Below are 56,011 nucleotides of genomic sequence, written 5' to 3'. Positions count from 1 at the left end.
GCGCGCGGCGGCGATTGCCGGTCTCGTGCTGCTGGTCGCGCAGATCGCGTTGGGCGGCTGGGTCAGCACCAACTACGCGGTGCTCGCCTGCACGGACTTCCCGACCTGCAACGGCCAATGGCTCCCGCCCATGGATTTCGCGCACGGCTTTCACCTGTGGCGCGCGCTCGGCATGACCGGCGACGGCGACATGATCACGCAAGATGCGCTGGTCGCGATTCACTGGACTCACCGCACGTTCGCGATTGTCGTGGTCGCCTATCTGGTGTGGTTCGCGCTGAAACTGCGCCGTTTCGAGTCGTTGCGGCGGCCGGCAAACGGCGTGTTGCTGGTGGTGCTGATCCAGTTCATCACGGGTCTGTCGAACATTGTTCTGCAATGGCCGTTGCCTATTGCGGTAGCGCATAACGGGGGGGCTGCAATCCTGCTGCTTTTGCTCGTTATGTTAAACTTTCGGATCGCTTATAGCCGTCCCGGCCGCGCCGTGTTGCCTGCGCGCGATGCCGCGCCAGCGTGACTCCACATGGACAGCACAACTCTCTCCCAAACGCCCGGTAGCCGGGTCTCCCAGTACATCGCCCTGACGAAGCCGCGCGTCACGCAGCTCGCTGTGTTTTGCGCAGTCATCGGCATGTTTCTGTCGACGCCCGGCATGGTGCCGTGGACCGTCCTGATCGGCGGCACGGTCGGCATCTGGCTGCTGGCCGGTGCGGCCTTCGCCATCAATTGCCTGATGGAACAGAAGATCGACGCGAAGATGCGTCGCACCTCGTGGCGGCCGTCCGCGCGCGGCGAGATCACCACTTCGCAAATCCTGCTGTTTTCCGCCGTGTTGGGCGGACTTGGCATGTGGACGCTCTATACGTTCGCCAATCCGCTGACCATGTGGCTCACGCTCGCCACTTTCGTCGGCTATGCGGTGATCTATACGCTGCTGCTCAAACCGGCCACGCCGCAGAACATCGTGATCGGCGGCGCGTCGGGCGCAATGCCGCCGGCGCTTGGCTGGGCCGCCGTCACCGGTCACGTGCCGGGCGACGCATGGATTCTCGTGCTGATCATTTTCGTGTGGACGCCGCCGCATTTCTGGGCGCTCGCACTCTATCGCCGTAAAGACTACGAAAACGCCGGCCTGCCGATGCTGCCGAATACGCACGGCGAAAAGTACACACGCTTGCATATTCTGCTGTACACCGTGATTCTGTTTGCGGTCACGATGATGCCGTTCATCTCCGGCATGAGCGGCGTGGTGTACCTCGCGGCGGCCGTGTTGCTGGGCGCCGTGTTCCTCGCGTATGCGTGGAAGATCTATCGGGATTATTCCGACGATCTGGCGCGTAAGACCTTCCGTTACTCGATCGTTTATCTGTCGCTGCTTTTCGCTGCGCTGTTGATCGACCACTATGCGCGCGTCGCGATCGGCGCGTAACACCCATGCTCACACAACGTTTTGTGCGCACGGCGCGTGCCGCCGCGCGTGTCACCGTGATGGCTTGCGCACTTGGCGGCGCGTTGCTGGTGGCCGGTTGCGGCAAGCAACCGCCGGCGTTCCAGAACCTCGACATCACCGGCAACACGCAATTCGGAAGCGATTTCTCGCTGCCCGACACGTCCGGCAAGGTCCGCACAATGGCGGATTACAAGGGCAAGGTGGTGGTGCTGTTCTTCGGCTACACGCACTGCCCGGACGTTTGCCCGACCACGATGGCCGAGTTGTCGCAAGCGCTGCAGCAACTCGGCCCGGAAGACGCGAAACGTGTGCAGGTGCTGTTCGTCACCGTCGATCCCGACCGCGACACGCCGGCCTTGCTCGCGCAATACGTGCCGGCGTTTAATCCGACCTTCGTCGGTTTGCGTCCGGCGGACCAGGCGCAACTCACCAGGATCACGAAAGACTTCCGCGTCTACTACGCGAAGGTGCCGGGCAAGACAGCCGATAGCTACACAATGGACCACACGGCGGCGAGCTATGTGTTCGACCCGGACGGCAAGCTGCGTCTGTTCGCGCGTGATGGCCAGGGCGCGACACCGTGGGTGCACGATATCAAGCTGTTGCTCGATTGACTGCTTAATCTACGGCTATAACGATCAGCTCGGCAGAACGAATTGAGCGTTAAGCGTATGCAGCAAATCAAACGTGTTCATGTATGGAACGTTGAACTGCTGGCAAACGTTGGGGATTAAAAATTTCTTTTTGGCATCTGCATTGTAAGACTCGTGGGTGACTACCGTCGCACCGGAGGCCATTGCTTTAGCGATCAGCCATGGGTCAGCGCCAGACAAAAAGTCTTGTAACGCACCCGGTTTCATTTCAGATGAGCGAACTGAAACCCACGCCGCGATACGACCGAATGCTTCTTGGGTCAGGGTGTCGGTAACAGGTAGAAACATGCCCTTGTTCCCGCTGGCCCAGTCTTTTAGCTCATCGTTTCCGCGAGCCAGTTCGTCGGCGATCATTGTGATACTGCTGACATCTTGGGAACGATTCTTCGCCAGGATCCATTGCCAGTAGGCCGGACAAAAGCCCATCCGGTAATAGCGATTCTTTGCCTCAATCAACGTGTTCGAATCCAGCAGATACTTCATTCTGCTAATGTCTCCGCGTAGGTTCTAATTTTCGCAGGCTGAACTCCTAGCAATTTGCCAGCATCACGCAGTAGCAAACGACCGCTCATCGCCTCCGCGATCACAGCGCGGCTGAACCGCACACTATTTTTTGCTCCGGCATTTCGATAAAAGCTGCCGCCGTTTTTTTCCCTCTGTCGGTATGCTTGCAGTTCCTCGATGTAATACCTTGAATATTCCTCTCGCGAGACGTATCCGAGGTCAGACGCGCGGCGTGCGATTACCAGCGCGCTCACGTGAAACTTTGCAGCCAGTTCGGCAAGACCCTCGCGCCAATTGTCGGTCTTTTTCCAGGTCGTCTCGAATTCGCTTTTCGGGACGAGAAACTCTCCTGCGACTGCGTTGCAGAAAACTTCCTCTCGCCTATGGTTATTTTGTGAGACGTTTGAAATGCCGCTACTGCCGATCCAAATATGCGCTAATTCATGAATAAGCGTAAAAAGACGCGCGGTGGGGGCATCAGCGCTATTGATGAATACAATCGGCGCAAGTGAATCGCTTACAGCAAAACCCCGGAACTCTCCAACATCGAGCTTGCGATGTGTGTTGGTTCCGACTATGCCGCTGCGCATAACCAGAATTCCGAGGGTTTCTGCAGCGCGTATAAGTTGACGCAGGTATTCGTCGCCATTCTTGCCATTAGTGTCCACTTCCAATTTCAAGCGCATATCTTCAACAACATTGCGCACCGACGACCGCACATCAAAGTGGCCGACAAAAGAGAGGGAAGATCGCTCTTGGTCTCGAAGGTAGTCGACATACCATGCCTGCTTGTTCAGAACTTCCCGCACAGTGTCCAGAAGATTTGTACTGGGCTTATCGGGTAGTTGCCCATCGACAGTCCGCAGATCAGGTAGGGGAAGATTCTCCGCAGGAGGCGCTGGGAGAAAGAGGAATCCGAATGGGACATGAGTAACTGCTGCCCACCTCTGTGCTTGCTTGAACGTTGGCATACTGTTTCCAGCCTCCCAATCAACTACCTGCTCCGATTTGACTGGGAGACCCTCGGCCAAGGCGTGCTGTGTCAGCCCGGCCCGTTCTCGGGCCCAGCTCAACAAGGCAGGATTTATATGCGCTAACGTCGCCATTTCACGATGATAATCGACTGCACACCAACTGTCATAGGCAGTCGAGCGCCGCTTTTTAGTTTCAATAATTTCCTACGCGCGACGGCTAAATATCGTAACCCTAATGTGGGAACTTGCTGCGCCAGCGTTGGGCATAATGCGATCGCTAAGACCGCATCCTCAAGCCGGCATCGGCAAATTCACTCCCGGCGCTAGCCGCGTCGTCTTGAACTCCGTCACTTCGTAACGCGCGAGCTTCTGTTCGGCGAACGGGTCGCTGGCGAGAATTTCATCCAGCTTATCGCGCTCGATGCGCACCGCCAGAATGATGCCGCCGTCGCGCGGTACCTTCGGTCCGGCGGCCACGAATATCCCGGCTTCGAACTGTCGTGTCAGAAATGCGCGATGCGCTTCGAGTGCGTCGTCGATGCGGTCAAGCGATGCGGTGTAGATGAGATTGATGACGTACATGAGCGTTCTCGTCAGCGTTTGAATGGACCCGCCTGGATTCGCGGTACTGACCTTCGATTATCTGTCAGCGGCCGACTTGTTGCCCACGATCGACATCGGTGCACCTCTCTTCGTCGGCCATCGCTTCCTTACAGATTGCCTCAAGTTGAGCGGCTGCCATGCCGATATACCTGAGGCAATCGTTTGCGCGTCAGGCTGTCGGCACGCTCGCACAACGCGAGCGGGTGGCAACGCCGGCTCGCATACAGAACACGAATCACACGAGAGGGACCACAACAATGAGCAGGATGAGTTTGAATCGCAAACTATGGCTGTCGCTCGCGCTCGTCTGGCTGGGGCTGCTCGGCGTCGGGCTGTGGAGCGCGGTTGAAACGCGCAGCACGATGCTGGCTGAGCGCAAGGCGGGCATGGTGAACCTCGTCGACGCGGCGCAAGGCATCGTGAACGGGTACTACGCGCTCTCGCAGAGCGGCAAGATGAGCGAGGCCGACGCGCAACGCGAAGCGCTCGCACGTCTTGCGACGATGCGCTACGGCGAATCCGGCTATCTGTTCGTGATGGACTCGAAGCCGGTCGTGCTGATGCACCCGACGCTGCCGCAAATGACCGGCAAACCCGTCGGCGATTTCAAGGACCCGGACGGCAAGCTGCTCTATGTGACGATCGTCGATGCCGCCAAATCGAGCGGCCGCGGCTTCGCGCAATATCGCGGACGCTTGCCGCACAGTGAAACCGCGGTGCCGAAAATCAGCTACGTGGTGCGTTTTGCGCCGTGGGACTGGAACATCACGAGCGGCGTGTTCATCAAGGACATCGACACCGTCTACTACGAAACGCTGCTGGGTCACCTGCTCGTCGTGCTGGTGATCGGCGCGATCATTTCGCTGGCGATGCTGCTGATCATCCGTAACGTGCGCGCGAGTCTCGGTGGCGAGCCGGATCAGGCGGCGCGCCTGGCGGCGAGCATCGCCAAGGGCGATCTCACCCAGGCCGTCGACGTTCGTCCGCAAGACAAGACCAGCATGATGGCGGCCATGCACGAGATGCAGAACCGTTTGCAGCGGACCATCGGCGAGATTCGCCACTCGGCGGAATCGATCGCCTCGGCGACCCAGCAGATTGCGGCCGGCAACGGCGATCTGTCGCAACGCACCGAGCAGCAGGCGGCTTCGCTGCAGGAGACGGCAGCGAGCATGGAAGAGCTCACCGCGACGGTCAAGCAGAACGCTGACAACGCGCGTCAGGCGAGTGGTTTGGCGCACAACGCGTCGGAAATCGCGACGCGCGGCAACGACGTGGTGAGCCGCGTGATCGGCACGATGGGCGAGATCAACGATAGCTCGCGGCAGATCGCCGACATCATCGGCGTGATCGAAGGCATCGCGTTCCAGACGAATATTCTCGCGCTGAATGCGGCGGTCGAAGCCGCGCGCGCCGGCGAGCAGGGCCGCGGCTTTGCGGTTGTCGCCGGGGAAGTGCGCAGTCTCGCGCAACGCTCGGGAACGGCGGCCAAGGAGATCAAGCAGTTGATCGGCGCGTCGGTGGAGCGTGTGCACAACGGCTCGACCCTGGTCCAGCAGGCCGGCACGACGATGGGCGAGATTCTGCAAGCGGTGCAGCGCGTCACCGACATCATGGGCGAGATCGCAGCGGCGTCGGAAGAACAGAGCAGCGGCATTTCGCAGGTCGGCCGCGCGGTCACGCAGATGGACGAAGTGACGCAGCAAAACGCGGCGCTGGTCGAGCAGGCTGCCGCCGCGGCGGCTTCGTTGCAGGATCAGGCTGGGCGTTTGCGCGACACAGTGAGCGCGTTTCGCGTGAACGGCGCAGACGCTGCGGTGGTGGGGGCAAGGTAACGCGGTGCGCTGAGATTTCTGCATACAGCCTCGTCCCGCGCCGTTGCAGGGGCATATCCATATGCGATCGTGATATTTCCCATCTCGCCGGGCATATGAGACCATTTGCGGTCCAGTTGGCGGCGCACTGCCATAAGCAGCGCAGCCGCCGGCTTCCACCCGAATCTGACATCGATCAGAGAAAGCGAGAATTACATGCAGCGCAGAAACATCCTTAAAGCCCTCTCGGCCGTGGTCGCCAGCGCGGCGATCGTCACCAGCTTCGGCGCACACGCCGACGACAAGGTCATCAAGGTCGGCACTATCGGCGGCCCGGATGCGCAAATCTGGGAAGTCGTCACGAAAGTGGCGAAGCGCGAAGGCCTGAATGTGAAGGTCGTCGAATTCAACGACTACGTGCAGCCGAACGCCGCGCTCGACGCCGGCGACCTCGACGCCAACAGCTTCCAGCACCAGCCGTACCTCGACAGCCAGGTCAAGCAACGCGGCTACAAGATCGTCAATGCGGGCCTGACGTACATTTCGCCGCTCGGCATCTATTCGAAGAAGCTGAAGTCGCTGAAGGATCTGGCGCAAGGCGCGAAGATCGCGGTGCCGAACGATCCGTCGAACGAGAACCGCGCGCTGCTGCTGTTGCAGGCGCAAGGCGTGATCAAGCTGAAGGCCGGCGCGGGCACGAACGGCAATAACGCCACGGCGCTCGACGTCGCCGAGAATCCGAAGAAGATCAAGCTGGTCGAACTCGACGCAGCCCAGCTGCCGCGCTCGCTGTCGGATGTCGACGCTGCCGCGATCAACACGAATTTCGCGCTGGCCGCCGGTCTGCAGCCGACCAAAGACGCGATCGCGCTCGAAGATATCCGCAGCCCGTACGCGAATCTGATCGCCGTGCGCGCGCAGGACAAGGACAAGCCGTGGGTCAAGAAGCTGGTCGCGGCTTATCAGTCGGAAGACGTGCGCCAATTCATCAAGACGCAGTTCAAGGGTTCGGTGGTGCCGTCGTTCTAAGCGACCAGGCTTCAATCCGCACCGCAAAACAAAAACGCCACGGCGATAAACCGTGGCGTTTTTTTGCTCAGGCGTCGCGCATTCGCGATCGAACCTACAACTCCAACTCCCATCGCTCGATCATCAGATCCTTGCCGAAGCGCTGCTCCGCCGTCGTGCAGGCAAGCTTGAAGCCGGCGCGCTCGCATAACCGCCGTGGTTCCGCGAGCGTACTGGCAGTGGTCAGCGTGAGTTTGGTGTACCCTGCGCGCCGCGCGAACCGCACGCATTCGCTCATCAATTGCGTGCCGATGCCAAGACGCTGCACGTCCGGTTCGACCCATAAGAGCCGCACGCCTGCCACGGTCGTCGAAATACCGACGACGCACACCGAGCCGACCACGACGCCTTCCTGATCGGCGACCCAGCACATCTCGCGCACCGGATCGTTGCGCTGCGTGTAATCGGCGACGATGCGCGCGAGCAAGCCCTCGAACGATCGATCCCAGCCGTATTCCGCGGCGAACCATTGCGCCTGCCGATGCACGAGCCAGCCACAGTCGCCGGCGCGCGGCGGCCGAAGGGTCACGAGTTCATGCCGCGGCTTGCGGTCGAGCAGCCGCTCGATCACCTTCATCGCGGCGATCAACTGTTCCTGGGAGAGCGTCGGGAGGCCATTCAGCAACGCCGACACTTCTTCGATCGCTGCCATATCGAGCGGCGCATAGGCCGCATGGCCGCTGTCGGTGAGGGCGATCAGCGACTGACGCGCGTCGGTGTCGGAGGGGCGCCGCGTAATCAGGTTGCGTCGTTCGAAACTGGTCAGCAGGCGGCTGAGGTAGCCGCTGTCGAGGCCGAGATTGCGCCCGAGCACGGAGGCTGTCTGCGCGCGTCCGCGGGACAGTTCGTTCAGAACGCGCACTTCCGTCAGCGAGAAGGCGCTCTTTGCCAGATGTTCATGCAGGGCGCCGATGAGCTGGGTGTAGAAGCGGTTGAAATGGCGGACGGCCTGAGCACGCCGCAGCGCCTCGGAATCTGTCAAATGCTGCTCCCCGGGGGAATTTTTATGGCTTGCTACACATCACTATATTGGAACGGAACCCATTAAAAAAGCCGCGAGGTCAAGGGATGTCCCTTAAGTGGTATCAAAAAGGTATGAATTTTGGGGTGTCGCGTCGGGCGGGAAGAGAACCAATCTGGACCGACCGGATGCCGTCCGGCATCTCGAATACGGGTAAATCCCAATCCTTGTAAACCACTCTCGGAAGCCCTCAAATCACCCGCTGACGCTTATCCAGCAACGCTTTCAGCCGATCCATACCAACATGAGACCAGTTGATTGACTGGTATTATGTTGGTTATATAATGGGCTCTCCTTCTCGTAGGCCGCATTCTTCTCGACGACCGCCGGAGCCCCATGGAAACTCGCTGGTCCGCACTGATGCCTGACGCTCGCAACGTCACGCCGCTCTATCTGCAGCTCGCGCGCAATCTGGCGACGGCGATCCACTGCGGCGTGTGGTCGGCGGGTGAAGCGCTGCCTTCGGAGCGCACGCTTTCGGATGCAATCGGCGTGTCGCGCATCACCGCGCGCAAGGCGATCGAGCTGCTGGTCGAGCAAGGTTTGATCCGGCGGGCACGGGGCGCGGGCAGTTTCATCACGCCGCGCGTCGAAGACCCGCTGTCGCGGCTTACCGGTTTCACGAAGAAGATGCAGCAACGCGGTTTCCGGCCGGATTCGGTGTGGCTCGAGCGCGATATCCGCGCCGCCAACCGCGACGAGCTGGTGCACCTCGGCCTGTCTCCCGGCGCGGCGGTGGCGAGTCTGCGGCGCTTGCGGCGCGCGGACGGCATCGTCATGGCGGTCGAGCATTCGGCGTTGCCCGCCGCGATCGTGCCCGACCCGCTGGCCATCGGCGTGTCGCTTTACAGCTATCTCGAACAACGTGGCGCTGCCGTCGTGCGCGCCCTGCAGCACTTTCGCGCGGTCAATGCGTCGAGCGAGATCGCCTCGTTGATGGATATCGAACCGCGCTCGGCGCTGCTGGTCATCACCCGTATCGGGTATAGCGCGGACCAGCGTGCGATCGAACTGACCGACACTTATTGCCGCGACGATTACTACGACTTTGTCGCTGAATTGCGCACCTGATTGGCGTGCTTGATCGGCGCGCCTCAGCCGGTCGCCATCACGTGCGGCATCGCCGAACGCCATTCAGTCACACCCCGCATTACGCCTCACCAGAGAGACTCATGCTGACCGGAAACATACTCACCACCGATGGGTGGATTCACGGCACGCTCGAATACGAAAACGGCCGCATCACGGCACTGACCGGCGAACGCGCCGATCCGGCGAAGAATGACGCGCCGTACATCCTGCCTGGCTTCATCGATCTGCACGTGCACGGCGGCGGCGGCTCCGACGTGATGGAAGGCGGCGACGCAATCGAAACCATCACCCGCACGCATGCGCGTCATGGTACGACCAGCCTGCTCGCCACCACGATGACCGCGCCGCGCGACGAGCTGATGAATGTGGTCGCGGGTCTGGGCAACAATGCGCGCATACGTACGCCGGGCGGGTCGCGTGTGCTGGGCGTTCATCTGGAGGGACCGTACATCAATCCCGGCAAGCTCGGCGCTCAGCCAGACGCGGCGGTGTCGGCGGTAATGGACGAAGTGCTGAAATATTTGTCGATCGCGCCGATTCGCGTGGTCACGCTGGCGCCTGAAATCGCCGGCCACATGGAGATCATCTCCGAGATGGCGGCGCGCGGCATGCGCGTGCAGCTCGGCCATTCGCTCGGCACCTATGACGACGCCGTCGCCGCGCTCAAGCACGGCGCGTGTGGCTTCACGCATCTGTTCAACGCGATGTCGCCGTTGCACCACCGCAACCCCGGCCTCGTCGGCGCCGCGCTCGCGCATGCCGAATTCGCCGAAATCATTCCCGACTTGCTGCACGTCCATCCGGGCGCGATCCGCGCCGCGTTGCGCGCGATTCCGCGTCTCTATGTCGTGACGGATAGCACATCGGCCACCGGCATGCCCGACGGCGAATACCGCCTCGGCAGCCAGCACGTGACGAAGTGCCTCGGCGGTGTGCGTCTCGCCGACGGCACGCTCGCCGGCAGCACCCTGACCATGGATCAGGCGCTGCGCAACCTCGTTTCGATCGGCTTGCCGATCGCCGATGTTTCAAACCGTTTGTCGCGCTACGCCGCCGACTACCTCGGCATCGAAGACCGCGGCCGCATCGCCCGCGGCGCGTGGGCCGATGTGGTCGTGTTCGATCGTGAACTGGCGTTGACCGCGACTTACGTCGAAGGAGAATCAATTGTCGAATATGCTTAAAGAGGCGCTGGCGTCCGCTGAAACGGTCGCTGCGCAACTCGCGGAACCCTCGCGCGTCGAGGCGCTGGCGGCGAAGCTCGCCCAGCAACCGCGCCATGTCGCGCTGACGGTCGCGCGCGGCAGCTCGGACCATGCAGCGAGTTACTTCGCAAGCCTGACGATGAGCCGCCTCGGTGTGCCGGTTGCCTCGCTGCCGATGTCGGTTGCGACACTGCAGCAAGCGCCGCTGCAGGTGCGCGATCAACTCGCGCTGGCGTTCTCGCAATCGGGCAAGAGCCCCGATCTGGTTGGCACGATGGAAGCGCTGCGCAAGGCCGGCGCGTTGACAGTGGCCGCGGTGAATGCGCCGAACTCGCCGTTGGCCGATGCCTGCGAATTTCACCTGCCGCTCATGGCCGGTCCGGAGCTGAGCGTCGCGGCGACCAAGAGCTATATCGCGATGCTGTCGATCTCCGCGCAACTGGTCGCTCACTGGCAGAAAGACGACGCACTGCTCGGCGCGTTGAACACGCTGCCCGACGCGCTGCAAGCCGCGGGCAAGCTCGACTGGTCGAAGGCGGTGGAGGAATTGCGCGGCATCGAACGCATGATCGTGATCGGCCGCGGGCTGGGCCTCGCCATCGCGCAGGAAGCCGCGCTGAAATTGAAGGAAACCTCCGGCATTCAGGCCGAAGCGTTTTCGAGCGCGGAAGTGCGGCATGGTCCGATGGAACTGATCGATCGCGACTATCCGTTGCTGGTTTTCGCACCGCGCGGTCCCGAACAAGCCGGCTTGCTGCAACTCGCGCGCGACATGCAGGCACGCGGCGCCCGCGTGCTGCTCGCCGCACCGGATGACGTGCCGGAAGCGACCTTGCCGCTCGCCACCACTGCTCATGCGGCGCTCGATCCGATCGCTGCAATCCTGTCCTTTTACGTGATGGCCGCCGGCCTTGCCGCCGCACGCGGGCGCAATCCTGACGCGCCACGCCATCTCAACAAAGTCACCGAAACTCACTGACGAGAAATCAGATGCGACGTGTCGAGGAGTCCCGCTTGATGAGCCATTCTGAAGGCCATATTGTTTTGCTCGCGCCGATGACCGGTCCGGTCGTGCCCTTGGCGAACGTGCCCGACCCTGTGTTTTCGGGCGGCATGTTCGGCGACGGAATCGGCATCGATCCGCTCGAGGGGCGACTCGTCGCGCCGTGCGACGGCACCATTACCCATCTCGCGCGCACCGGTCACGCGGTCACGCTCGCGACGGCCGAGGGCGTGGAGATTCTGCTTCACATCGGCATCGACACGGTCGAGCTGAACGGCAAGGGCTTTGCACCGATGGTTGCGCAAGGCGCACAGGTGCGCACGGGTGAAGTGCTGATCGAGTTCGATCAGGATCAGGTTGCGCTGAATGCGCCAAGTCTCGTCTCGGTGATCGCGATCGCCAATTCGGACGCGTTCGAGATTGTCGAGCGTGCGCAAGACGGCCTGCTGAAGGCGGGCGAAACGCCGCTGCTGGTGCTGCGCGCTCGCGGCGGCGAGGCGGCGCATGCATCGCGTCAGGCGAGTGCCACTAACGTGACCGAAGAAGCTCGCCAGCAAGTCACGCTGGTTCACGCGGGCGGCCTGCATGCACGGCCGGCGGCGCGTGCTCGTGAAGCGGCGCGTGGTTTCGATGCGCGTGTCGAAGTGCGTTACGAAGGGCGTAAGGCGGCGATTGAAAGCGTGGTCGGCCTGCTCGGTCTCGGCGCGGGCGAAGGCGCGACGGTCGAGTTGCTCGGCGTCGGTCCGCAAGCGAAAGCCGCGATCGAAGCGATTGCCCACGAATTGACGCGTGAAGCGCACGGCGAAGTCGAAGAAAAGCCGGCACGTCAAAGCTCACCGGCACCGCAAGCGATTGCTCAAGTGGCAGGCGAAGCACTCGCGCCGAATACGCTCGCGGGCGTGTGCGCGGCGCCGGGCGTCGCGGTCGGCAAGCTGGTGCGTTGGGACGATGCGGATATCGATCCGCCGGAAAAGGCGACGGGTACGTCGGCGGCTGAAAGCCGTTTGCTCGACAAGGCGATTGCCACCGTCGACGCCGATCTTGGTACGACCGTGCGCGATGCGTCGCAACGTGGCGCGGTGGGTGAGGCAGGCATTTTCGCGGTGCATCGCGTCCTGCTCGAAGATCCCACGCTGGTCGACGCCGCGCGCGATCTGATCAGCCTCGGCAAGAGCGCCGGCTTCGCGTGGCGCGAAGCGATCCGCGCACAGATCGCCATCCTGACGAATATCGAAGACGCCTTGCTCGCGGAACGTGCCGCCGATCTGCGCGACATCGAAAAACGCGTGCTGCGCGCGCTCGGTTATACGAACGCGGCGGCCCGCACGTTGCCGGAAGAGGCTGTGCTGGCGGCTGAAGAGTTCACACCGTCGGATCTGTCCTCGCTGGATCGCACGCGTGTCACTGCACTCGTGATGGCGCGCGGCGGCGCCACTTCGCATGCGGCGATTCTCGCGCGCCAGGCTGGCATTCCGGCACTCGTGGCAGTTGGCGATGCGTTGCACGCGATTCCCGAAGGGACGCAAGTGGTGGTGAACGCCACCACCGGCCGCCTCGAATTTGCTCCGACCGAACTCGACGTCGAGCGCGCGCGTCTCGAGCGCAGCCGCCTGGCCGGCGTGCGCGAGGCGAACCGCCGCACGTCGCAACAGGCGGCCGTGACTGCCGATGGTCGCGCGATCGAAGTCGCCGCGAACATCGCCACGCTCGACGACGCGAAAACCGCCGTCGATAACGGCGCCGATTCCGTCGGCCTGCTGCGCACCGAACTGCTGTTCATTCACCGCGCCGCGGCGCCGACCACCGACGAACATCGCCAGAGCTACCAGGCCATCGTCGATGCGTTGGCCGGCCGCACCGCGATCATTCGCACGCTGGACGTCGGCGCGGACAAGGAAGTCGACTACCTGACGCTGCCGCCGGAACCGAATCCGGCGCTCGGCCTGCGCGGCATCCGCCTCGCCCAAGTGCGTCCGGATCTGCTCGACGACCAGTTGCGCGGCCTGCTGGCGGTGCAGCCGCTCGGCGCCGTCCGCATCCTGCTGCCGATGGTGACCGACGTGGGCGAACTGATCCGCATCCGCAAACGCATCGACGAATTCGCCCGTGAATCGGGTCGTACCGAACCGATCGAAGTCGGCGTGATGATCGAAGTGCCGTCGGCCGCCTTGCTCGCCGATCAACTGTCGCAACACGCGGATTTCCTCTCGATCGGCACCAACGATCTGACGCAATACACGCTCGCCATGGACCGTTGCCAGGCCGACCTCGCGGCTCAGGCCGACGGCTTGCATCCGGCGGTGCTGCGGCTGATCGCAGCGACCGTGCAGGGCGCGAACAAGCATGGCAAATGGGTCGGGGTATGCGGCGCACTGGCGGGCGATCCGCTGGCGATGCCGTTGCTCGTCGGCCTCGGCGTGACCGAGCTTTCGGTGGATCCGGTGTCGGTGCCGGGCATCAAGGCGCGCGTGCGCAACCTCGATTATCAGCTGTGCCGTCAACGCGCCCAGGATGCCCTGGCGCTCGAATCGGCTCAGGCGATAAGAGCAGCAAGCCGCGAAACCTGGCCGCTGGACTGAACCCCACACAGTCCGCAACCAGCTTCGCATAGTCACTACGTATCGCTACAAAACTCAACGACGACAGTCGACAACGAGACAAGGATTGGAGGTGTCAATGGATGGGAATCCGTTTCTGAAGATTCAGCGCCTGGGCCGGGCGCTGATGCTGCCGATTGCGGTGCTGCCGGTTGCCGGTTTGCTGCTGCGATTGGGCCAGCCCGATGTGTTCAACATCAAGATGATCGCCGACGCCGGCGGCGCGATCTTCGACAACCTGCCGCTGCTGTTCGCAATCGGCGTGGCGGTTGGCTTCGCGAAAGACAACAACGGCGTGGCGGGTCTCGCGGGCGCGATCGGTTATCTGATCGAAATCGCGGTGATGAAGGACATCAACGACAAGCTCAACATGGGCGTGTTGTCCGGGATCGTGGCGGGTATCGTCGCGGGCTTGCTGTACAACAAGTACAAGGACATCAAGCTGCCCGATTACCTCGCATTCTTCGGAGGGAAACGCTTCGTGCCGATTGTCACCGGCGTGGTCTGTCTGGTGATAGGCATTGTGTTCGGCTACGTATGGCAGCCGGTGCAAGGCGTCATCGATACGGCCGGCCATTGGCTGACCACCGCGGGTGCGCTCGGCGCGTTCGTGTTCGGCGTGCTGAACCGTTTGCTGCTCGTCACGGGTCTGCATCACATCCTCAATTCGCTGACGTGGTTCGTGTTCGGCACCTTCACGCCGCCGGGCGGTGTGCCGGTGACGGGCGACCTGCATCGCTTCTTCGCGGGCGATCCGACTGCCGGAACGTTCATGACGGGCTTCTTCCCGGTCATGATGTTCGGCCTGCCGGCCGCGTGTCTGGCGATGTTCCATGAAGCACCGAAGGAGCGCCGTGCGGTGGTCGGCGGCCTGCTGTTCTCGATGGCGCTCACCTCGTTCCTGACGGGCGTGACCGAGCCGATCGAATTCAGCTTTATGTTCCTCGCACCGGTGCTGTATGTGATCCATGCGTTGCTGACCGGTTTGTCGCTTGCGATCTGCTCGGCGCTCGGGATCCACCTCGGCTTCACGTTCTCTGCCGGCGCAATCGACTATGTGCTGAACTACGGCCTGTCGACCAAGGGCTGGTGGGCGATTCCGATCGGTCTCGTGTACTCGGTGGTGTACTACGGTCTGTTCCGCTTCTTTATCCGCAAGTTCAACATGGCGACGCCGGGCCGCGAACCCGCTGCTGAAGAAGAGCAAGTCGAGTCGTTTGCCGCAGGCGGTTTTGTGTCGCCGGTTGCGGGGGCCGCCGTGCCGCGCGCGCAGCGTTATATCGCCGCGCTGGGTGGCGCGTCGAACCTGTCGGTGGTGGATGCCTGCACGACGCGTCTGCGTCTGTCGGTGGTCGATGCCAACAAGGTCTCGGAAAGTGAACTGAAGACGATCGGTGCGCGTGGCGTGCTCAAACGCGGCTCGACCAACGTGCAGGTGATTATCGGACCGGAAGCGGACATCATCGCCGATGAAATCCGTACGGTGATCGCGCAAGGCGGTGGCGATGCGGTGAAGCCGGTGGCTGCTGCTGCGCCTGCTGTGGCTGCGGCTCCCGTGGCGGCTGCCAGCGGTGCTCAAGGTGGTGCTCAAGGGGGTCCGCTCGACCCGGATCCGTTGCGCTGGCTCGCCGTGTTCGGCGGCGCGGGCAATGTGGTTTCGCTGGACGCTGTGGCGGCGACGCGCCTGCGGATCGTGGTTCGCGATCCGTCTGCGGTGGATCGTCAACGTCTGGCTACGCTCGATACGGCATGGGTGTCGGCGGATACGTTCCACATCGTCGTGGGCGACGCAGCTCAGCGCTACGCCGCGCAATTGGCGACCCGTCTGTCGCCGGGTACGGGTGCCGGTGCGGCGCCGCAGCCCGCGTAACGCAACCTAACGTAGCGCCGAGGAGCGGCCTGTGCCGCTCCATTACTGCGCTCGTCTTCCGATGACGCAGCAATAAAAAAGCGGCACCTTGAATCAAGGTGCCGCTTTTGCGTTTACCGGTTCAAACCTGACGGCGTATGACCGGCAAATGATCCATCAACGCGCTTTCTGCTTGCCCGCTTCCAGAGGCCGGCGCGATTCCAGCCACATTACGTTGATGACGCCGAACGCCAAGGCCACGCCAACGCCGAGAAGCCAACTGAAATACCACATCGCACACTCCTGTTAGTCGTAATCCTGATCAATACATTGAATGGTGATTTTCTTCGAGCGCCGCAGCGGTCACTTTGCCTCGCATCACGCGATACACCCAGCTCGTGTAGATCAGGATGATCGGCAGGAAAATGATCACGGCGATCAGCATGATCTGCAGCGTCATGCGGCTCGAAGTCGAGTCCCATACGGTCAGGCTGCTGCGGCCATCGAGCGAGGAGGGCATGATGAACGGGAACATCGAGAAGCCCGCCGTCAGGATCACGCCGATGATCATCAGCGAGGTCGACAGAAAGGCGCTCTTTTCAAAACGCGAGCGCGCCAGCAACAAGGCCAGTACGCCGCCGACGAGGCCAGCCACTGGCGCAATCACCATCCACGGATAGTTTGCGTAGTTCGTGAGCCACAGGCCGGGTGCGCCGATTACATTCTTCAGCAGCGGGTTGGCCACCGTATTGAGCGGCGGGGCATCGACGATCTGATAGCCGCCGATCATCGTGGCGATCAACGCGCCGGCCAGCAGGAACAGCACCACGGCAGCGAGCGAAGCGATCCGCAGCGCCAGCGATGCTCGCTCGGCGACGACGTCGTCCGCTTTCATTTTCACGAAAGCGGCGCCGTGCGCGGCCAGCATCGACACGCTAACGAGCCCGCATAACACCGCGAACGGGTTGAGCAGCGCGAAGAAACTGCCGTGATACGTGACGCGCAGATCGGTGTCGAACGAGAACGGCACGCCTTGCAGCAGGTTGCCGAACGCCACGCCGAACACCAGCGCCGGGACGAAGCCGCCGACAAACAACGCCCAGTCCCATGCATTGCGCCAGCGCGGGTCTTCACGCTTGCTGCGGTAATCGAAACCGACTGGCCGGAAGAACAGCGAGAACAGCACCAGCAACATCGCGAAGTAGAAGCCGGAAAATGACGCGGCATACACCAGCGGCCAGGCGGCGAACATCGCGCCGCCCGCGGTGATGAGCCACACCTGATTGCCTTCCCACGTTGCACCCACTGTGTTCACGACGATGCGCCGCTCGGCGTCGGTTTTCGCGATGAACGGCAGCAGAATCGCCGCGCCCATGTCGAAGCCGTCGGTGAGCGCGAAGCCGATCAGCAGTACGCCGATCAACACCCACCAGATCAGTTTGAGGGTTGCGTAATCCATGATGATCTTTCCCTTGGAACAGAGTGGCGGCGAATCATGCGGCCGTGTTGGTCGGCAGCGACTGATTCAGCGGCTGTGGTTGTTCGTGGTGATAGCGGCCGGTGTGCAGCGACGAAGGCCCGAGCCGCGCGTACTTGAACATCAGCATGATTTCGATGATGAACAGCACCGTGTAGAACACGACGAAACCGCCAATGCTCAGGTACAGATCGCCCGGAGTCAGGCTCGAGGCGGACAATGCAGTCGGCAGAATGCCGGCAATGGTCCACGGTTGACGGCCCACTTCAGCAACGATCCAGCCGAATTCAGCAGCGAGCCATGGCAACGGAATCGCCCACACGGCCCAGCGTAGGAACCAGCGGCGTTTCTCCAGCAGCAGGGAGCGCTGCGCGCAAAACCAGAACGCCAGTACGAATGTTGCGAGGAACAGGATGCCGAGGCCGACCATCAGTCGGAACGAGAAGAACACGGGCGCTACCGGCGGAATCGTCTTCCTGGCGGCCTGCGCGATCTGATCCGGCGTGGCGTCGGTGACGTTCGCGGTGAACTGCTTGAGCATCAGGCCGTAGCCGAGATCCTTCTTGTGAGCGTCGAAAGCGGCTTTGGCTTCGTCCGTCGTGTCGCCTAGCTTCAGCTTTTGCAACGCGGCGTAGGCGAGCATGCCGTTCTTGATGCGCACTTCGTTCTGCGCCATCAGGTCTTTCAGGCCGACCACCGGTTCGTCGATCGAGCGCGTAGCGATGAGGCCGAGCGCATACGGAATACGGATCGCATAGTCGGTGCGCTCTTCCTTCTGGTTCGGAATGCCGATGATCGTGAAGGGCGCGGGTGCGGGCGCCGTTTCCCATTCGGATTCGATGGCGGCCAGCTTGACCTGTTGAACTTCGCCGGTGCGGTAGCCCGATTCGTCGCCGAGCACGATCACGCACAATGTCGACGCCAGACCGAAGCCGGCGGCGATGGCGAACGAGCGCAACGCGAATTCGGTGTCGCGGCGCTTCAACAGATACCACGACGACACACCGAGCACGAACATCGAAGCGGTCACATAACCGGCCGATACGGTGTGGACGAACTTCACCTGCGCGACCGGATTGAACAGCACCGAGAAGATGCTGTCGAGTTCCATGCGCATGGTCTGATAGTTGAAGGTGGCGCCGACCGGATTGTTCATCCAGCCGTTGGCGACCAGGATCCACAGCGCCGACAGATTCGAGCCGAGCGCAACGAGGAACGTGACGATCACGTGCTGCACTCTCGAGAGCCGCTTCCATCCGAAGAAGAACAGACCGACGAAGGTCGACTCGAGGAAGAACGCCATCAAACCTTCAACGGCCAGCGGCACGCCGAAAATGTCGCCGACGTAGTGCGAGTAGTACGACCAGTTGGTGCCGAACTGGAATTCCAGCGTGAGACCGGTGGTTACGCCCATCGCAAAGTTGATGCCGAACAACTTGCCCCAGAACTGGGTCATGTCTTTGTAGATCTGCTTGCCGGTCATCACATAGACTGACTCCATGATGACGAGCAACCAGGACAGACCGAGCGTGAGCGGCACGAACAGAAAGTGATAAAGCGCCGTGATGGCGAACTGGAGGCGCGACAGTTCCACGACTTCGTTAACGGGCATGTTGATCACCTTGAGACGGATGCGAGGCAGGCACGGACAACAGCGCCTGCGCGACTTGTTCAGGCGGCAGCGACATATGCTCCGCCTGCGGATGATTGAAGAACGCGTACTTGAGCACCATCAGCAGTGCGAATTTGATGGCAAGGACGATGGCGATATCCCGCGCCAGCGTCGGACCGCGCACCCAGGCGGCGAACCGTTTGCGCAGGCTCGAGCGAGGAGTGTTATGGCGATTCAGGGCTATGGTCATGTTCGGTCGGAGGCGACTTCACACCGGTGAATCCGGCTGGACCCAGGCCGCTGGAACGGTCTGGAGAGTGCATCCCGATTTTAGGAGCAGAACCTTGCGCGTGTGAGTTCGGCACTGCGGCATTGGGTCGCTAACCTTGCCCCGTCTGGACAGTATTGCTACGGGCTTTGTGATACGTCAAGAAACGCGTGCTTGACGGGCACGGTCTTGAGTGAGTACGTGGGTATCTGTGATGAGGCGAACGCACCGCCGCTCAGGCACAAAAAAGCCCTGCCTTCTTGCGATGGCAGGGCTCTGAAACCAGACGGCGTGCGCCGGGCGAACCGGCGTGATGAACGTCTTTAAGCTTTATGCATATTCCGTCAACGCGCCGCGCATTTTCTTCATTGCGCTCGCTTCGATCTGGCGAATGCGCTCGGCCGATACGCCGAATTCGTCGGCCAGTTCGTGCAGCGTCGAGCCGCCCGAACCGTCGTCTTCCACCTTCAGCCAGCGTGCCTCGATAATGCGACGGCTGCGGGCGTCCAGCGCGTCCAGCGCGCTCGCGATACCATCGCTCTGCAGCTTGTCGCGCTGACGTGAAGCCAGCACGGCAGTCGGCTCGCTATGCGAATCGGCAAGGTAGGCGATGGGCGCGTACGACTCTTCGCCGTCTTCGACCTGGCCTTCCAGCGCGATATCGCCGCCGGACAAGCGCGTTTCCATCTCGGCCACTTCTTCGCGCTTCACATTCAGCTCTTTGGCGAGACCTTCGATCTCGTCGGGCGTGAATGCGCCGAGCCCCTGCTTGTGGCTGCGCAGATTGAAGAACAGCTTGCGTTGCGCTTTGGTGGTGGCGACCTTCACCATCCGCCAGTTGCGCAGAATGTATTCGTGGATCTCGGCCTTGATCCAGTGCATGGCGTACGACACGAGGCGCACGTTTTGCTCGGGGTCAAAGCGCTTCACGGCCTTCATCAGGCCGATATTGCCTTCCTGGATCAGGTCGGCATGCGGCAGCCCATAACCCAGGTAATTGCGCGCGATCGAAACGACCAGCCGCAGGTGCGACAGGACGAGGCGGCGCGCAGAGACCAGGTTGTCCTGCTCGCGAAATTCGGTGGCGAACTGGCGTTCTTCCGCCGGCGTCAGCATCGGAATCCGATTTACGGCCTGGATGTAGGCGTCGATATTGCCCAGTTGACCGGGCAGCAGCGAGGAATGCGAGAGCGCCAGTGCACCTGCCGAAGCGGCCTTAGCCGACGACGGGCTCAAAGTACTCGGAAGGGTCATTGCATGGCTCACGTAGGAAACTCCTTTGGAATCAGACAAAAGCGTATTCAGTTAAAACGACTCCAGCGTTGGATGTTAGCACTCTGATTTGCCGAGTGCTAATACTTAGAGGTCGTAGGGACATCCAAGTTCCGCATATTCCTATTGAAATTTTGCTTCTGATAGTCATGGTATACCTTTACGGATGACCATGTGCGGGCTGTATAACTTACCTGTCAAAGCACTTTCACTCTTATAAACGGCCGATTTTTTCTGAATTTGAAGTGACTAATTGCGCAAATTCGGGTTTATTCATACGATTCACCAGACGTAAATTGTCTTTAAAATAATCGGGACAGTGTCCGTTGATCAACGTTCGGCTAGCTCGGGTGTGCGATGAAGAACAAAAAAAACGTATTGCGTGGTCTGGTTCTAAAAGGCGCTTCAGTGGCTGTTCTGCTTGGCGGTTCGGGATTGGCCGCCGCCGACCAGTTTGGCGTGCAGATTGCCGGCGGCGTGGGCGATCACCACATCAAAAAACTCGATCTGGGCCTGGTTTGGGATCCGAACCTGACGTGGTGGCAGATCGGTGACTGGCATTTCTCGTTGATTGGCGAAGCGCACGTGGCGTGGTGGCATACCGACGAAGGAAATGTGCACGAGAATATCGGCGAAATCGGTGTGACGCCGATCATCCGCTTCATCAACGCGGCGGGACCGATTCGCCCTTATATCGAAGCGGGCGCCGGTGTCCGCCTGCTGACAAGTCCCAGAATTTCCTCTGACCTCACGCTCGCCACCGCGTTCCAGTTCGCCCCTATGGCGGGTGTCGGCGTGCAATTTGGCAGCCATCAGCATTACGAGGCGGGCTACCGTTTCCAGCATATTTCCAATGGCGGTATCAAAGAGCCGAATCCTGGTATAAATTTCCACCAGCTATATTTGCAATATAACTTCTGACGACCGTGGCCACGTTCGGCTTACCGGTGCAAGGGGCTGAGCAATGGCGGCAAAGATAATCGAAGCGATTCGCGGACTCGAGCGAGAACGCTTTCGTGCGATGGTCGACGGTGACGGGCAATCGCTCGATACGCTGCTCGCGGACAACGTGAGCTATGTCCATACGAACGGCAAGCGTGAGACGAAGCGACAGTTCATCGACGGGATTACCGCCGGGCGCCGCCGCTATCGGCAGATCGAGGTGCAGTCGCAGGAAGTGTTGCCGGTGGGGCGAGAGACCTGCGTCGTCACCGGGCGCGCGCTGATCGAAATGGAAGCGAACAACGGAGCGCTGCTGTTTCCGATCGCCTACACGGCGATTCACACACAGGAAGGTGGCCAATGGCGCCTGATCGCCTGGCAGGCGACCCGTTGCGCGATCGAGTGAGCCTTGTGAGCTCACCCCGTTTCGCAAGTCGCGCCGGGGAGCGCCTTGTGAGCGCTCGGACGGCATGACCGGATGGATTGCATCGGCCATGCTGAATTTGCCGCTTGGCGGGTCAGCCGGGCAGGTTTGGGTGCCATCGCGCTGCCCCAAGCGTTGCCGCAAGCGCGGTTCAGCCTGCCAGGCGCGGCTTTGCTCCCACTTCAGACCTCTCAGGCAGCTACACGCTGCAGATCCTCGTTTCTCCACCCTGACTGCTCCGCCGCCTCGCCCGCATACGGATGCCGTGGATGCACCGGGATCTGGTTGCAACGCTCGACCACGCGCCGCACTGCGTCGATATCGGAGAAGTCGAGGCCCGGGTCGACACCCTGCGAGTAAAGGTTCATCGCGACCGTAACCAGGTCCACGTTGCCGGTGCGCTCGCCGTTGCCGAACAGACATCCTTCGACGCGATCCGCGCCCGCCAGCAGCGCCAGTTCCACAGCGGCCACGGCGGTGCCGCGATCGTTATGCGGATGCACCGACAGCACGATGCTGTCGCGATAGCCGAGATTGCGATCCATCCATTCGATCTGATCGGCGAACACATTGGGTGTCGCGGCCTCGACGCTCGCGGGCAGGTTGACGATCATCTTGTGGTCGCGCGTGGGCCGCCACGTCTGCGCAACCGCGTCGCATACTTCGCGCGCGTACGGGAGTTCGGTCGTGTTGAAGGTTTCGGGCGAATACTGGAATGTCCAGTAGGTATTGGGCCGCGCGGCTGCGTATTCCTTGATGAGGCGCGTGCCTTCCACCGCCAGCGCCTTGATTTCGTCCTTCGACTGGTTGAAGACGATCTTGCGAAACGACGGGCAGATCGCGTTGTACAGATGCACGATGGCGCGCGGCGCGCCCTCCAGCGATTCGAACGTGCGCGCGATCAGTTCGGCGCGTGAGGGCACGAATACTTCGATCGTCACGTCGTCGGGAATGCGCTGTTCTTCGATCAGTGTGCGGACGAAATCGAAGTCGGTTTGCGAGGCCGACGGAAAACCGACTTCGATCTCCTTGAAGCCGATCGCCACCAGCATCTCGAAGAACTCGAGCTTTTGCGCGGCGTTCATCGGTTCGATGAGCGCCTGGTTGCCGTCACGCAGATCGGTGCTCATCCAGATCGGCGCCTGGTTGATCGTGCGGCTTGGCCATTTGCGGCCGGTGAGGCGCACAGCGGGGAAGGGACGGTATTTTTCAGCGGGATTGCGCAACATGATGAGCCTCGTTCGTTGTGTCGTATGCGAAAGGGAGTGGCCGCGAGCGGCTGGCGGGTTGCCACAGATGCACGGCTTGCCAGCCGGTGGCTAGCGGTACCAGCGAACGGGCGCGAACGAACAACGTCATGGTGACGGCGATAGCGAACGTGGATGATGCCCATGCAACGTGCATTTGACCCTCGCGCTTCGTCCGAACGGTAAACGGACGAATGCAAACGACTACAGGTTGTGAAGAACTACGGTCGGGGGTGAGACGGTCACTGAGAGGAACTGCGGAACTGCTTTGAGGACCGCGCTTTGGGCAACTCACCTGGAAAATCAGGCTGCCGACGCGCGGCGCTACGTCTGACTTACGCTAGACGTAGCGATAGGGGCCGCGCTAGGCGGCCGGAGGTAATTCGGAGGGTGTTCGGAAGGGAACGCATAGGTCTAATGTATGACGGCTCGCAGCGGCGTGTCAACCCGCGGCTGTCATCTTCGCGCGGCTGTGCGATGCCACGGGCGCTGCGTTCCAATCACGCCGCGCACATTACACGGGTATTCTCGCGACATCGACGATCAGTTCCACTTGCCGTTCGATCGCGCTCGGGACGGGCGCTTCGCCGCGCAACACGGCGTCGATCCATGCGGCTGTGGTCGGGGCATCGCGAGCTTCGGGCAGGTCGACTTCAGGCGCGTCGGGCGACGAGCGCTCGTGCGGCACACGTGTCTCGCAGATGCCATCGTGCAGCCAATCTACCTGCACCTGGCGCCGCGTGTCGGCCACCGCTTCGCCTTCGGTGCCGCGCGCGAGCAGGGCGCCACCCGCTGCGGCGTCAGGGTGCGTGTTGAACAACTGCGTGAGACTGTCGCGATACGGCGGATGCGTGTAGTTCACGAGCCTCAGCCCGGCGGGCGCGAACGGCTGCAGGATTTTCACGAGCGTATGGGTCGAATTGCGCACGCCCATCCGCCGACGCAGCGAGAGCAGGCGCGCAAGCTTCGGCGCGAGGACGTCGATCGGCGCGAATGCGAGACGCCGCTCGGCGAGACCGTCTTCGATATCGGCGTGCGATCGCGCGTGCGGGATCTGCAGATGCGTGAAGATTTCGGCGCTCGTCACGCGGCCTGGATCTTCGGTGACGCCATGCACCAGCACGGGCACCCCTTCGCGTGCCAGCAGCAGCGCGAGCAGCGGCACCAGGTTGGGCTGTTTGCGCGCGCCGTTGTACGTGGGTATCGATACGGGCCGGAATGCCGCGTGCGGCAGATGAATCGGTTCGAACGACGCCTGCGCGCTGGCCAGCATGGCGGCGAGCTCGTCGGCGGTTTCGCCTTTCACGCGATACGCGAGCAGCACGGCGCCGAGTTCGAGATCGGACACGCGACCGTCGAGCATCGCGGTGTAAAGCGCGCGCGTGTCTTCAGCAGTCAGGGCGCGGGCGCCGTTCGGGCCTCGGCCGATTTCCTTGATATAGCGGGCGCAGGGGAAAGGGTTGGCGGTGTCGGCGAGGTCGGTCATCGGGCGCAGTGGGGCGGGTGGCGTGCCGCCTTGGAGCGGTCGGCCACGGTATTCAAAGGAGGCTATCCAGTGTGAGTATCGCATCTATAGCGATCCGGGGGCTGGCGGTCCGGCGAGTCGATGCGCCGGGGGCGCTGGTCTGCGCGCGCCAATGCCGATCCGCTGCATCGCGCTTTGCTGCGCGTTACACTCGATGTTTTATCGCCGCGCGGGCGCGGCGCAATCCAGAAAACGGAGAACGGGATGAGTTACGTATTTGCACCCGCACCGGTTGTCGCGGTGCCGGTCGTGGGGTCCAGCGAGCAGTTCGCGGTGCGTCGCATCTACTGTGTGGGCCGCAACTACGAGGCGCACGCACGCGAGATGGGGCATGATCCCGACCGCGAGCCGCCGTTCTTCTTCGCCAAGCCGGCCGATGCCGTGTTGTATGTCGCGCCTGGCGCGACCGGCGAATTCCCCTATCCCTCGCAATCGACGAACGTCCACTTCGAGATGGAACTGGTGGCGGCGATCGGCAAAGGCGGCAAGAACATCCCGGCCGAAAGCGCGCTCGACCACGTGTACGGTTATGCACTCGGTCTCGACATGACACGCCGCGATCTGCAGGCCGAAGCGAAGAAGCTGGGCCGTCCGTGGGATACCGCGAAGGGCTTCGATCATTCGGCGCCGCTCGGCCCGATCCATCCGGTCACGACGGTCGGCCATGTCGGCAAGGGTGCGATCTGGTTATCGGTGAACGGCGAGGAAAAACAGAATTCGGACGTGTCGCAACTGATCTGGTCGGTGGCCGAGACGGTCGCCTATCTGTCGACGCTGTTCGAACTGCAGCCGGGCGATCTGATCTTCACCGGCACGCCGGAAGGCGTCGGCGCCGTGGTGCAGGGCGATCTCATGAAGGGCGGCGTGGACGGGCTCGGCGAACTCAGCGTACGCGTCGTCTGACGAGCGGTGGGGGAGACACATAACATGAAGCTCTACAGCTATTTCCGCAGCTCGGCGTCCTATCGCGTGCGCATCGCGCTGAACGTGAAGAATCTGCCGTACGACTATGTGCCGGTGCACCTCGTGCGCGACGGCGGCGAGCAGTTGAAGCCCGAGTATCGCAAGGTGAATCTGGACGGTATCGTGCCCACCTTCGTCGACGGCAACGAAGTGATGCCGCAGTCGCTCGCGATCATCGAGTATCTGGAGGAAACGCATCCGGAGCCGCCGCTCTTGCCTGGCACGCCGGCCGAGCGTGCCTATGTGCGCTCGGTGGCGTTGCAGGTGGCTTGCGAGATTCATCCGCTGAACAATCTGCGCGTGCTGAAATACCTGAAACACACGCTGTGTGTCGACGACGACGCGAAAGACGCGTGGTACAAGCATTGGGTCGAAGCGGGTTTTGCCACGCTCGAGGCGCATCTGGCGGGCGATTCGCGCACCGGCAAGCTGTGTTTCGGCGACACGCCGACACTGGCCGACGCCTGTCTGATTCCGCAGGTATTCAACGCCCAGCGCTTCAAGGTGGATACGGCGAAGTTTCCGACGATTCAGCGCATCTACGATCACGCGATGCAACTCGACGCGTTCGCTCGTGCCGCGCCCGGTGTTCAGCCCGACGCAGAATGACGCGGTGGTTTGAATGAAAAAAGGGCGCTCGGAATGAGTGCCCTTTTTGCTGGTTCGGCGAAGAAGCGTGCCGGGTTCAACCGCCCAGCAACGCGTCCGAAAACTCTTCCGCGCTGAACGGTTGCAAGTCTTCCACCTTTTCGCCGACACCGATGAAGTACACCGGAATCGGACGCTGCCGCGCAATCGCAGCCAGGATGCCGCCCTTCGCCGTGCCGTCGAGTTTGGTGACGATCAGGCCGGTGAGGCCGAGTGCGTCGTCGAAGGCCTTCACTTGCGCGAGGGCGTTCTGGCCGGTGTTCGCGTCGATCACCAGCAATACTTCATGCGGCGCGCCGTCTTGCGCCTTGCCGATCACGCGCTTCACCTTGCGCAGTTCTTCCATCAGATGCAGCTGGGTCGGCAGACGGCCGGCCGTGTCCGCCATCATGACGTCGATCTTGCGCGCACGCGCGGCGCCCACCGCGTCGAAAATCACAGCAGCCGGGTCGCCGCTTTCCTGCGACACCACGGTCACGTTGTTGCGCTGGCCCCAGATGGCGAGTTGTTCGCGCGCGGCGGCGCGGAAGGTGTCGCCCGCAGCCAGCAGCACCGACTGCTCGAAGCTTTGCAGATGTTTGGCGAGCTTGCCGATGCTGGTGGTCTTGCCCGCACCGTTGACGCCCGCGATCATCATGACCAGCGGTTGTGCGCGGCCGAGCATCAGCGATTTTTCCAGTGGCTTGAGCAGGTCGATTAGCAGCGTGCGCAGTGCCGTTTTCACCTGCTGAGGATCGGTGAGGCGCTCGGCGCGGACTTTCTCGCGCAACGATTCGAGCAGGAATTCGGTGGCTTCGACGCCCGCATCCGACATCAGCAGTGCGGTTTCGAGTTCTTCGTACAGATCCTCGTCGATCTTCGTGCCGACGAAAATGCCGGTCAGACTCGAACTCGTTTTCGAGAGACCGGTCTTCAGGCGCGTGAGCCAGGAGCGCTTGGCGCTCGCGTCCTGCTGCGGGGGCGGGACGATTTCGACGGTTTCGAGCGCGGGGACTTCGGACTCGTTTTTGGAGGCTGCGGCAGGCGGTTGCGTGTCGACGACGTGAGCCGGAGGAGCCGCCGGGCGCGGCGCGGACGGCGCGACGGGCGTTGCCGGCGCCTCTACGGCGGGTTCGGGCGCCTCGGCTTCCGGCGCCGTCTGCGATTCTTCTGGCGCGTTATCGGACTCTTTCGAACCCTTGAATCGTTTGAAAAAGCTGAACATGATCTGGCGTGGTGAGAGCGCGCGCCGATGCGCGCAGCCGGGACAGGCCCGTGGGAGCGGCAGGCAGCGTTGCGATGCGGGATGCAAGGCGCTGGAAGCCGCACATTTTATCAGGCGCGCCGCCGCCCGTCGTATTGGCCGAACGGCCAGGCTGGACGCCATGCGCCCCTGTGGTAACGTTGGCGCTCCAGTCCGCTCGCCTCGGCGTCGCGGGCACCCCTATCACGTAATCGAAACTGCATGCCCCGTTCTGCTCCTTCACGCGCCCATGGCGCTTCGTCTAAAGGCGGCAAGCCGCACGCCATCCGTATCATCGGCGGCGACTGGAAGCGCACGCCGCTGCCCGTGCTCGACCTCGACGGCCTGCGTCCCACGCCCGACCGTGTGCGTGAAACCCTGTTCAACTGGCTTGGCCAGCGGCTGGACGGCCTGCGCTGCCTCGATCTGTTCGCCGGTAGCGGCGCACTCGGCTTCGAGGCCGCCTCGCGCGGCGCGGCGCGGGTGCTGATGGTCGAGCGCAATGCGCGGGCCGCCAGCCAACTGCGCGCGAATCAGGAACGCCTGGCGGCGCGTACGATCGAGATCGCGGAGGCCGACGGCTTGCGCCTCGCGGCGAGCCTCGCCCCCGGATCGTTCGATGTGGTTTTTCTCGATCCGCCGTTCGACGGCGATCTGCTCGGCAAGGCGCTCACGCTGGCCGTGCCGTTGCTGAGCCCGGAAGGTTTTCTGTATGTGGAAGCGGGCGACGCGCTCGAGCTCGAAGGAAACGAGACGCTCGCCGGTTGGGAAATCGTGCGGCAAGGCAAAGCGGGCGCTGTCCACTTTCATTTGCTGCAGCGCCAAAATAAGGAATAATGCGCGTTCCAAAACAAGCAGCGGACGGTTACCGTCACGCATGCGGTCGGTGCCAAATGCGTCGCGTGGACGCTTTGACGTGCCCATTTGTCTGAAGAGAGGAGAAGTCTCATGGTAGTCGCCGTGTACCCGGGCACGTTCGACCCGCTGACGCGCGGTCACGAAGACCTCGTTCGACGCGCATCGAGCATTTTCGATACGCTGGTGGTGGGCGTTGCCGATAGCCGCAACAAGAAGCCGTTCTTCTCGCTGGAAGAGCGACTCGACATCGCGCATGAAGTGCTCGGGCACTACCCGAACGTTCAGGTGATGAGCTTCAAAGGGCTATTGAAGGACTTTGTTCGCAACAATAACGCGCGGGTGATCGTGCGTGGCCTGCGCGCCGTATCGGATTTCGAATATGAGTTCCAGATGGCCGGCATGAATCGCTATCTGCTGCCGGACGTCGAAACCATGTTCATGACGCCGTCTGATCAATACCAGTTCATTTCGGGCACCATCGTGCGTGAAATCGCGCAATTGGGCGGCGACGTCAGCAAGTTCGTATTCCCCTCCGTCGAAAAACGGCTGAAGGAGAAGGTTGCCGCGCTGGATTCGAATAACGGCGCTTCGGCGGGACAACCGTAACCGGCGTAAACTGTCGGATCGACGGATCAAAGTCGGCTTCGGCCGGCGCGAAGTGAGTGAAGTATGGCCTTGATGATTACCGACGAGTGCATCAATTGCGACGTGTGCGAGCCCGAGTGCCCGAACGACGCGATTTCGATGGGCCCGGAAATCTACGTGATCGACCCGAAGAAATGCACCGAGTGTGTCGGCCATTTCGACGAGCCGCAGTGCATTCAGGTGTGCCCAGTCGAGTGTATTCCACGCGACCCCGAGCATCTGGAGACGGCTGAAGGTCTGATGGCGAAGTACCACGCGCTACAGGCTGCGAAGGGCGCGTGAGAGTTTGAATGGTGATGAACGGCGAGGCGGTTGCTTCGCCGTTTTTTTTGCAGCTGCACCGCTGTGTGTCACGCGCGAGGGTATCCCGGGCGCTACCCGATGTAAGTGCTGAAAATGTCGTGCAGCGTAGCCAGCAGAATGTCGCATTCGGCGTCGGTACCGACCGAGATTCGCAGATGCTGGTCGATTCGCGCTGCCTTGAAGTGGCGCACGAAAATTTCCTTTTCCCGTAGCCGTGCCACGAGCGTCGCGGCGTCGTAGCCTTCGTGGCGCGCGAACAGCAGATTCGCTGCCGACGGCACCACCTCGAAGCCCAACGCCGTCAAGCCCGCGGCCAGGCGCTCACGGCTCGCAATGACCTTGGCGCAATTGTCGCGGAACCACGCATCGTCCTCGTACGCCGCGATGGCCGCGACTTGCGCCAGGCGGTCGAGGGGATACGAGTTGAAGCTGTCCTTCACGCGGTTCAGTGCGTCGATCAGTTCCGGATTGCCGAACGCGAAGCCGACACGCATGCCCGCCAGCGAACGCGACTTCGATACCGTTTGAATCACCAGCAGGTTGGGATAGCGGTCGATCAGTGCGATGGCCGATTCGGCGCCGAAATCGACATAGGCCTCATCGATTACCACGACCGATCCGGTGTTTCTTGCCACCAGGCGTTCGATATCGGCGAGCGGAAGTGGCCGGCCAGTCGGCGCGTTCGGGTTCGGGAACAGTACGCCGCCGTTAGGCGCTGTGTAGTCGTCGACATGGATGGCGAAGCTGTCGTCGAGCGCGATGGTCCGATAGTCGACTTCAAAGAGCCGCGCGTAGGTCGGGTAGAAGCTGTACGTGATATCCGGAAACAGCAACGGTTGGTCGTGCTTCAGCAATGCCTGAAAGGTCAGGGCGAGCACTTCGTCCGAACCGTTTCCCGCGAACACCTGCTCCGGGCGAATGCCGTGGTATGCGGCTACCGTTTCGCGTAACTTGCGCGCCGTTGGATCGGGATAGCGCCGCAGCGACTCGCCCGCTTCGCCCAGTTCCCGCCGAATCGCTTCAAGCACGCGCGGCGACGGCGGATAGGGATTCTCGTTGGTGTTCAGCTTGACCGGATGCGCAACCACGGGCTGTTCGCCGGGCACATACGGCGTCAGATGGTGAACGATGTCACTCCAGTAGCGGCTCAAGCGATTCTCCTGTCGATGGCGATACGGGCGATACGGGCGATACGGCGATACGCGCGCTCAGGGATTATTGCGATGCAGTTGCATCGTTGCCCGTTCAAGCTCGCCTTGGATGATCTGCGGCATTACCGCCAGCGCGCGTTCGATCGACGCATCGATTACGTCCTGCTCCTCCCGCCGCGGCGGCTTCAGCACGTAATTGGCGACGTCCGGCTTGGCGCCGGCTCGCGCGCTTTCGGGAATCAGGTCGCGCGGATGACCGATGCCGATCCGCAGCCGCCAGTACTGTTGGGACGACAGATGCGCGGTGATGTCCTTCAGCCCGTTATGGCCGCCGCTACCGCCGCCCAGCTTCAGCTTGACGCTGCCGGGCGGCATATCGAGTTCGTCGTGCGCGACCAGAATTTCGTCTGGAAGAATCTTGAAGAATTGCGCAACCGCCACGACCGACTGCCCCGAACGGTTCATATAAGTCTGCGGTTGCAGCAAATGCACTTCTTCGCCGTGAAGCCGGGCCTTCGCATAGAAACCGTGGAAGCGCCGCTCGTCGCGCAGCGTTGTGCCTGCTTCGCGCGCCAGTTGATCGACCAGCCAGAAGCCGGCATTGTGGCGCGTCGTGGTGTATTCAGCGCCCGGATTGCCGAGCCCGACGATCAGCTTGATCATGATTGCGTAGGTCCATCTGGCCTCGGCGTCGAACGCGGCCGAGCCGAAAAAAACCGAAAAAAAACCCGCCGGGGCGAACCTCGGCGGGTCACATCGACCGTTTCATTGAAACGGATCGAGAGGATTGCTCGCTCAATGCAGCTTAAGCAGCCGGCTTTTCGCCTTCGCCTGCAGCAGCAGCGGCGTCGCCTTCAGCGATTGCGCCAGCCGGGATCGTTGCCAATGCGACGACCGGGTTTTCTGCTTCAACGTGAGCAACCAGTGCCACGCCTGCCGGCAGGACGATGTCCTTAGCGTGCAGCGATTGGCCTGCTTCGATCTTCACCAGGTCGACTTCGAGGAATTCCGGCAGTGCCGACGGCAGGCACTCGATTTCGATTTCGTTGATGACGTGCGAGATCACCGCGCCCGACAGCTTAACCGCCGGGTTGGTTTCCTGGTTCATGAAGTGCAGCGGCACCTTGGTGTGCAGCTTCTTCTTCGCGTCGACACGTTGGAAGTCCACGTGCAGCACGAGCTGACGGAACGGGTGGTATTGCACGTCGCGCAGCAGAACCTGTTGCGACTTGCCGGCCACTTCCAGTTCGAGGATCGACGAATGGAAAACTTCTTTCTTCAGCGCGTGCCAAAGTGCGTTGTGGTCCAGTTCGACCAATTGCGTTTCAGCACCAGCGCCATATACGATGCCCGGGGTCTTACCCGAGATACGCAGGCGGCGGCTCGCACCCGTACCTTGCAAAGAACGCTCGAAAGCGACTACTTTCATGTTGAATCTCCAATGCACTGCCCGCGACCAGGCAGTAAAAACGGGGCCTCCAAGCCATTACGGCTGAGGCCCCAGAGCGATGGCACGAACCTTCGTTCGTTCATGCCAATTGTGCAAAAGTGCAGCGTGCGGTACTGCCATGCACGCTGCGCCTTCGCAAATACTTAACTTTCAGCGAACAGCGACATCACCGAATCGCCGCGGCGAATCCGCGAGAACGTTTCGGCGAGCAGGCCGGCGCTGGTCAGCGAACGGATCTTGGCGCACGAGCGGGCTTCATCGCCGAGCGGGATCGTGTCGGTGACAACGAGTTCGTCGAGTGCCGAAGCTGCGATACGCTCGCCTGCACCGCCCGACAGAACCGGGTGGGTGGCGTAAGCGAACACCTGCTTCGCACCGCGTTCCTTCAAAACCTGAGCTGCCTTGCAGAGCGTGCCTGCGGTGTCGACCATGTCGTCCATGATCACGCAGGTGCGGCCTTCGACTTCACCGATGATGTTCATCACTTCGGCAACGTTCGCCTTCGGGCGGCGTTTGTCGATGATCGCGAGATCGCAATTCAGCTGCTTGGCCAATGCACGGGCGCGCACCACGCCGCCGACGTCCGGCGAAACGACCAGCAGGTTCTCGTAGTTCTGCTTGCGCAGATCGCCGAGCAGCACGGGCGTAGCGTAGATATTGTCGACCGGGATGTCGAAGAAGCCTTGAATCTGGTCGGCGTGCAGATCCATCGTAATGATCCGCTCGACGCCGGCGATTTCCAGCATGTTCGCCACGATCTTCGCCGAGATGGCGACGCGCGCCGAACGCGGGCGTCGATCCTGACGGGCATAGCCGAAGTAGGGGATGGCTGCGGTGATCCGGCCAGCGGATGCGCGCTTGAGCGCATCGACCATGATCATCAGTTCCATCAGATTGTCGTTCGCCGGCGCGCAGGTGGACTGCAGGACGAAGACATCCTTGCCACGCACGTTTTCCTGAATCTCGACCTGGATTTCACCGTCCGAGAAACGGCTAACCATTGCTTTGCCGAGGGGAATACCGAGGATTTTGACGACTTCCTGTGCAAGCGCGGGATTTGCGTTGCCAGTAAAAACCATCAGGCCGTCATGGCTGCTCATCGTGCACCTACTTCAGGCTGGGGGCGAGGGAAATGCGAGAACTTTTGGCAGGGGAGGAAGGAGTCGAACCTTCGAATGCCGGAATCAAAATCCGGTGCCTTAACCAACTTGGCGACTCCCCTACACTAACTTTTAGCAGCACCGAACGAGGGAACGTTCGACGAAGCAAAACTTATGACGCGAAAGCAAAGAGTGGATGCTGATCGAGACTTGCAGTTACTGCGCTGTTCCATTCGCCCGGCAGCTTGGCTTGCGCCGCTTCTGCTTCAGCTTTGCTACGGAACGCTGCAAATACACTTGCACCTGATCCAGACATCCGCGCTGGTGCAATGTTTTCAAACCATCGCAACACTTGCGCTACTTCCGCGTATTTTCCCACTACAACCGGCTGCATGTCATTGCGGCCAAAACTTTCTGGCCAATCAGTGTTGCAGCTAAGTTCTGCAGGAAAGTCCGTAATTATGAGGGGTTTCGAATCTCTTGTCAACGCTTTTTCGGAAAAAATCGCTGCAGTTGGAACGTGAACCCTCGGTGTCACCACCAGGAAATGGCGCGGCGGCAATTGTACAACGTCTAAAGCTTCTCCGACACCCTGTGCAAACGCATTTTTCCCAAAAACAAAAAATGGCACGTCCGCACCGAGTTTCAACGCCAGCGCCTGCAACTCCAGTCGCGGCAAATCGAGTTTCCAGAGACGGTTCAGCGCGAGCAGCGTGGTGGCCGCATCGGAGCTGCCGCCGCCGAGGCCCGCGCCCATCGGCAGGCGCTTGTCGATTTCGATATCCACACCCTCGGGCGAGCCCGTATGCGCTTTCAGAAGCATGGCTGCTCGCACGGTGAGGTCGTGTTCCGGCGGCACGTCGGCGATTTCGGTGCTGCGCGTGACGAGGCCGTCATCGCGCCGCTTGAAGTGCAGGATGTCGCCCCAGTCGAGCAACTGGAAGACGGTTTGCAACGTGTGATAGCCATCCGGCCGGCGGCCGGTGATGTGCAGGAAGAGGTTGAGTTTCGCTGGTGCGAGGCAATCGCGCAGCGAATCGGTCGTTTCAATCATGAGTCAGGGCTACATGCGCCATAGCGGCGCCGAAGAAGCGGCAAGAGATGCTCGAACAGGCACGGCTGCCGAACTATTGATCCAGCACGAGCTTGATGTCGAGCGGCGGTTCCGAGCGGCTCAGATTCAGGCGCTTGACGCCAGTGGCCGGCGCGTCGGCATACGCCAGGTAATCGATCGTCCAGCCGTCCTGCGTAATCTGCTTGAGGTGCGAAGGCTGCTCCGGATCGTTCTCGGTCCTGGCGCGCGAAGTCGGCGCCGGCGAAGGCTGCAGCCAATAGCGCAACCCTTCGACAGGCAGCGCGAAACCGAGCGCGTTCTGCATCAGCGTGGAGACATTGTCGGCGGTGAGCGGTTGGCGGTTCGGCAGTTCGAGCGTGGCCGAGGCCGGCGACGAAGTCACGATGGCGAGCGTCTGGCCGAGCGGATTGCGCAATTGCAGGGTGACCGTGTCACCCGTTTCCTGCCAGGTGAAATTGCCATAGGCATTGCGCTGCTGGCCGTTCTGATCGTTGTACTGGATCGCGAAACGGCCTTGATAAGCACGCGAAGTCTGTGCCGTGACGGACGTTGCCGCATTCGACGTGGACGGCCCTTGCGGCTTGACCGATGCGCAACCGGCCAATGCGACAACCGCTGCCGCTACGAACCCGAGCGCCGCACCGCGAGGCGCCCGGGGAGAAAAAATCAAGCGGGAAAGACGCATCAAAGATCGTTTACCTGAAGACGTTGCAGCGTTTTGACCAGTGTGTCGTTGTCCGGTTCGAGCTTGCGCGCGTCGCGGAAAGCGGCGCGAGCCTGATCCTGCGCGCCGGTTTTCCACAACACTTCACCGAGGTGCGCGCCGATTTCGGCATTCGGCTGGAGGTCATAGGCTTTGCGCAGCAGCTTGATGGCATCTGACGTATCGCCCATCCGGTACTTGACCCAGCCGACGCTGTCCATGATGAATGCGTCGTTCGGCGCCAGCGACGAGGCCTTCTCGACCAGCTTGTCCGCTTCCGGCAGGCGCTGATTACGATCGGCCAGCGAATAGCCAAGCGCGTTGTAAGCCTGCGGATTGTCCGGCTGTGTCTGGATCAGCTTGCGCAGTTGCGCTTCCATGACATCGTAGTGGCCGGTCTTTTCGGCGGACATGGCGTAGTCGTAGGCGAGATCGGGATCGTCGGGGAAGGCTGCCGTTGCCTGCTGCAGGCGTGTTTCCGCTTCCGGGTAGCGCTTCGCATCGAACAGAATGGCCGCGTCGGTGCGTGCGACCAGCGCCTGGTCGCGCGGATCGGGTGCCTGCAGGCCGGCCAGCAGCTTGCGTGCGTCTTCGGTCTTGCCTTGCTTGGCAAGCAATTGCGCCCGCGTGATCTGCGCCGGCATGAATTGCTGGCTCGAGGGCGTGACCTTGTTCAGCCAGTCGCTCGCCGCCGCCTCGTTCTTCTGTTCGAGCGACAGTTGCGCAAGATAGATATACGCTTGGCCCGGATCGGCGCCCGGCGTTTTTTCGGCTTGCTGCGCGTACTGGGTCAGGTAGGTCTGCGCGTCGGTGAAATTCTTCTGCTGAATCTTGATCAGCGCGAGCGCCATCAGTGGCGTGAGGTCAGTCGCGTTGTTCTTGTGCATGATCTCGAACTGCTTCTGCGCGTCGTCCAGACGGTCGCTCGCGAGATACATCTGCGCGAGCGCGAGACGCGCGTCATGCGATTTCGGATTCTGCTGCACGTATTTTTCGAGCGACGCGATACCTTCCTTGCGCTCCTCCGGGCCCATTTGCGACAGCATCAGCGCGGCCGGCAAAAAATCTGGCTTGAGCGTGAGCGCCTGCTCGAGCGACTTGCGCGCGCCTGGCGCGTCGTCCGACACGAGTTGCTGGCGTGCGATAGCCAGTTGCGCTTCCGGCCGGTTCAGGTCGTTCTTCAGCAAGTCCTGCAGCACATGCAAACCGCCGATCCGGTTCGGACCGCGCGAGAGCAGCAACTGCAGCGCCAGAATCGCGCTGCCGCGATTGTCGGCAGGTACTTTCTCGAGTTCGCGGGCGAGGATCGGCGCGGCGTCGTCAGGTTTGCCGGACAGCACGAGCAGCGACGCGTCGAGTTGCGCGGCGCGTTCGGAATTCGGCGCATACTGCTGCCACAATTGCGCGGCGGCCAGCGCGTCCGACGGGCTTTGCGCAGCCAGCGCGATTTCCGTGGCGCGTTGCGCCATGCGCGGATCGTGCGTGTCGCGCGCGAGCGCGAGGTAGGTCTGATAGGCAGGCGCCGGCTGATCGCGCTGCAAGGCGACTTCAGCGGCGAGCACCTGAAATACGATCTGGCTGGACAGCGGCACGCCCGGCAGGGATTTCTGGTCTTCTGCCGTCGCCGGGCCGAGCGGGTCCGGCAGGGTGACCGACGTGTCATCCGAGTCTGGCGACGGGTCCTGCGCGTGCGCGGGCACGGCAGCCAGCGCCCAGACGGCGAGCGCGGCGGCACCGAGCATGCGGCGAGCGGACACGGCGTGCGGCACGCGGGATGCGCTAGCCGGGCGCTTCGAAAACAGCTTCACGAAGGACAAGTTCATGGAAATCCGTTCAATGTTTCGGACGATTGTAACGCGCTCGCTACAATAAGCGCACAACCACTCACGCAAGTTGCAGACCAGTTAGACATGCCAGAGTTGCCAGAAGTTGAGGTTACCCGAAGGGGAATCGAACCGTATGTGTCCGGGCGCAAGGTTGAACGCGTCGATGTGCGTACGCCCGCGCTGCGTTGGCCGATTCCGGCGGACCTTGCGAAAACCTTGCGTGGCAGCGTCGTGCGCAAGGTCGAACGGCGGGGCAAGTATCTGCTGTTCGAAATCGACGCAGGCTGGTTCATTGTGCATCTGGGCATGACGGGGACGCTGCGTGTGCTGCGCCATGTGCCGCGTCCGCCGGCTGCGGCGAAACACGATCACATCGACTGGATTTTCGACGAGTTCATTTTGCGCTATCGCGACCCGCGGCGCTTCGGCGCGGTGCTGTGGCATCCGCGCGAAGCCGGCGACGTGCTCGAGCATCCGCTGCTCGCGGGCCTCGGTGTCGAGCCGTTTTCGCCGGCATTCTCCGGCGCGTTGATGCATCGACTCACGCGTGGACGCAAGGTGTCGGTGAAGCAGGCGCTGCTGGCGGGGGAAATTGTGGTCGGCGTGGGCAATATCTACGCGTCCGAAAGTCTCTTTCGCGCCGGTATCCGGCCCACCACCGCGGCGGGCCGTGTCTCGCTCGTGCGCTACGATCTGCTGGCCGACGCGGTGCGCGTCACGCTCGCAGCAGCAATCGAGAAGGGCGGGAGCACGCTGCGCGATTTCGTCGGCAGCGATGGCGAAAGCGGTTATTTCCAGCTCGACTATTTCGTCTATGATCGCGCGGGGCTGCCGTGCCGCGTGTGTGGAACGCCGATCAAACAGATCGTGCAGGGGCAGCGTTCTACGTACTTCTGTCCCACTTGTCAGCGCTAAATTTTCGATGCCATCTCGTTTAAGTCCTTCCGCCTCGTCCGCAGCGCCTGCTTTCCCGGTCATGTCTGATTTTTCCGCGCGGCTGATTGCGTGGCAGCGCCAGCATGGCCGTCATGACCTGCCCTGGCAGAACACGCGCGATCCGTATCGCATCTGGCTGTCGGAAATCATGCTGCAGCAGACCCAGGTATCCACGGTGATTCCGTACTACGCCAAGTTTCTGGCGCGTTGTCCGGATGTGGCCTCGCTCGCCGCCGCGCCGGCAGACGATGTGATGGCGTTGTGGGCCGGCCTCGGCTATTACTCGCGCGCCCGCAATCTGCATCGCTGCGCGCAGGTGGTTGTCGAGCAGCATGGCGGCGCGTTTCCGGCGTCGGCCGACGAGCTCGCCGAACTGCCGGGCATCGGCCGCTCGACGGCAGCGGCGATTGCCTCTTTCGCGTTCGGCGCGCGCGCCACGATTCTCGACGGCAACGTCAAGCGTGTGTTGGCGCGGGTGTTCGGCGTCGAAGGTTTTCCGGGAGAAAAGAAAGTTGAGAACGCGATGTGGACGCTGGCCGAATCGCTGCTGCCGTCCAACGCATCGGACGACGAGGTCAGCGCATACACGCAAGGCTTGATGGACCTCGGCGCAACGTTGTGCGTGCGCGGCAAGCCGGACTGCCTGCGCTGCCCGTTCGCCACCGACTGCGTGGCCAACGTGACCGGACGTCAGCGTGAACTGCCGACGGCGCGTCCGAAGAAAGCTGTGCCGACGCGCCGCACGTGGATGCTGGTGCTGCGCGACGGTAACGCCGTGATGCTGGAAAAGCGGCCGCCTTCCGGCATCTGGGGCGGCTTGTGGAGCCTGCCCGAAGCCGCCGACGAAACCGCGCTCGCCGAGCGTGCGCGTGCCTTCGGCAGCGACGGCGCGGTCTCGCCGCTCGCGCCGCTGACGCACGTCTTCACGCATTTCAAGCTGGATATCGAACCGCGGCTCGCTGAACTGGATCGCGGTGTGGGCGCATTGGCCATGCTTGGCGACGCAGACACCGCATGGGTCGCGTTAAGCGATCTCGATTCGTTCGGTGTACCCGCGCCGGTGCGCAAACTACTGGATAGTTTGCAGGGCTCGCTGCTCTAGCCGGGTGCAACAAAAAAGCACGTCACATTAAAGCAACTGGTGCTGCTGCATATAGTGATGAACCACATCGATTCGCGCGCCGGCGTCCTGCAATTCCATCAGTTTTTGCCTTGCACGAAGGGCGATCGGCAACACCTCGGCGAGACGGTTCGACACCCATGACGGATCTTCCAGCCTGAACGGCTCCGCGAACGGCAAACTGTCCGGATCACGTTCGCGGATGGTGGCGATAATCCGTTCAAGCACTTCCGCGCACGCGCCGAATTTGGCCAGTTGCTCATTGCCTTCGAGCGGTATGTCTTCTCCGATCGGTTCCGCCATGCCGACCAGCAAGCCGCTGCTTTCCACGCGATGCGACAGCAGGCGGAACCGCCGCGTGCCGCGTGCCCGAATCAGCAGCATGCCGAAGGCCTCGACATCGCACTCTTCGATTTCGGCGAGACAGCCAATTGCTTCGGGCACCGAAGGCTCTTCGGCGCGCGCCACCTCGGCGCCGCTTTTCAGCAGACATACGCCGAACGGCGTTTTGTCACGCAGACAGTCGCGCGCCATATCGAGGTAGCGCGCTTCGAAGATTTTCAGCGGCAGCAGTCCGTCGGGAAACAGCACCGTATGCAGCGGAAACAGCGGCACATCGGCAAGCACAGTAGAAGAAGACATGGCGCAACGCTTCGAGTTGAGGCCGCGCGATGCGGCCGGTTAAGCCACTAACTTCGATGATGCGTCGGCGTGAACCGGTGCATCGCGGTGCCGCACAATGACATTCGCCGACGTTGCGAGACGCGCGGCGAGCGTCTCTGCAATGAATACCGAGCGGTGCTGGCCGCCCGTGCAACCGATCGCGACCGTCAGATAACTGCGGTTGTCGTCACGGAAATGCGGCAGCCATTTGGCAAGAAACTTTTCGATGTCGTCGATCATTTCATGCACGACCGGCAGCGCGTCGAGAAAATCCCGCACCGGTTTGTCGAGACCGGTGAGCGGCCGCAATTCATGATCGTAGTACGGGTTCGGCAGCGTGCGTACATCGAAAACATAATCGGCGTCGAGCGGCACGCCGCGTTTGAAGCCGAAAGACTCGAACATCAGCACGAGCCCGGCATCTTCCTGCTCGATGAAGCGTTTGACCCACGCACGCAGCACGTTCGCGCGCAGATTGCTGGTGTCGATCTGATGGCCGAATTCGGCGAGGCCCGCCACGAGTTCGCGTTCGCGTTCGATCGCTTCGGCGAGCGATGTCAACAAGCCGACGTCCGCGTCGTGCGCGGTGGAACCGGACAGCGGATGGCGGCGGCGCGTTTCGGAGAAGCGTTGAATCAGCGACTGCGTGCTTGCGTTCAGGAAAAGTACGCGCACGTCGTGGGCGCGCGACAGGTCGCGGATCATCGCGGGCATTTCGTCGAGCGAGGCGCTCGAACGCGCGTCGATGGAGACCGCGAGGCGTTCCTGGCCGTCGTCGGCGAGATAGTTGGCGAGTTGCGGCAAAAAACGCGGCGGCAGATTGTCGACACAGTAATAGCCTGCGTCTTCAAGCGCGTTCAGGGCAACTGATTTGCCGGAGCCGGAAATACCGGTGATCAGGATTATGCGCATGGAGTCGTGAAATCCGTACAGTTCATCATAGCATCTGGTCCCCGTGCGCGGGCCGCCGCAGCCTGCCGTTGGCTGCGGGCGTTGCACGGTGCCGCACGGGTGCCGCGGGGTGCGGATTCAGATCAATTTGCCGGGAAACTGGCTGTCCGGGTCCTGCATGGCGAGGCGCTGACGATCCATGAAGTCACGCAGCGTATCGATGCCGCGTAGTTGCAGGATCGTATTGCGCACGGCTGCTTCGACCAGAACCGCGAGGTTGCGGCCGGCCGCCACCTGAATCGTGACTTTGCTGATCGGCAAGCCGAGCACGTCGACGGTTTGGCTTTCCAGCGGCAGGCGCTGAAATTCGCCGTCGGGACGGCGCACCAGTTGCACGATCAGTTTCAGCTTCATTTTGCGGCGCACCGCGGTTTCACCGAAGATCGTCTTGATGTCGAGCAGGCCGAGACCGCGCACTTCGAGCAGGTTTTGCAGCAGCGGCGGGCAGCGCCCTTCGACAAAATCCGGCCCGAGGCGCACGAAATCCACCGCGTCGTCGGCAACGAGGCCGTGGCCGCGGCTGATCAGTTCCAGCCCGAGTTCGCTCTTGCCGAGACCGGAATCGCCGGTGAGCAGCACGCCCATGCCGAGAATGTCGAGAAACACGCCGTGCAGCGTGGCGCGCGGCGCGAGAATGCGCGACATGTAGAGGCGCAGGCTGTCGATCACCGCGGCGGCGGACATCGGCGTGGTGAAGAGCGGCGTGGACGAGCGCGTGCAGCGCAGCACCAGTTCCGGCGGAGCGGCGACGCCGCCGGCCACCACCAGAAACGGCGGCTCCAACGCGATCAGTTCGGCCATGTGGCGCGAGCGGTCCTCGTCGGTTTGGCGCTTGTAGTAGTCAATTTCGGCGTCGCCGAGCACTTGAATCCGGTTCGGGTGGATCAGGTTCAAGTGGCCGACCAGGTCGGCGCTCGAGGTGGCATTGGCGACCGATTCCGAAGAAAAGCCGCGCTCCCAGCCTTCATGCCCCGTCAGCCAGCTCAGCTTCAGCGTGGCGGCGTTGTCGTCGAAAATGCTTTGGGCGTTGATGCTGGACGTATCCATGAGTCAGTGACTCCCGTGTGGACCGCTTGCTTGGGGAAGAGGCGGCCGCGCTAACGCGGGCCGCGTACCTTGCCTGGCTGTACCCGCACGCTGACGGGAAACCGGGTGAATAAGCGACGTGCGGATAACCGCCGCTGCATCAAGGTTGCCACTGAGTGAGCAGGCGATGCAACGATTCGCGGTCTTCTTCCGTGTGCAGGCGCTCGCGGGCTTCGCGATCGGACAGCAACTGAGCGATTTCCGAAAGAATTTCGAGGTGCTGCTGGGTGGCCTGCTCGGGCACGAGCAGGAAGATCAGCAGCGAGACCGGCTGACCGTCGGGCGATTCGAAGGGGATGGGTTCGGCAAGACGGACGAATGCGGCGAGCGGCTGCTTCAAGCCTTTGATCCGGCCGTGCGGAATCGCGACGCCTTCACCAAGCCCTGTCGATCCGAGGCGCTCGCGCGCGAACAGATTGTCAGTGACCGTGCTACGGGCGATGCCGTTCTGGTTCTCGAAGATCAGGCCCGCTTGCTCGAACACGCGCTTCTTGCTGGTGACCGATAGTCCGACGACGACGTTCTCGAGGGGAAGAAATTTGGCTAAACGATTCATGTTGACAGGCGAAAACGTGGCCTGGGTTCTCCTCACTGGGGCGTTTGAGTGATGTTCCATTCGTTTGATGCTCACGGCGACGTGCGTTGGAGTCCGAAAGCGCAGGACGCCGGCCGACCGATTTCCGTTTGAGCTAACTTTGACCCCGATGGTAACCGGAACATTATAGAACAGGGTAGCCATGGATGGTGCGGCGCGCCATCCATGCATCATGGGTTTATTCGCAGGATTGATCCGGTCCGTGCCGTTGCGAGAAAAAGGTGGCCCGAAACGAAAAACCGCCCGGTTTCGGGCGGTTTGGCTGGTACAGGCAAGAGAGGAAAACGAAGGAAAGTAACGAAGCCTTCTAATCTTCCTTATTGCGGCGGCACGTCCAGTATCGGTGCCGGCTGGTACTTGATCGCATCGTGCTGATGGCCCTGCAGCCGATCCTTGTGGCGTATCACCTGCCGGTCGAGCTTGTCGATCATCAGATCGATCGCAGCGTAGAGATCGCTGTCACAGCTCTCGACAAAGATATCTTTGCCCTTCAGATGCAGGTTGATTTCAACCTTTTGACGCTTTTCCTTTTCCTTATGGTTGTCGACCGAGAGGACCACACTGCCGTCGATGACCTGATCAAAATGTCTTAGCACCCTATCCAGTTTGGTGATCACGTATTCGCGCAACGCAGGCGTTACTTCGAGGTGGTGTCCACTGATCTGCAGATTCATAGTGCTTCTCCAAGCTAGAGGCCGCTTGTTCCGCACGATGACGAAGGTCCGGTCGATCTGTCGGCTTGCCTGAGTCGCCCCCCGGTGACTGACTTCTGGCAGGTCGCATCGGCCGGCCTGTCCGCCAACTGCGGAGCGGCCGGTAAATGCCCGTCGCGGGAGGCGGCGGGCTACAGAGACTTGCGCAGGTTAACTGCCGGAATCTTGAGCGCTTCGCGATACTTCGCAACGGTACGCCGTGCGACCACGAAGCCCTGTTCCGCCAGCAGTTCGGCTATGCGGCTGTCTGAAAGAGGAGATTTCGGGTTTTCCGCTCCTATCAGTTGCTTGATGAGCGCGCGAATCGCCGTTGAAGAGGCCGCGCCGCCCGTGTCAGTCGAAACGTGTGATCCGAAGAAGTACTTAAATTCAAGCGTCCCGAATGGGGTCAGCATGTATTTACCGGTTGTCACACGGGAGACAGTTGACTCGTGTAGGCCCAGCGTATCAGCAATTTCTCGCAAAACCAAGGGGCGCATGGCAATTTCGCCATGCACAAAAAAGCTCTTTTGACGCTCGACAATGGCTTGCGCGACCCGGAGGATCGTTTCGAAACGCTGCTGGATATTCTTGATCAGCCAGCGTGCTTCCTGAAGTTGCTGGCGCAACGATCCGCTGCCCGGATCGCCGCGGTTATTGCGCAGAATATTCGCGTACAGATGGTTGATGCGCAGCTTCGGCACCACCTCCGGATTCAGTTCCGCCTGCCAGCCCTGTGCCGTTTTACGCACCATGATGTCCGGCACGACATAGTCTGCTTCCGCCTTGCCGTAAGCAGCGCCCGGAAACGGTTCGAGCGAGCGGATCAACACGTGCGCGTCGCGTAGATCGTCGTCGTTCGCCTTCAGGTGCTTGCGCAGGCGCGTGAAATCGCGCGCCGCGAGCAGTTCCAGATGATGGGCGACGATGTCGAGCGCAAGCGTGCGCGTAGACGAGTGTTCGAGCCGCAGCAATTGCAGCTTGAGACATTCCGACGCGGAGCGCGCACCAACCCCTGCCGGGTCGAAGCTATGCAGCAGCGCAAGCGCGGCGTTCATTTCGTCGAGATCGACCTCGAGTTCTTCGGGCAGGTCGCTCAGCACTTCCTCGAGCGTGGCGGCGAGATAGCCGTCGTCGTCGAGTGATTCGATCAGGAAGGTGATCAGCGCGCGGTCGCGCTGGCTCGCCTGCGTGACGCGAAGTTGCGCCATCAGGTGATCGCGTAGCGAGGTGCTCGATTCGTGGATTTGCAACGGCGGCAGATCGTCGTCGTCTGAGGCATTGCCGGAGCGGCCGTAGTCGCCGAGATCCCATTGCGACGCGTCGCCGTTGCTGTCGCCCGAAAGGCCGTTGTACTCGTCGACACCCTGCGGCTCGCCATTTTCGGCGCGCTCGCTGCTGCTGGTGGACGAAGACGACGTATTGCCGCCCATCTGGTCGGGCGGTGCGGAGGAGTTGGGCGCCTGGGCGATCAGCGAGCCGTCGGCCGCCACGCGCAGGGGGCTCGCGATCCAGTCGTCCTCATTCTCGAGGAGCGGATTCTGCGAGATCGCCATTGCGACTTCCTGCTGCAATTCGAGCGTGGACAGCTGAAGCAGCCGGATGGACTGCTGCAGTTGCGGCGTCAGCGCAAGATGCTGCGATAGGCGGAGTTGGAGGCTGGCTTTCATGGCAAGTTGAGATTCATTGTAGAGAGTTTGCCACGACCGCGATACATTGCGACACCCGCAATTACGCGTGCGCCCGTTTTCCGGCGGCGCTGGGCGCAGAACGGCCCAGCTCAAAAATGTCGATGTGCGGATGCCGCAAAGGGTCCGGCGGATGCGCGCTCGCCCCGCCGGCTATCCTTTGTGCACTTACATGCGGAAGTGCTCGCCCAGATAGACGCGCCGCACGCTTTCGTTTTCGATGATGTCGCTCGGCGCGCCGGCGGCCAGCACGCTGCCGTCGCTGATGATGTAGGCGTGATCACAGATGCCGAGGGTTTCGCGCACGTTGTGGTCGGTGATTAACACGCCGATATTGCGCTGCTTCAAAAATTTGACGATCTTCTGGATTTCCAGCACCGCGATCGGATCGACGCCCGCGAACGGTTCGTCGAGCAGAATAAAGCTCGGATTGGTGGCCAGCGCACGTGCAATTTCAACCCGGCGCCGCTCGCCGCCCGACAGCGACAGCGCCGGATTTTCACGCAGATGAGCGATCTGCAGTTCGTCGAGCAGGGCTTCGGTGCGGCTCGTGATGGTGTCTTTGCTGAGCCGCTTGCCGTTGTCTTCGACCTGCAATTCCAGCACCGCGCGAATGTTTTCCTCGACGCTGAGCTTGCGGAACACGGATGCTTCCTGCGGCAGATACGACAAGCCCAATGACGCGCGCTTGTGAATCGGCAGCAAGCTGATCGACTTGCCGTCCAGGTCGATTTCACCTGCATCGAGCGGCACGAGGCCGACGATCATATAGAACGAGGTGGTCTTGCCGGCGCCGTTGGGGCCGAGCAGGCCGACCACTTCGCCGCTTTTCACGTCGAGCGAGACGTCTTTGACGACCGTGCGCGAGCCGTAGCGCTTCTTCAGGTTGCGGACCACCAGTGAACTGCTGGTGCCGGCCGGTTTGCGATTGGGGAGGGACGCGGAGGAGCTCACTGGTTCGGTGCTCCCTGGATCGTGGTGGACGGCGCGAGCGTGGCCGACGCGCCGTTCAGCGGCGCAGCGCCGCCATTGCGCGGCGCCAGCATTGCGCGCACGCGGCCGGTCGGATTGCCCGGGCCGGCGACGTCCTTGCCTGCCTTCGCGGTGTAGAAGTCGTTCTGGCCGTCATACGTGATGACGCTGCCGTGCACCTGGTCCATCACCGTGGAAAGGCCTTGCAGGCGCTTGACGGTGGCGTTGGTGGTGAGCGTGGTCAGATCCTGCTTGCCGTCGTAGTCGATCCGAATGGCCGTGCCTTCGATGTATTCATCGAGGCCTTCGCGCTTCTGGCGGAAATACGACAGATTGCCGCCGCTCGACGTGCCGGTGGCGTACTGATAACCCTGCGGGTCTTGCGTCACTTCGACCCGATCGGCCTTGATCACGATCGTGCCTTTGGTGGCGACCACATGGCCGGTGAAGATGTTGACCTGTTTGAGGTCGTCGTAAGTCATGTTGTCCGCTTCGACGTTCAGCGGCTTGTCCTTGTCGGCGCGATCGGCGTGCGCCAGCGGCGCGAAGCCGGCGAGCGGCAACGCGACAATCAGCGCAGCGAGTCCGGCGCGGCACGCGGACAGGGTGCGCGAGCGGCCGGTATCAAAACGGGGGAACGATTCGTTCATGCAGTCACGCCTGGAATGGATTACCCGGGTTGCTTGGGCGAGCTGACGGAGCCTTCGGACGCGGCAATCGCGCCCTTCACATTGCCGAACAGCTGCATCACCCGGGTGACGTTGTTGTAGTTCATGCCGCTGGCAGTCATCACAGACATGCCGCGCTGAAGTTTAACCGGCTTTTCGGTCTCGATCACATCGTCGTTGACCAGCACCCTAAAATGCTGCGAATCTGCCTGCATCTGCGGATCGCCATTGCCGGCGGCCCGCAGAATGCGCGCGTTGTCGTACAGATCGACGATCGAGGCGTCGCCGTTCACCTTGCCGGTGTCGCCGGTGGCGGTGACGATCGGCTTGCCGGGCTGGAAGGCGCGCATGGCCGGCTTGACCAGGTCGCTCAGTTCGTCGTCTTCGTAGTGGATTAGCGACTGGGCGGTCAGACGGTATTGCGTCGAGCCCGATTGATCGAGTTCGGAAACCGAGAAGTTGTCCGCGAAGTAGTCGGGCGTGTGCTCCTTGGGGCGCACCACGTCTTCGTTCTGCCGTGGCAACGTGGCTTGCAGCAGCCACCACGTGACACCGGCGAGCGCCGCCATCGCGACCAGCGGAATCAATGAAGTCCAGCGAAACTGATTCATCCGACGAGGCCCCGCTGCTCGCCGCTGCAGGCCGCCGCGAGCAGCGCCTCATACTTGTGCTGCGCGCGCAGCAGGGTATCGCAGACTTCACGCGCCGCGCCGTGGCCGCCGCGCGCCTCGCTGACCCAGTGGGCGCGCGCAATCACTTCAGGATGCGAATTGGCCGGCGCCGCCGCGAAGCCGACCTTCAGCATCACGCCGAGGTCGACCCAGTCGTCGCCCATATAGCCGCATTCTTCCGCGCTCATGCCGGTTTGCTTGAGCAGGTCGGCGAACGCCTGGGGTTTGTCTTGCACGCCCTGATAGACGTGGGTGATGTTCATTTCCTTGACCCGCGCCGCGACGATGCCCGACTTGCGCCCGGTGATGATCGCCGTTTCGATGCCGGCCTGGCGCAGCAGCTTCATGCCGTGGCCGTCCATCGAGTTGAACGCCTTCATCGTGTCGCCTTCCGCCGTAAACAGCAGGCCGCCGTCGGTCAGTACGCCGTCGACGTCGAAAATCATCAGCTTGACGCGGCTTGCGCGTTCAGTGGCGGTAAGGGGAGCGACAGCCATCAGATCACCTTCTTCGAGAACAGGTCGTGCATGTTGAGTGCGCCGATCAGCTTGCCTGCTTCGTCGACGACCAGCATCTGATTGATGCGGTGGCGCTCCATCAGTTCCACGGCTTCGACAGCAAGTTGGTCCGGACCGATGGTGCGCGGGCCTGCGGTCATCACCGAGGCAATCGACAGTTCGCGGAAATCGCCGTCGCGTTCGAGTACGCGGCGCAGGTCGCCGTCCGTGAAAATGCCGGCCACGCGCTCGTCGTGATCGACGATCGCCGTCATGCCCATGCGCTTGGCGGTCAACTGGAACAACGCATCGCGCACGGTTGCGTCAGGCGTCACCTTCGGCACCTGATCGCCAGTGCGCATCACGTCGCGCACATACGTGAGCAGGCGCCGGCCGAGTGCGCCGCCCGGATGCGAGCGGGCAAAGTCGTCGCGGCCGAAGCCGCGCGCGTCCAGCACCGCAACCGCGAGCGCATCGCCGAGCGCGAGCGCGGCGGTGGTGCTGGCGGTCGGCGCAAGATTCATCGGACAGGCTTCTTTTGACACGCCGGAATTCAGATGCACGTCGGCCAGTTGTGCGAGACTCGACGACGGGCGGCCCGTCATCGCAATCAGCTTCGCACCGAGCCGCTTGATGAGCGGCAGGATCGCCACGAGTTCTTCAGTTTCACCGGAATTGGACAGCGCGAGGAACACGTCGTCTGCCGTGACCATGCCGAGGTCGCCATGACTGGCTTCCGCCGGATGAACGAAGAATGCGGGTGTGCCGGTGCTGGCGAGCGTGGCCGCGAGCTTGCGGGCCACGTGGCCGGATTTGCCGATGCCGGAAACGACGACGCGTCCACGGCAACCCAGGATGAAGTCGACCGCCCCGACGAAACCATCGTCGAGTTGATCGCGAAGCGCGCGCACGGCGTCCGCTTCGATGTCGAGCACGTCGCGAGCGAGCGCGAGTGCCCGGTCGCCATTGATTTTCGCTATCATTCGCGGAGTATAGCAAAGGCGCTTGTTCGCCGCGCCGGGCCTGCTGTGCCAAGCCGCTGTTCTTATTGCTGCCTTTACCGGCCCCTCAACCTTGCCGCACGGCGTTTTGCGTGCGCGGTTCCGCTGACGAACGAGGACGCTTTACCAATGCGTTTTAGCCGATGATTTCCCCCCTCGAAATGACGCTGTTCCTGCTGCTGGCATCAGTGGCCGGAGTGGTGACTTTTCGCTTTCTGAATCTTCCACCGATGCTCGGCTATCTGACGGTCGGCATCGTCGTCGGGCCGCACGCGTTCGGTTTGATTCCTGATTCGGTAGGCGCGCAGAACCTGGCCGAGTTCGGCGTCGTGTTCCTGATGTTTTCGATCGGACTGGAGTTTTCGCTTTCCAAATTGCGTTCGATGCGCCGGCTCGTGTTCGGCCTCGGCCTGTTGCAAGTGATTGGCACGATTGCCGTGGCGGTTACGCTCGGTTTCGTGCTGGAGCGCTGGGTGCACATCACATGGCAGGCTAGCGTGGCGCTGGGCGGCGCGTTGGCGATGTCGTCGACGGCGATCGTCAGCAAGATGCTGGCCGAGCGGCTCGAGATCGAAACCGAGCACGGCCGCAACATCTTCGGTGTACTGCTGTTCCAGGATTTGGCTGTGGTGCCGCTATTGATCGTTATCGCGGCGCTGGGCGGCGATTCGAAAGATCTCGTCAGCTCGCTCGGGGTAGCGGCCATCAAGATCGTCGTGGCGTTGGCGCTATTGTTAATAGTGGGGCAGCGCTTCATGACGCGCTGGTTCAACGTGGTGGCGCGGCGCCGCTCGCAGGAACTGTTCATTCTCAACCTGTTGCTGGTGACGCTCGGCGCGGCGTTCATCACAGACAAGTTTGGCTTGTCGCTCGCGCTCGGCGCGTTCATCGCCGGCATGTTGATCGCCGAAACGCCATACCGCCATCAGGTGGAAGAGGACATCAAACCGTTTCGCGACGTGCTGCTGGGCCTCTTCTTCGTCACGACCGGCATGCTGCTGAATCCGCGCGTGATCTGGGAGCATCCGTTCATCGTGCTCGGCTTCCTGATTGGCCCGATCCTGCTGAAGGCGGTGATGGTGACCGGGCTCTCGCGCCTGTTCGGTGCGTCGCCGGGTGTCGCCATGCGCACCGGTATCGGCCTCGCGCAAGCCGGCGAGTTCGGCTTCGTGCTGCTGAATCTGATTCTCGACAAGCATCTCGTCGACGCCACCCTGTTGCAGGCGATTCTCGCGGCGATGCTGCTGTCCATGCTGGCCGCGCCGTTCCTGATCCAGAACGCGGATCGGATCGTGCTGCGGCTGTCGTCGACTGAATGGATGATGCAGTCCTTGCAGATGACGCGCATTGCGACGCAGAGCCTGAAGCAAAGCGGCCACGTGATCATTTGCGGTTATGGCCGGGCCGGGCAGAATCTGGCGCGCATGCTGGAGCATGAAGGTCTGTCTTATGTCGCGTTGGACCTGGACCCCGATCGCGTGCAGGCCGCGGCGGCGGCGGGTGAGTCCGTGGTGTTCGGCGATGCGGGGCGGCGCGAATCGCTGCTTGCCGCCGGTATCCATCGCGCGGCGGCGATTGCGATTACCTATGCGAACACGCCGTCGGCATTACGCGTGCTACACAATATTCATGAGCTTGAGCCGACGCTGCCGGTGATCGTTCGTACCGTCGACGACGCCGATCTGGAAAAGCTGCTGGCCGCCGGTGCGACCGAAGTGATTCCGGAAATCGTCGAGGGCAGTCTGATGCTGGCCTCGCACACGCTGGTGCTGATGGGCGTGCCGATGCGGCGCGTGGTGCGGCGGGTCGAGGAAATGCGCGACGAGCGCTACGCACTGCTGCGCGGCTATTTCCACGGCGCGGACGACGTGGAAGACGACGACGGCCACGAACAGGTGCGGCTACAATCGGTGCCGGTCGACGAAAACTCGGACGCGGTGGGCCGCACGCTGGCGGAATTGGGCCTGTTCGAGCTGGGTGTCGAAGTGACGGCCATTCGACGGCACGGCATTCGCGGCGTCGAGCCGGACCCGTCCACCAAGCTGCGCGCAAGCGATATCGTGGTGTTGCGGGGACTGCCCGAGCAGTTGGCCGAAGCGGAAGAGCGGCTCTCGAAGCATCGCCGCGCGGGCGCCGCTGCGGCCTAGCAGCGGGTACGGCCGGCGTGGCGTTGCCCGATGCGGTTTCGCCAGGCGGGTGTTGCCCGCGGTGCCTGAGCCGTTCGCACCTGACCGGCCGCACCTGATTTAGCCTTTCATCGGACCTGTCGTGGTCCATTCGGAGACATCATGTCCAACGCGCTCGCGAGCGCGCCGCTCGATGCGGCCGACTACATCAAAAGCCACATTCGCACGGTGTCCGACTGGCCGTTGCCGGGCGTGCAGTTTCGCGATATCACGCCGCTTCTGCAGGAGCCGAAGTCGCTGCGCGTGCTGATCGATCTGTTTGTCCAGCGCTATATCGACGCGAAGCTCGACTACATTGCCGGGCTGGACGCGCGCGGCTTCATCATCGGGCCGATTCTGGCTTATGAACTGAACCTCGGCTTCATCCCGATCCGTAAGCAGGGCAAGCTGCCGTACAAGCGGGTTGCGCAATCCTATGAGCTTGAATACGGCACCGCGACCGTCGAGATTCACGAGGACGCCTGCAAGCCGGGCGACCGCGTCGTGATCATCGACGATCTGATCGCCACCGGCGGCACGATGATGGCCGGCAAGATTCTGCTCGAGCGGCTCGGCGCGGTGGTGATCGAAGGGGCGGCGATTATCGATTTGCCTGAACTCGGCGGCTCAGCCTTGCTGCGCAAAGCGGGCCTGCCGCTCTATACGGTGACTGAATTCGACGGCCATTGAGCGCCGGATGCCAACTTCTTCCCGCACCCAACGAAGGTAAGAAAAGATGCCCAACTTCCTGTTGTTCCTGGCGACTTCGATCGCTATCACGATGGCGCCCGGCCCCGACAATCTGCAAGTGCTCGCGCGTGGCATTTCGCAAGGGCGCGCGGCGGGCCTCGTCGCCGCGCTCGGCTTTGCGGCCGGCATCACGTTTCACACCACATTGGCCGCGCTCGGCGTGGCCGCATTGCTGCGCTCGTCGCCGGTTGCGTTTGAAGTGATCAAGCTGGCCGGCGCCGCCTATCTGATCTGGATCGGCATCAAGGCACTGCGCAGCCAGGGCCTTGCCACCGCGCACGAGCGCGCGCCGCAACCGTTGACGGCGGTGTTTCGCCAGAGCGTACTGGGCAATCTGCTGAATCCGAAGGTAACCCTGTTCTTCGTCGTGTTCCTGCCGCAATTCGTGCAGCCGCACGGCACGCAAAGCGTCACGGTGCAGATGCTCGAACTCGGCGTGTTGTTCATGTTGCAGACCGTGGTGGTGTTTTCGCTGTTCGGCGTGTGCGCGGGGATGATCGGCGGCTGGCTGAAGCGCCGGCCGCGTGTGGGCGTGTGGCTCGATCGGCTTGCCGGCGCGACGTTCATCGCAATCGGAATTCGCGTCGCCTTGCGTGATTGAAGCGATAGGCGCGGTTGACGCGATTGACATCAAGCGAGTGCGACTGGAAGACCCGTTTGGAGCTTTAAATGACTTTGCCTTGCATCACCGCCGCGCGCCACTTCGACATACACGCGCATCTGCCTTTCTGGATCGACGCTGAGCAGGTCGGCTGGATTCGCTCGACCGATGTGCCGTTGCTCACGCGCTGGCCCGATGTGTTTGCAATCGACGCTACGCGCATCACGCTTGCGCCTGTGTTCAACACTGTCGATCTGCGCAGCGCGGCGCTCGGTTCCGTGATCGGCGCGCTTGCCGCCGAGGGCCGTATTCCCGGCTGGCGCAACGAGACTTACGCGATCCGCAACGCGTTTGATGCACCGCCGCTCGCCTATATCGAGCGTGCGGCGTCGCGCTTCTTCGGCACGATGACCTACGCGGTGCATTTGAATGGCGTCGTAGAATATATGGATGGCGCTCCGCGGATGGCCGCCCCGCAATTGTGGATCGCGCGCCGCAGCGACACCAAGGCCACGGATCCGGGCATGCTCGACAATGTCGTCGCAGGCGGGATCGGCTGGGGCTTCGGCGTCGAGGCAACAATCATCAAGGAGTGCTGGGAAGAAGCCGGCATTCCCGAGGAGATCGCCGCGCGCGCCACGGCCGGCCGCACCGCGCATGTGCTGCAATCGTTGCCGGAAGGTACACAGGCCGAACAGATTTTTATCTACGACCTCGCGTTGCCGGTCGATTTCGCGCCGCGCAACCAGGACGGCGAAGTGGGCGAACACCGGCTCGCACGCATCGACGAAGTGGCGCGCTGGATCGAAGAAGGCGCGATGACCGTGGATGCGAGTCTCGCCACGCTGGATTGCCTGCTGCGCCGCCGCTGGATCGATGAAGACGCGTGTCCGGGCATCGATACGCTGTGGGCGCCACCGGTGCTTGCATAAGTTTGCATAAGCGCCAGCTAGCTAGCCAGGCGCTGCTGCGGCGAACCAGCCGGGTCACGCCATAGCACGCGGCATCGAATAAGACACACCGAATACACTACGCACTGAAGAAGGGAGTCACCCAGGTCATGTCGACCGATCACAGCTTTATCCTCAAACTGTCGTGCGCCGACCGGCCCGGCATCGTCCACGCGGTTTCGGGCTTTCTGTTCGAGCGTGGCAGCAATATTCTCGACTCCGCGCAGTTCGGCGACAGCCGCACCGGCGAGTTCTTCATGCGCGTGCATTTCCAGCAGGTGGGTGGCGATCCGGGTCTGGACGCGTTGCGTACGTCGTTCACCACGCTCGCCGAGCAGTTCGGCATGCGTTGGGAAATGCACGATGCGTCGGTGAAGCCGCGCGTCGTCATTATGGTGTCGAAGATCGGTCATTGCCTGAACGACCTGCTGTTCCGCTATCGCACCGGTCAACTGGGCATCGAGATTCCGGCGATCATCTCGAATCACAAGGAGTTCTATCAGCTCGCGGCGAGCTATGACATTCCGTTCCATCACTTCCCGCTGATGGGCGGCACGCCCGATGCAAAGGCCGCGCAGGAAGCGCGCGTGCTCGAAGTGATCAACGAGCATCAAGCCGACCTGGTGGTGCTCGCGCGCTACATGCAGATTCTCTCGCCGCAACTGTGCGAATCCCTCGCCGGCCGCGCGATCAATATCCACCATTCGTTCCTGCCGAGCTTCAAGGGCGCGAAGCCGTATTACCAGGCGTTCGACCGTGGCGTGAAACTGATCGGCGCCACGGCCCACTACGTGACGACGGATCTCGACGAAGGCCCGATCATCGAGCAGGGCGTGGAGCGTGTCGACCACAGCATGACGCCGGAGCAACTGACGGCGATTGGCCGCGACGTGGAATGCGTGACGCTCGCGCGTGCGGTGAAGTGGCACGTCGAGCATCGTGTCGTGTTGAACGGCAGCAAGACGGTGGTGTTTAACTAAACGTAGTTAATGCGCTTGCAGTGGGGCGGCCAAATCGTGGTCGCATGATCCCGCTGCAAGCCTGCGCCGCGTCTGTTCGGCGCGTTCTTCGTCAGATCAGGACCGTATCGCGGATGCACCCGCATCCCGTGCGCCCCGCGCGTTTTGTGCCGAACGGCGGCGCGCGTTCAGTTTCTTCAACCAGATCAGCAGTCCCGTTGCGCTCAGCACGGCGACCGCAATTCCCATCGCGCTAATCAGAATCCGCCCGCCGAGACCGAGAATGCGTCCCGAATGCAGCGGGAATTGCACCTGCATGAAAATGTCACCCGCCGTCCCCTTGCCGGGAATTTGCACGCCGAGTGGCTTGCCGGTGACTGCGTCCCAATACATCCATGGATTGCCGAGGCCGAGATCGCCGTGATCGTTGCCGGTTGCGTAGAAGCCGACTCCGTAGGCGTGCAGGAATTCCGCGTAGTAGACGCCGCCCGGCGGCACCTTCAGGTTCTGCGCCTTACCGGCTTGTTCGGCTAGCTGCACGATGCGTTCACGGCTCAATACCTGATCGCCCGGCTGGGGTTTGCGCAGAATTTCCGGGTTGTTGATCGGATCAGGCGTGAGCGTCGAGACTAGCGATACAACCGGCCGAACGACTGGACCGGAGAGATTCATCGATATCGACGTTAGCGCGACGATCACCAGCAGGCCCCAGATCCACACGCCGCCCGAGCGATGCAAATCGAAGGTGAGCGCATAGCCGCCGCGCCCGACGCGAAACGCGAACGACTTGCGCCATGCCTTGAGACTCGGAAACGACAGCCACAGGGCGACCACGCTGTCAAACAGCCACACGATCCCAACGACGCCCATCAACCAGGTGCCGATATCGACGCCGCCGGTGAACGGCAATTGCAGCGTGTAGTGCAGTTTGTAGATGAACGGAATCAGATTGAGCCGGGCGAGTGAAACGGCGCCCCATTCGCGCCGCCCCTGTATGTCGCCGGTGGCGGGGTCGACGGCAATCTGGTTGAAGTCGAGCGGGTAGGGCTGCTTCGTCGCGGGGTTGGTCCGCGGCAGCACCATCATCTGCAGCGTGTGGCCGGGTTCGGCGTCGAGCGGCAGATATGTCACCTGCAGGCGGGGATCGGCTGCTTCGACGCGACGTGCCAGTTCGAGCCCCGACAGCGCCGGGCCGGCGGTGCGCGCGTTGAAGAACGATGGGTTCAGCGCCGCATCGAGTTCGTGATCCCACGCGATGATCGCGCCGGTCAAGCCGGCGACGAATAGAAACAACGCAATGGCGACACCGAACCAACGGTGCAGGCGGACGAGTTGCCGCCTCATGGGCGAGCCGGCGAAATGCGGCGGAAATTCTGGCGGGGTGTCACGGCAAAGACGCAGTGCAAATGGGAATTGTTCTCATCTTATGGAATCGTGCCATCGGCTGCAAGTTTCTCGTAAGTGCGGCGCAGCGCCGCTCAGACGATCTGCTTGTGCGCGCTCCGGAGAGCCTTACCTGGTATGGATTTCAGTCGGAGTGTCTTTGCTTGGTGCGGCAAAATGTCGCACCTCAAAGCTTACAATTAGCATAAATTTTCGGCATCATCGCGGCCCATGGAAATGGGAATTATTCTCATTTGATATGGGTGTCGAAGAAAACGGAATCAGCGATGAGCGTAAAGAACGGGGTAAATCGGTCGAAGAAACGGCTGACGGTGCGGCCATTGCATATGGCGGCGTGTCTGGCATTTGCAGCCAGTCAGGGAGCGTGGGCGCAACAGGCGTCCGTCACGCAGGCGCTGCCGGACGCAAGTGAAAATGCGCTGCCGACGGTCAAGGTCACGGCGAAGCAAGACACGGCACAACACCTGAAAGAAGACGTCAGCAGCGGGGCACTCGGCGCGCGTTCGCAACTCGACACGCCGTTCTCCACCACCGTGGTTACCAGCGAAGAATTGCAGGATCGCCAGCCGTCCAAACTCGGCGACGTGTTCGCCACCGACGCCTCCGTCTCCGACAACGGCAACGCTTACAACGCCTGGGCTACCTACGTGACGGTGCGTGGCATGCAGCTCGACTGGCAGTCGGGCTTCAAGATCGACGGCATGCCCTTCAATAGCTATGGCATCACGATGCCGTACGAGCAACTCGAAAAAGTGGAATTGCTGAAGGGACTGACCGGCTTCATGTACGGCTTTGGCGCGCCGGGCGGTGTGGTCAACTATGTGACGAAAAAACCGCCGGTTTCGACCACGCCGATACGCAGCGTCGATATCGGCTACCAGACCGACGGCGTGTGGAGCGAGCATGCCGATCTCGGCGGACGTGTCGGCCCAGACGGCATGTTCGGCTACCGCCTGAATGCGACGCACGAAGAAGGCAAGACCTACAACGAAGGCAATGTGCGGCGCGATGCCGTGTCGCTGGCGCTCGACGCCCGCATCACCCGTGACCTCAAGGCGACCTTCGGCGCGCTGTATCAGGAGCGTCATTCGAGCGGCA

At 62.0% G+C, this 56,011-nt stretch carries 55 protein-coding genes, 1 tRNA gene and 1 pseudogene (2 of these 57 cut by a window edge); 25 read left to right on the top strand and 32 right to left on the bottom strand.

The features are described from left to right. The 3 genes in view from PQQ95_RS04575 to PQQ95_RS04565 are tightly spaced (at most 6 nt apart) and all read left to right on the top strand, a layout consistent with a single transcriptional unit that may run on beyond the window. Positions 1-517, top strand: the end of a protein-coding gene (locus PQQ95_RS04575; protein WP_408435273.1) for a COX15/CtaA family protein. Its footprint begins 593 nt before the window's first position; only the last 517 of its 1,110 coding nucleotides appear in the window; its start codon lies off the left edge, out of view; its stop codon occupies positions 515-517. A gap of 6 nt (positions 518-523) precedes the next feature. Then, complete coding sequence (cyoE, locus tag PQQ95_RS04570; protein WP_408435271.1) at positions 524-1,429, top strand: heme o synthase; 906 nt, start codon at positions 524-526, stop codon at positions 1,427-1,429. A gap of 5 nt (positions 1,430-1,434) precedes the next feature. Then, positions 1,435-2,064, top strand: a complete 630-nt coding sequence (locus PQQ95_RS04565; RefSeq protein WP_408435269.1) for an SCO family protein — start codon at positions 1,435-1,437, stop codon at positions 2,062-2,064. Positions 2,065-2,088: 24 nt separating this feature from the next. Here the strand turns inward: PQQ95_RS04565 and PQQ95_RS04560 are convergent, their stop codons facing one another. The 3 genes from PQQ95_RS04560 to PQQ95_RS04550 form a co-directional block, all read right to left on the bottom strand. Continuing rightward, a complete protein-coding gene (locus PQQ95_RS04560) occupies positions 2,089-2,586 on the bottom strand; it encodes a DUF4411 family protein (protein WP_408435267.1) in 498 nt (165 codons plus the stop codon). Beyond that, positions 2,583-3,713 (bottom strand): ImmA/IrrE family metallo-endopeptidase, encoded by a 1,131-nt coding sequence (locus PQQ95_RS04555; RefSeq protein ID WP_408435265.1) that lies wholly within the window; start codon positions 3,711-3,713, stop codon positions 2,583-2,585. Before PQQ95_RS04555 ends, PQQ95_RS04560 begins: the two co-directional genes overlap by 4 nt. A 159-nt stretch (positions 3,714-3,872) precedes the next feature. After that, the gene (locus PQQ95_RS04550; RefSeq protein WP_408435263.1) at positions 3,873-4,163 is read right to left on the bottom strand and encodes a YciI family protein; all 291 of its coding nucleotides are present in this window, start codon (positions 4,161-4,163) and stop codon (positions 3,873-3,875) included. A gap of 278 nt (positions 4,164-4,441) precedes the next feature. Between PQQ95_RS04550 and PQQ95_RS04545 the strand changes: the two genes are divergently transcribed. After that, a complete protein-coding gene (locus tag PQQ95_RS04545; protein ID WP_408435261.1) occupies positions 4,442-6,019 on the top strand; it encodes a methyl-accepting chemotaxis protein in 1,578 nt (525 codons plus the stop codon). A 195-nt stretch (positions 6,020-6,214) separates the two neighbouring features. Further along, on the top strand, positions 6,215-7,027 hold the full coding sequence (locus PQQ95_RS04540) for a MetQ/NlpA family ABC transporter substrate-binding protein (protein WP_408435259.1): 813 nt from the start codon (positions 6,215-6,217) through the stop codon (positions 7,025-7,027). A gap of 94 nt (positions 7,028-7,121) precedes the next feature. Here the strand turns inward: PQQ95_RS04540 and PQQ95_RS04535 are convergent, their stop codons facing one another. After that, positions 7,122-8,048, bottom strand: coding sequence for a GNAT family N-acetyltransferase (locus tag PQQ95_RS04535; protein ID WP_408435257.1), 927 nt, complete (start codon positions 8,046-8,048; stop codon positions 7,122-7,124). A gap of 375 nt (positions 8,049-8,423) precedes the next feature. Between PQQ95_RS04535 and PQQ95_RS04530 the strand changes: the two genes are divergently transcribed. From PQQ95_RS04530 to nagE, 5 genes are all read left to right on the top strand, one after another. After that, a complete protein-coding gene (locus PQQ95_RS04530; RefSeq protein ID WP_074285541.1) occupies positions 8,424-9,158 on the top strand; it encodes a GntR family transcriptional regulator in 735 nt (244 codons plus the stop codon). Positions 9,159-9,259: 101 nt separating this feature from the next. After that, positions 9,260-10,363, top strand: coding sequence for an N-acetylglucosamine-6-phosphate deacetylase (nagA, locus tag PQQ95_RS04525; RefSeq protein ID WP_408435255.1), 1,104 nt, complete (start codon positions 9,260-9,262; stop codon positions 10,361-10,363). Continuing rightward, positions 10,356-11,363 carry an SIS domain-containing protein gene (locus PQQ95_RS04520; protein ID WP_408435347.1) on the top strand — a complete coding sequence of 336 codons (1,008 nt, stop codon included), beginning with the start codon at positions 10,356-10,358 and terminating at the stop codon, positions 11,361-11,363. Before nagA ends, PQQ95_RS04520 begins: the two co-directional genes overlap by 8 nt. A gap of 38 nt (positions 11,364-11,401) precedes the next feature. Then, entirely contained in the window at positions 11,402-13,966 is a 2,565-nt protein-coding gene (gene ptsP / locus PQQ95_RS04515; protein ID WP_408435253.1) for a phosphoenolpyruvate--protein phosphotransferase, read from the top strand. A gap of 97 nt (positions 13,967-14,063) precedes the next feature. Continuing rightward, positions 14,064-15,854 (top strand): N-acetylglucosamine-specific PTS transporter subunit IIBC, encoded by a 1,791-nt coding sequence (nagE, locus tag PQQ95_RS04510; RefSeq protein ID WP_408435251.1) that lies wholly within the window; start codon positions 14,064-14,066, stop codon positions 15,852-15,854. 156 nt (positions 15,855-16,010) lie between these two features. On the opposite strand, the gene cydX is transcribed toward nagE, so the two are convergent. The 5 genes from cydX to rpoH form a co-directional block, all read right to left on the bottom strand. Next, positions 16,011-16,127, bottom strand: a complete 117-nt coding sequence (gene cydX / locus PQQ95_RS04505; protein ID WP_408435249.1) for a cytochrome bd-I oxidase subunit CydX — start codon at positions 16,125-16,127, stop codon at positions 16,011-16,013. Between the two features lie 28 nt (positions 16,128-16,155). Further along, positions 16,156-17,292: a cytochrome d ubiquinol oxidase subunit II gene (gene cydB, locus PQQ95_RS04500; RefSeq protein ID WP_408435247.1), complete on the bottom strand. Its 1,137-nt coding sequence runs from the start codon at positions 17,290-17,292 to the stop codon at positions 16,156-16,158. 34 nt (positions 17,293-17,326) lie between these two features. Further along, entirely contained in the window at positions 17,327-18,922 is a 1,596-nt protein-coding gene (locus tag PQQ95_RS04495; protein WP_408435245.1) for a cytochrome ubiquinol oxidase subunit I, read from the bottom strand. Beyond that, positions 18,912-19,172 carry a cytochrome oxidase putative small subunit CydP gene (gene cydP, locus PQQ95_RS04490; RefSeq protein WP_408435244.1) on the bottom strand — a complete coding sequence of 87 codons (261 nt, stop codon included), beginning with the start codon at positions 19,170-19,172 and terminating at the stop codon, positions 18,912-18,914. Before cydP ends, PQQ95_RS04495 begins: the two co-directional genes overlap by 11 nt. 348 nt (positions 19,173-19,520) lie before the next feature. Then, positions 19,521-20,456, bottom strand: a complete 936-nt coding sequence (gene rpoH, locus PQQ95_RS04485; RefSeq protein ID WP_408435242.1) for an RNA polymerase sigma factor RpoH — start codon at positions 20,454-20,456, stop codon at positions 19,521-19,523. Between the two features lie 363 nt (positions 20,457-20,819). Between rpoH and PQQ95_RS04480 the strand changes: the two genes are divergently transcribed. Both PQQ95_RS04480 and PQQ95_RS04475 read left to right on the top strand, forming a co-directional pair. Then, complete coding sequence (locus PQQ95_RS04480) at positions 20,820-21,383, top strand: acyloxyacyl hydrolase (RefSeq protein ID WP_408435241.1); 564 nt, start codon at positions 20,820-20,822, stop codon at positions 21,381-21,383. 43 nt (positions 21,384-21,426) lie between these two features. Further along, positions 21,427-21,810, top strand: coding sequence for a nuclear transport factor 2 family protein (locus PQQ95_RS04475; RefSeq protein ID WP_408435239.1), 384 nt, complete (start codon positions 21,427-21,429; stop codon positions 21,808-21,810). Positions 21,811-22,073: 263 nt separating this feature from the next. Here the strand turns inward: PQQ95_RS04475 and PQQ95_RS04470 are convergent. Further along, positions 22,074-23,057, bottom strand: a pseudogene (locus tag PQQ95_RS04470) (2-isopropylmalate synthase); the annotation flags it as partial. A gap of 532 nt (positions 23,058-23,589) precedes the next feature. Next, on the bottom strand, positions 23,590-24,561 hold the full coding sequence (gene ybiB / locus PQQ95_RS04465) for a DNA-binding protein YbiB (protein ID WP_408435237.1): 972 nt from the start codon (positions 24,559-24,561) through the stop codon (positions 23,590-23,592). Positions 24,562-24,804: 243 nt separating this feature from the next. On the opposite strand from ybiB, the gene PQQ95_RS04460 reads away from it, so the two are divergent. After that, positions 24,805-25,503, top strand: coding sequence for a fumarylacetoacetate hydrolase family protein (locus PQQ95_RS04460; RefSeq protein ID WP_408435235.1), 699 nt, complete (start codon positions 24,805-24,807; stop codon positions 25,501-25,503). A 24-nt stretch (positions 25,504-25,527) separates the two neighbouring features. Then, entirely contained in the window at positions 25,528-26,172 is a 645-nt protein-coding gene (gene maiA, locus PQQ95_RS04455; protein WP_408435233.1) for a maleylacetoacetate isomerase, read from the top strand. Positions 26,173-26,248: 76 nt separating this feature from the next. On the opposite strand, the gene ftsY is transcribed toward maiA, so the two are convergent. Beyond that, positions 26,249-27,415, bottom strand: a complete 1,167-nt coding sequence (gene ftsY / locus PQQ95_RS04450; RefSeq protein WP_408435231.1) for a signal recognition particle-docking protein FtsY — start codon at positions 27,413-27,415, stop codon at positions 26,249-26,251. Between the two features lie 240 nt (positions 27,416-27,655). Between ftsY and rsmD the strand changes: the two genes are divergently transcribed. The 3 genes from rsmD (at position 27,656) to PQQ95_RS04435 (ending at position 29,218) form a co-directional block, all read left to right on the top strand. After that, positions 27,656-28,270, top strand: a complete 615-nt coding sequence (gene rsmD / locus PQQ95_RS04445) for a 16S rRNA (guanine(966)-N(2))-methyltransferase RsmD (RefSeq protein WP_408435229.1) — start codon at positions 27,656-27,658, stop codon at positions 28,268-28,270. Between the two features lie 111 nt (positions 28,271-28,381). Then, entirely contained in the window at positions 28,382-28,897 is a 516-nt protein-coding gene (coaD, locus tag PQQ95_RS04440) for a pantetheine-phosphate adenylyltransferase (protein WP_408435227.1), read from the top strand. A 63-nt stretch (positions 28,898-28,960) separates the two neighbouring features. Continuing rightward, on the top strand, positions 28,961-29,218 hold the full coding sequence (locus tag PQQ95_RS04435) for a YfhL family 4Fe-4S dicluster ferredoxin (RefSeq protein ID WP_054035799.1): 258 nt from the start codon (positions 28,961-28,963) through the stop codon (positions 29,216-29,218). A 92-nt stretch (positions 29,219-29,310) separates the two neighbouring features. Here PQQ95_RS04435 and hisC read toward each other — a convergent pair whose 3' ends face one another. The 8 genes from hisC to PQQ95_RS04395 form a co-directional block, all read right to left on the bottom strand. Beyond that, positions 29,311-30,390, bottom strand: a complete 1,080-nt coding sequence (hisC, locus tag PQQ95_RS04430; protein ID WP_408435225.1) for a histidinol-phosphate transaminase — start codon at positions 30,388-30,390, stop codon at positions 29,311-29,313. Between the two features lie 57 nt (positions 30,391-30,447). Further along, positions 30,448-31,053, bottom strand: coding sequence for an aminoacyl-tRNA hydrolase (gene pth, locus PQQ95_RS04425; RefSeq protein ID WP_408435223.1), 606 nt, complete (start codon positions 31,051-31,053; stop codon positions 30,448-30,450). 142 nt (positions 31,054-31,195) lie between these two features. Further along, a complete protein-coding gene (locus PQQ95_RS04420; protein ID WP_408435222.1) occupies positions 31,196-31,819 on the bottom strand; it encodes a 50S ribosomal protein L25/general stress protein Ctc in 624 nt (207 codons plus the stop codon). Between the two features lie 164 nt (positions 31,820-31,983). Further along, the gene (locus PQQ95_RS04415; protein WP_025597839.1) at positions 31,984-32,940 is read right to left on the bottom strand and encodes a ribose-phosphate pyrophosphokinase; all 957 of its coding nucleotides are present in this window, start codon (positions 32,938-32,940) and stop codon (positions 31,984-31,986) included. Positions 32,941-32,985: 45 nt separating this feature from the next. Then, a tRNA-Gln gene (locus tag PQQ95_RS04410) sits at positions 32,986-33,062 on the bottom strand. Positions 33,063-33,112: 50 nt separating this feature from the next. After that, positions 33,113-33,994, bottom strand: coding sequence for a 4-(cytidine 5'-diphospho)-2-C-methyl-D-erythritol kinase (ispE, locus tag PQQ95_RS04405; RefSeq protein ID WP_408435221.1), 882 nt, complete (start codon positions 33,992-33,994; stop codon positions 33,113-33,115). Positions 33,995-34,067: 73 nt separating this feature from the next. Further along, complete coding sequence (gene lolB, locus PQQ95_RS04400; RefSeq protein ID WP_408435219.1) at positions 34,068-34,700, bottom strand: lipoprotein insertase outer membrane protein LolB; 633 nt, start codon at positions 34,698-34,700, stop codon at positions 34,068-34,070. Next, positions 34,700-36,541 carry a tetratricopeptide repeat protein gene (locus tag PQQ95_RS04395; RefSeq protein WP_408435218.1) on the bottom strand — a complete coding sequence of 614 codons (1,842 nt, stop codon included), beginning with the start codon at positions 36,539-36,541 and terminating at the stop codon, positions 34,700-34,702. Before PQQ95_RS04395 ends, lolB begins: the two co-directional genes overlap by 1 nt. An 87-nt stretch (positions 36,542-36,628) precedes the next feature. Here PQQ95_RS04395 and mutM point away from each other — a divergent pair, with 87 nt between their 5' ends. After that, entirely contained in the window at positions 36,629-37,459 is an 831-nt protein-coding gene (gene mutM, locus PQQ95_RS04390) for a bifunctional DNA-formamidopyrimidine glycosylase/DNA-(apurinic or apyrimidinic site) lyase (protein ID WP_097391234.1), read from the top strand. A 7-nt stretch (positions 37,460-37,466) separates the two neighbouring features. After that, entirely contained in the window at positions 37,467-38,582 is a 1,116-nt protein-coding gene (mutY, locus tag PQQ95_RS04385; RefSeq protein ID WP_408435216.1) for an A/G-specific adenine glycosylase, read from the top strand. Between the two features lie 27 nt (positions 38,583-38,609). Here the strand turns inward: mutY and PQQ95_RS04380 are convergent, their stop codons facing one another. The 11 genes from PQQ95_RS04380 to kdsD form a co-directional block, all read right to left on the bottom strand. Further along, positions 38,610-39,242, bottom strand: a complete 633-nt coding sequence (locus PQQ95_RS04380) for an LON peptidase substrate-binding domain-containing protein (RefSeq protein WP_408435214.1) — start codon at positions 39,240-39,242, stop codon at positions 38,610-38,612. A gap of 39 nt (positions 39,243-39,281) precedes the next feature. After that, positions 39,282-40,175 (bottom strand): RNase adapter RapZ, encoded by an 894-nt coding sequence (gene rapZ / locus PQQ95_RS04375; protein ID WP_408435213.1) that lies wholly within the window; start codon positions 40,173-40,175, stop codon positions 39,282-39,284. Between the two features lie 117 nt (positions 40,176-40,292). After that, positions 40,293-41,261 carry an HPr(Ser) kinase/phosphatase gene (gene hprK, locus PQQ95_RS04370; RefSeq protein WP_007179412.1) on the bottom strand — a complete coding sequence of 323 codons (969 nt, stop codon included), beginning with the start codon at positions 41,259-41,261 and terminating at the stop codon, positions 40,293-40,295. A gap of 139 nt (positions 41,262-41,400) precedes the next feature. Continuing rightward, positions 41,401-41,916 carry a PTS sugar transporter subunit IIA gene (locus tag PQQ95_RS04365; protein ID WP_408435346.1) on the bottom strand — a complete coding sequence of 172 codons (516 nt, stop codon included), beginning with the start codon at positions 41,914-41,916 and terminating at the stop codon, positions 41,401-41,403. Between the two features lie 296 nt (positions 41,917-42,212). Then, positions 42,213-42,569: a ribosome hibernation-promoting factor, HPF/YfiA family gene (hpf, locus tag PQQ95_RS04360; protein ID WP_054035819.1), complete on the bottom strand. Its 357-nt coding sequence runs from the start codon at positions 42,567-42,569 to the stop codon at positions 42,213-42,215. Between the two features lie 170 nt (positions 42,570-42,739). Next, positions 42,740-44,257, bottom strand: a complete 1,518-nt coding sequence (locus tag PQQ95_RS04355; protein WP_408435211.1) for an RNA polymerase factor sigma-54 — start codon at positions 44,255-44,257, stop codon at positions 42,740-42,742. 186 nt (positions 44,258-44,443) lie between these two features. Then, entirely contained in the window at positions 44,444-45,229 is a 786-nt protein-coding gene (gene lptB, locus PQQ95_RS04350; protein WP_408294863.1) for an LPS export ABC transporter ATP-binding protein, read from the bottom strand. After that, positions 45,226-45,897, bottom strand: coding sequence for a lipopolysaccharide transport periplasmic protein LptA (lptA, locus tag PQQ95_RS04345; RefSeq protein ID WP_211608707.1), 672 nt, complete (start codon positions 45,895-45,897; stop codon positions 45,226-45,228). The genes lptB and lptA overlap by 4 nt, the downstream gene beginning before the upstream one ends. Positions 45,898-45,917: 20 nt before the next feature. After that, the gene (gene lptC, locus PQQ95_RS04340) at positions 45,918-46,526 is read right to left on the bottom strand and encodes an LPS export ABC transporter periplasmic protein LptC (RefSeq protein WP_408435209.1); all 609 of its coding nucleotides are present in this window, start codon (positions 46,524-46,526) and stop codon (positions 45,918-45,920) included. Beyond that, on the bottom strand, positions 46,523-47,083 hold the full coding sequence (locus PQQ95_RS04335; protein ID WP_408435207.1) for a KdsC family phosphatase: 561 nt from the start codon (positions 47,081-47,083) through the stop codon (positions 46,523-46,525). The genes lptC and PQQ95_RS04335 overlap by 4 nt, the downstream gene beginning before the upstream one ends. After that, positions 47,083-48,066 (bottom strand): arabinose 5-phosphate isomerase KdsD, encoded by a 984-nt coding sequence (gene kdsD / locus PQQ95_RS04330; protein WP_408435205.1) that lies wholly within the window; start codon positions 48,064-48,066, stop codon positions 47,083-47,085. Before kdsD ends, PQQ95_RS04335 begins: the two co-directional genes overlap by 1 nt. A 161-nt stretch (positions 48,067-48,227) precedes the next feature. Between kdsD and PQQ95_RS04325 the strand changes: the two genes are divergently transcribed. The 5 genes from PQQ95_RS04325 to purU all read left to right on the top strand — a co-directional run bounded on the left by PQQ95_RS04325 (position 48,228) and on the right by purU (position 53,530). Continuing rightward, positions 48,228-50,231 (top strand): monovalent cation:proton antiporter family protein, encoded by a 2,004-nt coding sequence (locus PQQ95_RS04325; protein ID WP_408435203.1) that lies wholly within the window; start codon positions 48,228-48,230, stop codon positions 50,229-50,231. A gap of 141 nt (positions 50,232-50,372) precedes the next feature. Further along, positions 50,373-50,939: an adenine phosphoribosyltransferase gene (locus tag PQQ95_RS04320; protein WP_408435201.1), complete on the top strand. Its 567-nt coding sequence runs from the start codon at positions 50,373-50,375 to the stop codon at positions 50,937-50,939. A gap of 46 nt (positions 50,940-50,985) precedes the next feature. After that, positions 50,986-51,600 (top strand): LysE family translocator, encoded by a 615-nt coding sequence (locus PQQ95_RS04315; RefSeq protein WP_200563921.1) that lies wholly within the window; start codon positions 50,986-50,988, stop codon positions 51,598-51,600. 68 nt (positions 51,601-51,668) lie between these two features. After that, a complete protein-coding gene (locus PQQ95_RS04310) occupies positions 51,669-52,532 on the top strand; it encodes an NUDIX hydrolase (protein ID WP_408435199.1) in 864 nt (287 codons plus the stop codon). A 128-nt stretch (positions 52,533-52,660) separates the two neighbouring features. Beyond that, positions 52,661-53,530, top strand: a complete 870-nt coding sequence (purU, locus tag PQQ95_RS04305) for a formyltetrahydrofolate deformylase (protein ID WP_408435197.1) — start codon at positions 52,661-52,663, stop codon at positions 53,528-53,530. Positions 53,531-53,626: 96 nt separating this feature from the next. Here purU and PQQ95_RS04300 read toward each other — a convergent pair whose 3' ends face one another. Then, complete coding sequence (locus PQQ95_RS04300) at positions 53,627-54,853, bottom strand: PepSY-associated TM helix domain-containing protein (RefSeq protein WP_408435195.1); 1,227 nt, start codon at positions 54,851-54,853, stop codon at positions 53,627-53,629. Between the two features lie 326 nt (positions 54,854-55,179). Here PQQ95_RS04300 and PQQ95_RS04295 point away from each other — a divergent pair, with 326 nt between their 5' ends. After that, a protein-coding gene (locus tag PQQ95_RS04295; protein ID WP_408435193.1) for a TonB-dependent siderophore receptor crosses the window boundary here: on the top strand, positions 55,180-56,011 show its 5' portion. The gene runs 1,337 nt beyond the window's last position; the window shows 832 of its 2,169 coding nt (coding positions 1-832); the start codon lies at positions 55,180-55,182; its stop codon lies beyond the right edge, outside the window.

This window comes from Paraburkholderia caffeinilytica (assembly GCF_046030355.1).
In the GTDB taxonomy this organism is placed as follows: domain Bacteria; phylum Pseudomonadota; class Gammaproteobacteria; order Burkholderiales; family Burkholderiaceae; genus Paraburkholderia; species Paraburkholderia caffeinilytica_B.
Note: the sequence above shows the minus strand (reverse complement) of the source record. Positions and strands in the feature narration are given on the sequence as shown.

What these genes read in the sequence shown, in the direction of transcription:
- ispE (WP_408435221.1), bottom strand. Translation starts at nt 33,994, where the DNA reads ATGATTGAAACGACCGATTCGCTGCGCGATTGCCTCGCACCAGCGAAA.
- PQQ95_RS04325 (WP_408435203.1), top strand. Translation starts at nt 48,228, where the DNA reads ATGATTTCCCCCCTCGAAATGACGCTGTTCCTGCTGCTGGCATCAGTG.
- PQQ95_RS04560 (WP_408435267.1), bottom strand. Translation starts at nt 2,586, where the DNA reads ATGAAGTATCTGCTGGATTCGAACACGTTGATTGAGGCAAAGAATCGC.
- PQQ95_RS04310 (WP_408435199.1), top strand. Translation starts at nt 51,669, where the DNA reads ATGACTTTGCCTTGCATCACCGCCGCGCGCCACTTCGACATACACGCG.
- hpf (WP_054035819.1), bottom strand. Translation starts at nt 42,569, where the DNA reads ATGAATCTGCAGATCAGTGGACACCACCTCGAAGTAACGCCTGCGTTG.
- PQQ95_RS04320 (WP_408435201.1), top strand. Translation starts at nt 50,373, where the DNA reads ATGTCCAACGCGCTCGCGAGCGCGCCGCTCGATGCGGCCGACTACATC.
- lptA (WP_211608707.1), bottom strand. Translation starts at nt 45,897, where the DNA reads ATGAACGAATCGTTCCCCCGTTTTGATACCGGCCGCTCGCGCACCCTG.
- rsmD (WP_408435229.1), top strand. Translation starts at nt 27,656, where the DNA reads ATGCCCCGTTCTGCTCCTTCACGCGCCCATGGCGCTTCGTCTAAAGGC.
- PQQ95_RS04540 (WP_408435259.1), top strand. Translation starts at nt 6,215, where the DNA reads ATGCAGCGCAGAAACATCCTTAAAGCCCTCTCGGCCGTGGTCGCCAGC.
- PQQ95_RS04530 (WP_074285541.1), top strand. Translation starts at nt 8,424, where the DNA reads ATGGAAACTCGCTGGTCCGCACTGATGCCTGACGCTCGCAACGTCACG.
- PQQ95_RS04475 (WP_408435239.1), top strand. Translation starts at nt 21,427, where the DNA reads ATGGCGGCAAAGATAATCGAAGCGATTCGCGGACTCGAGCGAGAACGC.
- cydB (WP_408435247.1), bottom strand. Translation starts at nt 17,292, where the DNA reads ATGGATTACGCAACCCTCAAACTGATCTGGTGGGTGTTGATCGGCGTA.
- PQQ95_RS04520 (WP_408435347.1), top strand. Translation starts at nt 10,356, where the DNA reads ATGCTTAAAGAGGCGCTGGCGTCCGCTGAAACGGTCGCTGCGCAACTC.
- PQQ95_RS04315 (WP_200563921.1), top strand. Translation starts at nt 50,986, where the DNA reads ATGCCCAACTTCCTGTTGTTCCTGGCGACTTCGATCGCTATCACGATG.
- PQQ95_RS04380 (WP_408435214.1), bottom strand. Translation starts at nt 39,242, where the DNA reads ATGTCTTCTTCTACTGTGCTTGCCGATGTGCCGCTGTTTCCGCTGCAT.
- mutY (WP_408435216.1), top strand. Translation starts at nt 37,467, where the DNA reads ATGCCATCTCGTTTAAGTCCTTCCGCCTCGTCCGCAGCGCCTGCTTTC.
- kdsD (WP_408435205.1), bottom strand. Translation starts at nt 48,066, where the DNA reads ATGATAGCGAAAATCAATGGCGACCGGGCACTCGCGCTCGCTCGCGAC.
- ybiB (WP_408435237.1), bottom strand. Translation starts at nt 24,561, where the DNA reads ATGACCGACCTCGCCGACACCGCCAACCCTTTCCCCTGCGCCCGCTAT.
- PQQ95_RS04495 (WP_408435245.1), bottom strand. Translation starts at nt 18,922, where the DNA reads ATGCCCGTTAACGAAGTCGTGGAACTGTCGCGCCTCCAGTTCGCCATC.
- PQQ95_RS04415 (WP_025597839.1), bottom strand. Translation starts at nt 32,940, where the DNA reads ATGAGCAGCCATGACGGCCTGATGGTTTTTACTGGCAACGCAAATCCC.
- PQQ95_RS04395 (WP_408435218.1), bottom strand. Translation starts at nt 36,541, where the DNA reads ATGAACTTGTCCTTCGTGAAGCTGTTTTCGAAGCGCCCGGCTAGCGCA.
- lolB (WP_408435219.1), bottom strand. Translation starts at nt 34,700, where the DNA reads ATGCGTCTTTCCCGCTTGATTTTTTCTCCCCGGGCGCCTCGCGGTGCG.
- pth (WP_408435223.1), bottom strand. Translation starts at nt 31,053, where the DNA reads ATGATCAAGCTGATCGTCGGGCTCGGCAATCCGGGCGCTGAATACACC.
- cydX (WP_408435249.1), bottom strand. Translation starts at nt 16,127, where the DNA reads ATGTGGTATTTCAGTTGGCTTCTCGGCGTTGGCGTGGCCTTGGCGTTC.
- PQQ95_RS04480 (WP_408435241.1), top strand. Translation starts at nt 20,820, where the DNA reads ATGAAGAACAAAAAAAACGTATTGCGTGGTCTGGTTCTAAAAGGCGCT.
- ptsP (WP_408435253.1), top strand. Translation starts at nt 11,402, where the DNA reads ATGAGCCATTCTGAAGGCCATATTGTTTTGCTCGCGCCGATGACCGGT.
- PQQ95_RS04550 (WP_408435263.1), bottom strand. Translation starts at nt 4,163, where the DNA reads ATGTACGTCATCAATCTCATCTACACCGCATCGCTTGACCGCATCGAC.
- hprK (WP_007179412.1), bottom strand. Translation starts at nt 41,261, where the DNA reads ATGGATACGTCCAGCATCAACGCCCAAAGCATTTTCGACGACAACGCC.
- PQQ95_RS04355 (WP_408435211.1), bottom strand. Translation starts at nt 44,257, where the DNA reads ATGAAAGCCAGCCTCCAACTCCGCCTATCGCAGCATCTTGCGCTGACG.
- ftsY (WP_408435231.1), bottom strand. Translation starts at nt 27,415, where the DNA reads ATGTTCAGCTTTTTCAAACGATTCAAGGGTTCGAAAGAGTCCGATAAC.
- PQQ95_RS04555 (WP_408435265.1), bottom strand. Translation starts at nt 3,713, where the DNA reads ATGGCGACGTTAGCGCATATAAATCCTGCCTTGTTGAGCTGGGCCCGA.
- coaD (WP_408435227.1), top strand. Translation starts at nt 28,382, where the DNA reads ATGGTAGTCGCCGTGTACCCGGGCACGTTCGACCCGCTGACGCGCGGT.
- nagA (WP_408435255.1), top strand. Translation starts at nt 9,260, where the DNA reads ATGCTGACCGGAAACATACTCACCACCGATGGGTGGATTCACGGCACG.
- PQQ95_RS04420 (WP_408435222.1), bottom strand. Translation starts at nt 31,819, where the DNA reads ATGAAAGTAGTCGCTTTCGAGCGTTCTTTGCAAGGTACGGGTGCGAGC.
- PQQ95_RS04460 (WP_408435235.1), top strand. Translation starts at nt 24,805, where the DNA reads ATGAGTTACGTATTTGCACCCGCACCGGTTGTCGCGGTGCCGGTCGTG.
- PQQ95_RS04300 (WP_408435195.1), bottom strand. Translation starts at nt 54,853, where the DNA reads ATGAGGCGGCAACTCGTCCGCCTGCACCGTTGGTTCGGTGTCGCCATT.
- cydP (WP_408435244.1), bottom strand. Translation starts at nt 19,172, where the DNA reads ATGACCATAGCCCTGAATCGCCATAACACTCCTCGCTCGAGCCTGCGC.
- mutM (WP_097391234.1), top strand. Translation starts at nt 36,629, where the DNA reads ATGCCAGAGTTGCCAGAAGTTGAGGTTACCCGAAGGGGAATCGAACCG.
- purU (WP_408435197.1), top strand. Translation starts at nt 52,661, where the DNA reads ATGTCGACCGATCACAGCTTTATCCTCAAACTGTCGTGCGCCGACCGG.
- PQQ95_RS04435 (WP_054035799.1), top strand. Translation starts at nt 28,961, where the DNA reads ATGGCCTTGATGATTACCGACGAGTGCATCAATTGCGACGTGTGCGAG.
- PQQ95_RS04335 (WP_408435207.1), bottom strand. Translation starts at nt 47,083, where the DNA reads ATGGCTGTCGCTCCCCTTACCGCCACTGAACGCGCAAGCCGCGTCAAG.
- PQQ95_RS04545 (WP_408435261.1), top strand. Translation starts at nt 4,442, where the DNA reads ATGAGCAGGATGAGTTTGAATCGCAAACTATGGCTGTCGCTCGCGCTC.
- PQQ95_RS04565 (WP_408435269.1), top strand. Translation starts at nt 1,435, where the DNA reads ATGCTCACACAACGTTTTGTGCGCACGGCGCGTGCCGCCGCGCGTGTC.
- nagE (WP_408435251.1), top strand. Translation starts at nt 14,064, where the DNA reads ATGGATGGGAATCCGTTTCTGAAGATTCAGCGCCTGGGCCGGGCGCTG.
- rapZ (WP_408435213.1), bottom strand. Translation starts at nt 40,175, where the DNA reads ATGCGCATAATCCTGATCACCGGTATTTCCGGCTCCGGCAAATCAGTT.
- cyoE (WP_408435271.1), top strand. Translation starts at nt 524, where the DNA reads ATGGACAGCACAACTCTCTCCCAAACGCCCGGTAGCCGGGTCTCCCAG.
- lptC (WP_408435209.1), bottom strand. Translation starts at nt 46,526, where the DNA reads ATGAATCAGTTTCGCTGGACTTCATTGATTCCGCTGGTCGCGATGGCG.
- PQQ95_RS04365 (WP_408435346.1), bottom strand. Translation starts at nt 41,916, where the DNA reads ATGGAACATCACTCAAACGCCCCAGTGAGGAGAACCCAGGCCACGTTT.
- maiA (WP_408435233.1), top strand. Translation starts at nt 25,528, where the DNA reads ATGAAGCTCTACAGCTATTTCCGCAGCTCGGCGTCCTATCGCGTGCGC.